Here is a 57,064-nt window from a genome sequence, read left to right as displayed (position 1 = left end):
CACTCGGTCGCGGCGACGGCACTCGCGGCCGCGGGCGCGGCGGGGGTCCTGGGGGCCGGGGCTCCCGGCGCCCTTCCGCTGGTCGTGCTGGCCGCCGTCCTCGTCACCGCCGTCGCGGCCCTCGCCCTGGACGCCTTCGGCGGGCTGGTCGTGGGCCTGGCGGCCGCAGCGGCCGTCACGCTCGCGAAGCAGCTCGGGCGGGCGTGGACGCCCGACGTCTTCGGCGAGTCGCTGGCCACCACGGCCGTCCTGCTGCTGCTCGGCTGGAGCTGCGGCCGCCTCGGCCGGCGCCTGCGCCAACCACCCGCGGATCCCGGCGCGCCCCGCGGCGAGGAGCCGGCGTTCGGCTCGCTCGGGCTGCTCACCGCTGAGGTCGCCGAGACGAGGATCGACGAGGAGGTGGCGCGCGCCGGCCGCCACGGGCGACCCCTCGCCGTCATCCTCGTGCGCACCGTCCTGACGGACGACGCGCTCGGCCCGGCGGCACGCACCAAGGCGCACCGCACCGTCGCGCGGTTCCTGGAGACCCTCCTCGGGGAGAGCGACGTCCCCTTCGCCCTCGCCGCCGACTGCGTCGGCGCCGTGCTGCTCGAGACCGACGCCGACGGCGCCTGGGACGTGCTCGCCTCGATCCTGCACTCCGCCGCCGACGCCACGTTCAGCGACCGCGAGGGCGGCCGGCGGCTGCGCCTGGCGGAGACCGCCGACGTCGCCGCCGGGATCGCCGTCTTCCCGGAGGACGGTGCAGACGCGCGCTCCCTCATCGACTCCGCCCGCCGAGCCCTCGAGGCGGACGCCGGGCACACCCCCGGCGCCGGCGCCCCGCAGGACCCGCGGTGACCGGGCAGTACCTGAGCATCGGCCTGCTGCTCCTGGTGGCCGCCGCGCTGTTCACCTACTGGAAGGTCTCGGTCGACCGGCACCGGCGCCGGCTCCAGCAGCTCGACGTGCGCGTGCACGTCAACGGCATCCGCGGCAAGTCCACCGTCACCCGCCTCGTCGCCGGGGTGCTGCGGGAGGGCGGGATGCTGACGGTGGCGAAGACGACGGGGAGCGCGGCGCGGGTCATCGGCCCCCGTGGTGAGGAGACCCCCATCTCCCGGCGCGGCGCCGCCACGATCAACGAGCAGATCGACGTGGTCGCCGCGCACGTGCACGAGGACGTCGAGGCCCTCGTCATCGAGTGCATGGCGGTGCGTCCGCTGTACCAGCAGTTCTCCCAGGACTACATGGTCCGCTCCGACATCACGGTGATCACCAACGTGCGGGAGGACCACCAGGAGGAGATGGGCGAGACGCTGGAGGAGATCGCCGACAGCCTCGCCGTCACCGTGCCGCGGGGCGGGGTGCTCATCACCTCCGAGGACCGCCCCCACCTGCGCGAGCGGCTGCGCCGGCGCGCGGAGGAGCGGGGCAGCCGCCTCGTCTACGCGGACCCGGAGTCGGTCGCCGACGAGGACATGCGCGGCTTCGACTACCTGCAGTTCAAGGAGAACGTCGCCATCGGCCTCGCGGTGGCGCGGCTGCTGAACATCCCCCGCGCGGCGGCGCTGCGCGGGATGTGGAAGTCCGTGCCCGACGTGGGGGTCGTGCGGTTGCGCACCTACGACGTCCTGGGCAAGCGGGTGCTGTGGGTGCCCATGTTCGCGGCCAACGACCGGGAGAGCGTCGTGCTGACGTTCAGCACGCTGAAGCCGATCTTCCCGCCGGGCGCGCCGGTCATCGGCATCCTCAACAACCGCCGGGACCGCGGACGCCGCGCGGAGCTCTTCGCGCACATGGTGCCCACCGACCTGGCCCCCTACCTCGACCACCTCGTCACCTTCGGCGCCTACGAGGAGCAGGTCAGCCGCACCATCGTGGAGGAGGGCTACCCCGCCGAGCGGGTGCACCTGCTCGGCGAGACCGTGCAGCCGGACCTCGACCGGATCCTGCGGACGATCACCGGCCTCGTCCCCGGGCGCGACGCCGTCCTCGTCGGGATGGTCAACATCCACACCGACCAGGCGGAGCTGCTCATCGAGTTCTTCGAGCACCTGCAGGGCACCGAGCACCGCAGCGAGCTCGACGAGTCCCGCGACCCCCGGCGGATGCCCCCCGGAGCGGTGCGGATGCTCGGACAGCAGGCGCGACGACGCCCGGAGGCCCGCGGTGCATGAGTACCTCTTCAGGCCGGAGGTGGTGCGCGTCGCGCTCATCGTCGGCGTGGTGGTCAGCGTGCTGTTCTACGAGCGCGTCCAGCTCACCACCGGAGGCGCGATCGTCCCCGCGTACCTGGCCGTGAGCCTGCCCGCCCCGCTGCACGTCGCGAGCACCCTCCTGGCGGGCTACGTCACCTACCTCGTCGTGACGGTGCTCCTGAGCCGCAGGTTCATCCTGTACGGCCGCCGGAAGTTCGAGGTGGAGGTCCTCGTCGGGCTCGCGGTCGGGGGGCTGCTCCTGCTCGCCGCCACCGCTGCGGTCGGGCTCCACCCCGCCCTCTACGGCATCGCGGCCCTGGGCTTCCTCGTGCCGGGGATCCTCGCGCACGACATGTCGCGGCAGCGGGCCGGGCGCACCGTCGTGGCCGTCCTCGTCACCACCGGGATCCTCGGCCTCGTCGTCTACCAGCACGCCTCGCTGCTGGCCATCGTGCCCGGTGCGGGCGGCGGCGCGCCCGCACCGGCACCCCCGGCGGGCTACGCGCGCGAGCTGGTGATGCTGGCCGCCGCGGCCAGCGTCCTCCTCGGCATGCTCACCTTCGCCCGGCTGGGGCTGCGCTCCGGCGGGTTCGTCTCCGCCGCCTACCTGGCGCTCGTGGCCCCCCGCTGGGCCGACCTGGTGTTCGCGCTCGCGGTCGCCGCCCTCACGTGGCTCGTCGTCGTCAAGGGGCTCATGCCGCGCCTGCTGATCTTCGGCCGCCGCAAGCTCAGCACGATGGTGCTGGTGGGCGGCGTGCTGGCCTGGACGGCGGAGCTCCTGCTCACCGCAGCGACCGGCGGGGAGTACGTGCCCTGGCGCGACCTCACCGTCATGTCCCTCATGGTCCCCGCCCTGCTGGCCAACGACGCCCAGCGGCAGGGCTGGGAGCGCACGCTGTGGGGTGCCGCCCTCACCACGACCGGTGTCTACGCCGTGATGAACCTCGCCACGGCCGCCGGTGAGGGGCTGGGGCTGCTCTGAGGGGGCTCAGTCCCCGGCGAGGGCCCAGCGGGCCGTCACGTGCAGGCCCGCCGCCGGGGAGGCCGTCGCCCGCACCCCACCGCTGGCGGCGACCACGGAACCGGCGTTCATCCGGATCGACGCGGACCGGCGCTGCTCGCCCTCGTCGCCGCGCTCGGCGCGGTCCAGGCGGGCCACCACCCGGCCCAGCTCGCCCGTCGGCACCCGCGCGGCGGGCGCCCGCACCTCCAGCACGGCGGTCCGGCCCTCGCCCCGGCGGACGGCGACGCTGAGTGCCCCCTCGCCGCCGTCGCCGTGGTGCAGGGCCGTCACCAGGAGGTGGCTGACCGCCCGTTCCAGGTCCAGGGCGTCGCAGCACACCGGCAGCGGCTGCGGGTCGCGCTCGAACAGCACGAGGACGCCCGCCAGGGCACGGGTGCTGTCCACGACGCGCTCCAGGACCTGCCGCACGTCGACCGGCTCGCGGGCGGGTCCGGGCGGCGTGTCGTCCAGCTGGGACCGCAGCTCCGCGGCGGAGCGGCAGACCCCCTCCATCCGGGAGCGGGCCAGGGCCGACCACCGCTGCATCCGCGGGTCGTCCACCCGGTCCGCGAGCGCGGCCAGCGAGTCGACGGAGTCGCGGGCGGGCTCGATGCGCTCGAGCAGGGCCGCGGTGCTCGCGCGCAGCCGTGCGAGGTCCCGGGCGGTGCTGCGGTGCTCGATCTCGTCGAGCACCAGGGTGCTGAGGTCGCGCAGCGTGGCGACGTCGTCGTCCGTCCAGTGGCGGGGTCGGCGGTCCGCCACGCAGAGGGTGCCCAGCACGTGTCCCTGCCGGGTGGTCAGCGGCCAGCCGGCGTAGGCGCGCACGCCGTTGGCCTGCAGCCGCGGTTCGTCGCGCACCAGCGGGTCGCGCTGGAGGTCGTCGATGACGAGGCCCTCGCCGGTGGCGACGGCGAACTTGCACAGCGACTGGGACATGGGGAGGGCACGGGCACCGCCGGCGGGCTCGTCGAGCGCCGCCCCGGGCATGACCTGCTCGTCCAGCCCCACCATGGAGACGTAGGAGACCGGTGCGTCGAGAGCCGAGGCGGCCAGCCTGGCGAACCGGTCGAACGTGTCGTCCGCGCCGGCGTCGAGGAGCTCGGTCCGCTGCAGCGCCGCGAGCCGCTCGGGATTGCGCACCGCAGGGAGGACGTCCTCCTGCACGTCGCCCGCCTGCATCACGAGCCCACCGCCTTCCGCCTCCGGGAGCGGGTGCCGGACGGCCCCCGCTGCGCCCATCATCGGTGCGGTCTCGCGGGGCCGCCATGCGGCGCGGTCCTCCGGCCGGCGCACCGGGCCGCTGTGCGGGCACGGTGCGCCGGGGCGCGGTCAGAGCCTGCGGACCGCCCGGAAGGAGGTCGCGTAGAGCCCGGTGCCCTTGAGCACCGACTTGCCGCCCGTGTCGCCGAGCGTGGGGCCGTCGACGGTCTTGCGGCTGGAGAGGAACCGCGGCGCCCCGGCGCTGTCGACGCCGAGGTAGATCCCGACGTGGTCCACGGCGGTGCCGTCGTCGGTGCTGGCGTCGAAGAAGAGCAGGTCGCCCGGCGCGAGGGCGGTGGGCACGGGCGGCCTCGTGCCCAGGTCCGGCTGCACGACCACGCCGGGGGCGGAGGCCAGCATCTCCACGGCCCGGCGCGGCAGCCCCGCACCGTCCGGGCGCAGGACGAGGGGGACCCCGCCGCGGTAGCCGAAGGCCATCCGGACGTAGCCGGAGCAGTCCAGGGAGCGGAACTGGCGGGTCTCCGGTGCGTCGGTGGTGCTGCCGTAGGACCAGGCGACGCCGAGGTAGTCGTTGAAGTCCGACCCCTCCTCGCGGCCGGTGGCGGTCAGCGGGCCGTAGGAGGCGTCGCCGGCGATCTGCAGGCCCTGCTGGTCGTGGACGGCCGGCGCGGAGGTCGTGTACTGCATCGCCAGGGCGAGCACGTCGGGCGCGGTGCTGGCCAGCGCGGTGCCCAGCCACTCCCAGTCCGCGGTGCCCGCCGAGGGCTGGGGGAGCAGGCGGACCCAGGTCGTGCTCCGCACCACCGCGCTGGTCGTGCTCTCCGCGAAGACCCGCTCGGGACCCCGCAGCGTCACGGTCCGCGAGCCGGCCGTGAAGACCGCCACGACCCCGCGGTCGTCCTTGACGATCGTGCGGGCCGGCGAGTCGGCGGTGGTCGTGGTGACGGTGCCCGTCGTCCCGGGCAGGGCGGGTGCCGTCGTGCTGGTCGTCGTGGTGGACGTCGTGGTGGTCGAGCGCGTGGCCCGGGAGACGCGCGGCTCCCCGGCCGCGGCCGGACCGGCGGCGACGAGCCCGGCCCCGACCATGACGAGGGTGACGGCCGCGCCGAGGAGCGCTCGCGGACGGACGGACGTGGGCATGGGACCTCCCGGTGGGATCGACCTGGGAGACGTCGACCCGGGGGAGGTGCGGCGGGAGGGGCCGATCGGGGGTCACCCGTTCGGCCCCCCCGCGTGCCGGCCACCCGGCGAGGGAGGCGGCGGTGCCGGGAGTCGCTACGCTGGAGGCGGACGAGTCGGCCGGGCGGTCGCGTCGGGCCTCCCCCTCCGGGGGTGGTCCGCCGAGGAAAGTCCGGACTCCACAGGGCAGGGTGGTGGGTAACGCCCACCCGGGGTGACCCGCGGGACAGTGCCACAGAGAACAGACCGCCGGTGCCGCGCGAGCGGTGCCGGTGAGGGTGAAACGGTGGTGTAAGAGACCACCAGCGCACCGGGTGACCGGTGCGGCTCGGTAAACCCCACCCGGAGCAAGGTCAGACAGGCAGCGTTCGAGGGCGGCCCGCCCGAGCTGCCGGGTAGACCGCTGGAGGCGTGCGGCAACGCACGTCCTAGAGGGATGACCGCCGCCCGGCCCGACCCGCGAGGGGACGGCCGGGGCACAGGATCCGGCTTACAGGCCGGCTCGTCCACCACCCGCCCCGCCCGCCGCGCGGGCGCGCCGGCGCGCCCGCCCACCGCCCCGGCCCGCGGCAGCGGTGGCGCCTCGGCCGTGCTTCGCCAGACTGGCGCGGTGGACCAGGCCAGAACCCCCCGACCCCGCACGTGGCTCGCCGCCCTGCTCACCGCCGCGGCCGTCCTCCTGACAGGCCCTGTTCCGGCCGGTGCCGTCCCCCCGACCCGCCTCGACCAGCAGGTCACCGACGAGGTGGGCGCCCTCAGCGGCGCGGAGGCGCAGGTGCGCACCGAGCTGCAGGAGCTGCAGGCGGAGGACGGCATCGAGCTCTGGGTCGCCTACGTCGACGGCTTCGACGGCCTCAACGGTCAGCAGTGGGCCCAGCAGACCTTCCAGCTCAACGGCTTCGGCGCCGACGACGTGCTGCTGGCCGTCGCGGTCGGGGAGCGCTCCTACGGCTACTGGGCCGCGCCGGACGCGCGCATCAGCGAGGCCGAGCTGGACGCCGTCGCCCGCAGCGCCGTCGAGCCCGAGCTCGCGCAGGACGACTGGGCCGCCGCGGTCGTGGCCGCCGCGGACGGCATCGGCGACACCGTCGGCGCCGGTGCGGGCGGTGCCGTCGAGGAGGGCGTCGCGCCCGGTGGTGCCACGCCCGGTAGCGCCACGGCCGGTGGCGCGACGTCGGGCGGGGGCCTGGGCGGCGCGCTGCTCCTGCTGCTGCTCCTCGGCGGGGCGGTCCTCCTCGTCGTCGTCTTCCTGGTGCGCCGCCGCGGCTCCTCCTCCGCCCCGGCCCGCGCGGCCGCGCGCGAGCAGGACCCGTTCGCGGGGGAGCCGACGGACGCCCTCGACCAGCGCGCCAACGCCCTCCTCGTGCAGGCCGACGACGCCGTGCGCTCCAGCGCGCAGGAGCTGGAGTTCGCCCGGGCCGAGTTCGGGGACCAGGAGACCGCGGCGTTCGCGGCGGCCCTGGAGCGGGCCCGGGCCGCGCTGACCGCCGCCTTCCAGATCCGCCAGCAGCTCGACGACGAGCAGCCCGAGACCGAGCCGCAGCGGCGGCAGATGCTCGCCAGGATCATCACCTCCTGCACCGAGGCCGGTGAGCAGCTCGACGCGGAGGCGCAGCGGGTGGAGGAGCTGCGCGACCTCGTCGGGAACGCGCCGCAGCGCCTGGAGCGGGTGCAGGGCGAGGCCGCGCAGCTGCGCGCGCAGGTGGAGCCGGCCCGCCGCCAGGTGGAGCAGCTGGTGCAGCGCTACGGCGTCGAGGCGCTCGTGGGCGTGGACGACGACCCCGACGAGGCCCTGGCCCGCCTCGAGGCCGCGGAGGCCGCCGTGGCCGAGGGGCGCGCCGCCGTGGTGGACCCCAACGCCGGTGCGGCCGTGGTGGCCGCCGTGCGGACCGCGCAGGAGGCGTGCGCCCAGGCCCGGCAGCTCCTGCAGGCGGTGCCCAAGGTCGCCGCGGACCTGGAGCGGGCCCGCGAGGAGCTGCCCGTGGCGGTGGAGCGCGTGCGGGCCGACCTCGCGCAGGCGGAGGACCTGCGCTCCGGCTCGAAGGTGGTCGTGGAGGCCGTGGCCCGGGCCCGGGCCGCCCTGGCGACGGCCGGCGCGGAGGGCGGCCGCAACCCCCTCGGCGCGCTCCACCGGCTCGTGGAGGCCGAGCGCGGCCTGGAGGGCGCGCTCGGGCAGGTGAGGGAGGCGCAGGAGGCGCGGCGGCGGGAGGCGGCCGCGCTGGAGCAGGCGCTGATGGTGGCCCGCGCCGAGATCGACGCCGCCGAGGACTTCATCGCCACCCGCCGCGGCGCCGTGGGCGGCACCGCGCGCACGCGGCTGGTGGAGGCGCAGCGGCACTACTCCCGCGCGGTGGCGCTGCACGGGGACGACCCGCGGCAGGCCCTGGAGCACGCCCGCACCGCCGTGGCGCTGGCCGAGCAGGCCACGCAGCTGGCGCACGCCGACGTCGACGTGTGGCGCAGCACGTCCTCCTACGGCTACGGGGGCGGCTACGGGCGCCGCAGCAGCGGTGGCGCCGACGTGCTGATGGGCGCCGTGCTCGGCGGGATCCTCGCTGGGGGAGGCACGCGGCGCAGCTCCGGCTGGGGCGGCGGCTTCAGCGGCGGCGGCGGCTTCGGCGGCGGCGGCTTCGGTGGGGGCGGTTCCTTCGGCGGCGGCGGTGGCGGTTTCGGGGGCGGCGGGCGCTTCTGAGGGATCCTCCGGCTGCGCGACCGGCCGATCGGCGGCATGCTCCGAGCGGAGCACATCGCCGTCGGCCGGGCGCAGCACCGGTGGCGGGCGGCAGAGCCGGAAGCGAGCGCGCCGGGCCGTGACCCGGCGGGGAGGAAGACCACCGTGGCGGACAAGCAGTCGATCCTGGGCCGCATCGCCCAGCTCACGCGGGCCAACATCAACGCCTTCATCGACGAGGCCGAGGACCCGCAGAAGATGCTCGACCAGATGATCCGCGACTACAGCGCCAGCATCCGCGAGGCCGAGGCAGCCATCGCCCAGACCATCGGCAACCTGCGCCTCGCCGAGCAGGACCGCACCGAGGACGAGGCCGCCGTACGGGAGTGGGGCGCGAAGGCCACCGCCGCCTCCCGCAAAGCGGACGAGCTGCGCGCCGCGGGCAAGGCTCCCGAGGCCGACCGCTTCGACGAGCTCGCCAAGGTCGCCCTGAAGCGGCAGATCTCCTTCGAGAAGGAGGTCCAGGACGCCGGCCCGCAGATCGCCGCGCAGACCGAGGTCGTGGAGAAGCTGAAGTCCGGCCTGAACGGCATGAAGCAGAAGCTGGACGAGCTGAAGACCAAGCGCGACCAGCTCGTCGCCCGCGCCAAGGCTGCCGAGGCCCAGTCGCGGGTGCAGGAGGCGGTGGGCTCCATCAGCCTGATGGACCCCACGTCGGACCTGTCGCGCTTCGAGGACCGCATCCGCCGCGAGGAGGCGCGCGTCGCCGGGCACGCGGAGCTGCAGGCGGACTCCCTCGACGCGCAGTTCGCCAGCCTCGAGGTGGACGAGGTGGACCTGGACGTGGAGGCGCGGCTGGCAGCGCTGAAGGCCGGTTCCGCCGGCTGATCCCGGTGTCCACCGATCGTCGTGGCGGCTGAGGCCGGTGGCGCCCGGAACCCCGCGGGGGCCGGGCGCACCGGCTGGCCTCCGGCCTCAGCGAGGTGCTGTCCGCGAGCTGGATGGTCACGGTCGTCGTGGCGACCGTGACGGGGCTCGCGGTGGTGTGGGGCGCGGTGGCCTCGGGCGGGTGCCGGTGCAGCCAGGGCGTGCGTGGACGGTGACGGACGGCAGCCGCTGGGCTGGACGGGGTGTGCCGCTGCGCCGCGGGTGTGACGCTGCGTGGCGGGTTCTTCTCCGGAGAGTCGGGCCGACCTACGTTCGGGGGACCGACCCCGACTCTCCGAGGACGACATGCACCAGCCTTCCGGCACCCCCGACTGGCGGGACTTCTACGCCGGCGCCCCCCAGCCCGGCCACTCCGCCGTCCCGGGCCGCTTCGGCGCATCGTCGTCGTCTCCCGGAGCCACCCTGCCCCACCTCCAGTCCGGCTCGCAGCAGTTCCCGCAGTCGCCGGCTCCGCAGTCCTGGGGGCAGCCGCAGTGGGGAGCGAACGCGCCGAACGCCTCGCTCGCAGTGCGGCTGAAGCCGGTGCGCGGCCTGGGCACGGCCACGATCGTGCTGGGCTGCGCGTTGACGGGGGCCCACGTCCTCCAGGCGCTCACGAGCTTCTCCGCCGCGCGCCAGTACTCGGAGGCCCTGACCACCTGGGGGAGCACGGCGCAGGTGCACACAGCGTATGACGCGGTCAGCGCCTTGACCGCCCTGCTGGGGCTCGCGACGTTCGTCGTGGCCTGCCTGTGGCTGCACCGCGCACGCGGCAACTCCGAGGTCATCCATCCCGCGCAGCGGCACGACCGCTCCCGGTTCTGGCTCTGGGTCGGCTGGTTCGTGCCGATCGCCTGCCTCGTGTACCCCTACCGGGTCGTGCGCGACGTCGCGCACGGCTCGGACTCCTCCCGGAGGCTGTCCGGCCTGCCCTCGCTGGACCTGTGGTGGGGGTTGTGGGTCGCCGGGCTGGTGACCAGCCGCATCGCGGACCGCACCTTCCCGTGGAGCGGCGACCCGAGCCTCGAGCGCCTGAGCCGCCTGGGCGCCGTGGAGTCCCTCGACGCGCTCGTCACCGTCGCCGCCCTGGTGGTCTGGGTCGGCATCGTTCGTTGGATCACTGCCCGGCAGGAGGAGGCCCGTGTCGGCGCCGCTTCGGCGCCGGGCGTGCCGCCCGCGTGGTGACGCGCAGCTGACGGCAGAGGGGGCCGTGCCACGGGCACGGCCCCCTCTGCCACGTCGCGGGCGGTGCGCCCGCCCGGCTCAGCGCTGCTCGGCCGCCAGCGCCGCGGCGCCGATGATCCCCGCGTCGTTGCGCAGCTTCGCGGGCACGATGGGGCTGCGCAGGTCCAGCAGCGGCAGGAACTTCTCGTGCTTCTTGCTGACGCCCCCGCCGACGACGATGAGGTCCGGCCAGAGCAGGTCCTCGAGGTGCTTGTAGTAGCGCTGCAGGCGCTTGGCCCACTGCTCCCAGCTCAGGTCCTGCCGTTCGCGGGCGCTGTCCGCGGCGCGCTTCTCCGCGTCGTGGCCGTCGACCTCCAGGTGCCCGAACTCGGTGTTGGGCACCAGCGTCCCGTCCACGATCAGGGCGCTGCCGATGCCGGTGCCCAGCGTCGTCACCACGACCACGCCCTTGACGTCGCGGGCGGCGCCGAAGCGGGCCTCCGCCAGACCGGCGGCGTCGGCGTCGTTGACCACGAGGACCCGGCGGCCGAGGGCGTCGGAGAAGACGCCCTCGGCGTCGGTGCCGATCCAGGACTTGTCGACGTTCGCGGCCGTCCTCGTGATGCCGTGCTGCACGACCGCGGGGAACGTGATGCCCACCGGGCCGCGGTAGTCCGGGAAGGAGTTCACGGCCGTCGACACCACGGGCGCGATGTTTGCCGCGGTCGCCGGCTGGGGGGTCGGGATGCGGACGCGGTCCGCCGCGAAGGAGCCCGCGTCGAGGTCGACGGGGGCGGCCTTGATGCCGGAACCGCCGATGTCCACCCCGAGCCCGCGGCGGGGGCTCCCACCGCCGGTCGCGTCGGAGGTGCTGGAGGGAGTCGTCGTCGCCACGGCGCGAGCCTAGGGGCTGGTGATCGCCGGGGCACGGTGGCCGTGCCCCGCCGTCGCGCCGGCCGCCAGGGAGGCGCCGGCGCGACGGCGCCGCGTCAGGAGCGCCCCGTCAGAAGCGCCGCTGTCCGCCGTCGACGGGCATGACGGCCCACAGCACCAGGTAGGCGATCACCTGCGGGCCCGGCAGCAGGCAGGAGAGCAGGAAGAGCAGGCGCACGACGTTCGGGCTCATGTCGTAGCGGCGGGCCAGTCCGGCGCAGACACCGGCGATGACCTTGCCGGAACGGGGGCGGGCGAGCACGGTCACGGTTCCTCCTCGGGTGGGCGCTGTCACCGGGACAACGCACCGGGGCGGCCCCGGGTGCCCGGCCCCACCGCAGGGTCACGGCCCCACCGCAGGGTCACGGCCTCACCGCAGGGTCACGGCCTCACGGGAGGGTGAGGACCTCCGCGCCCGTGTCGGTGACCACGAGGGTGTGCTCGAACTGCGCGCTGCGGCGGCGGTCCTTCGTCACGACCGTCCAGCCGTCCTCCCACATGTCCCACTCGTGGGTGCCGAGGGTGAGCATCGGCTCGATGGTGAAGACCATGCCCGGCTCCATCACCGTGTCGTGGGCGGGGGCGGCGTCGTAGTGGGGGATGACCAGGCCGGTGTGGAAGGCCGGGCCCACGCCGTGGCCGGTGAAGTCGCGCACCACGCCGTAGCCGAAGCGCTTCGCGTAGGCCTCGATGACCCGGCCGATGACGTTGACCGCGCGGCCCGGCACGACCGCCTTGATCGCCCGCTCCAGCGAGGTCCGGGTGCGCTCGACGAGGAGGCGGGACTCCTCGTCGACCTCGCCGACGAGGTAGGTGGCGTTGTTGTCGCCGTGGACGCCGCCGAGGTAGGCGGTGACGTCGAGGTTCACGATGTCGCCGTCGCGCAGCACGGTGGAGTCGGGGATGCCGTGGCAGATGACCTCGTTGACGCTCGCGCACAGCGACTTCGGGAAGCCCCGGTAGCCCAGCGTGGACGGGTAGGCGCCGTGGTCGCAGAGGTACTCGTGGGCGACGCGGTCCAGCTCGTCGGTGGTGACGCCGGGGCGGATGTGCTCGGCCGCGGCCGCCATCGCGCGGGCGGCGACGCCCCCGGCCACCCGGATGCGCTCGATCGTCTCCGCGTCGAGGACGTGCGGGCCCTCGTAGCGGCGCGGTGCCGGGCGGTCGACGTACTCCGGGCGCTCGATGCCCACGGGCACGGCCCGGCGCGGGCTGAGGGTGCCGGGGACGAGGGGCGCGGCGACGGGGGGCATGGGGCCAGTCTAGGAGGGGCGCCGGGGCGCTCCCCGGAGCCGTCCGTCGCGTGCGCGAGCGCCGCGGCACCGCCACGATGTGCCCATGAGCGAGCGCGCCTTCTTCTACAACGTCCGCACGAACCAGGTGGAGGAGCTGGAGCGCAAGAGCCAGGCCAAGGACCTCATGGGGCCCTACCCGAGCAGGGAGGCGGCCGCCGCGGCCCTGGAGACGGCGCGCGCCCGCACGGAGGCGTGGGACCGCGAGGACGCGGGCGAGGACGCCGGGGAGGACTGACCCGGCGCCCCCGCGGCCGCGCTCAGCGCTTCAGCTTCGGCAGGACGTCGCGGCCGAAGACCTCGATCCACTCCGCCTGGTTGCGCCCGACGTTGTGCAGGTAGATGCGGTCGAATCCCAGGTCGACGTACTTCTGGATCTCCGCGCGGTGCGCGTCGGGGTCGGCGGAGATGACCATCCGGCCCTCGAAGTCCTCGGGGCGGACGAGCTTGGCCATCTGCGCGAAGTCGTGCGGGGAGCGGATGTCGGCCTTGGGGAACTTCATGCCGCCGTTGGGCCACTCCGTCATGGCGTTGGCGAGGGCCTGCTCGTCCGTCTCGGCCCAGGACAGGTGCAGCTGGAGCACCTTCGGCATCGCGTCGGGGTCCTTGCCGGCCTCCCGGGCGCCCTCCGCGAACTTCTCGAACAGGCCGCCGATCTTCTCCAGCGGCGCGCCGACCGTGATGATGCCGTCGGCGTACCTGCCGGTCTTCTTCGCGTTGATCGGCCCGGCGGTCGCCACCAGGATGGGCGGCGCCTGCTCCGGCATCGTCCACAGCCGGGTGGTCTCCATCTGGAAGTGCCTGCCGGAGTGCTTGACGTCCTTGCCCGCCAGCGAGGCGTCGAAGAGCTTGCGGATGACCTCGATGGCCTCCCACATGCGCAGCGAGCGCTCCCCGGCCTCGGGCCAGTACCCGGGCACGACGTGCTCGTTGAGGGCCTCGCCGGTGCCCAGGCCCAGCCAGTGCCGGTCCGGGTACATCGCGGCCAGCGTGGCGGAGGCCTGCGCGACGATCGCCGGGTGGAAGCGGAAGCTGGGGCAGGTCACGCCCGGGCCGAGGTCGCCGCGGGTGCGCTCGCCGACCGCGGTGAGCACGTTCCACACGAACGCCGCCTCGCCCTGCTGCGGCACCCACGGCTGGAAGTGGTCGGCCGCCATGCACCCGGAGAAGCCGTGCTCCTCCGCCAGCGCGGTGTAGCCCACGACCTCCTGGGGCCCGAACTGCTCCAGCATCGCCGCGTAGCCGATCGTCAAGTCGCTCATGCGGGCATCCTGCCCGGGTGCCGGGCCGGCGGGCAGCCCCCGCACCGGGGTCGGGGTCGGTCCGGGGTCGGTCCGGGGTCGTCCTCGGGGTCGGGCGGGGGGAGACCCCCATCGACACGGGCGCCGGAGCCTGGTGCACTGCGGGGACCGTCCTCCGCACGACGGATGCGCACCCGCCGCGCGCTGCGGAGGATGGGGGCGAGCACCGCCCGGAACACGCGGGGCGCCCCGGACGTCCTTCCGGAGGAGGGCGACCGCGCAGCACCGGGCGGAGGCCCGGCAGCACGAGCACCACGAGCAGCACGGACGAGGGGAAGCCGATGTCGGAGTCGCTGGACCTGAGCAAGCCGCTGGCCCCGCCCGCGGGCCCCGCCCCCGCCGCCGTGCCCGACCTGCAGCTGACGCCACCCGCCCCGGTGCCCGTCATCCCCGACGAGCAGGCCGAGGGGATGATCCCCCTGGACGAGTCGACGAGGGCGGAGCTGGCCCGCAAGGCGAGGTCCTTCGTGGACGACCTCGCGGCCCAGGACCCCCGCAGCCCGGCGTTCCAGAAGCGCGTCGACGACATCGTCCGGATGGGCGAGCAGGAGGTCCGCTCCAGCGCGCAGGCGTCCAACCGGATGCTCGAGCGCCCCGCCTCCTCCCTCGCCGGGGCCAAGGGCGCCAAGGCCGCCGGGCCGGGGGCCGACGCGCAGGTGAAGGTCGCCAACACGCTGCTCGAGCTGCGCCGCACCGTCACCGACCTCGACCCCGGCCGGGCCGACCTGCGCGGCGCGAAGAAGCTGCTCGGCGTCATCCCGATGGGCAACAAGATCCAGCGCTACTTCGAGCGCTACCAGTCCGCGCAGTCCCAGCTCGACGCGATCATCAAGGCGCTCGCGTCGGGGCAGGACGAGCTGCGCAAGGACAACGCCGCCATCGAGCAGGAGAAGGCGAACCTGTGGGCGACGATGGGCAAGCTCACCGAGTACGCCACCCTGGCCAAGGCGCTCGACGCCGCCACGGTGGAGAAGGTCGAGCAGTTGCGCGCGAGCAACCCGCAGGCCGCCGACGCCCTGACCTCCGACGCCCTCTTCCCGATCCGCCAGCGCCACCAGGACCTGCTGACCCAGCTGTCCGTCAGCGTGCAGGGCTACCTGGCGATGGACCTGGTCCGGAAGAACAACATCGAGCTCATCAAGGGCGTCGACCGCGCGCAGACCACGACGGTCTCGGCGCTGCGCACGGCGGTCGTGGTGGCGCAGGCCCTGGCCAACCAGCGCCTCGTCCTCGACCAGATCAACGCGCTGAACACCACGACGAACCAGATGATCCTCTCGACGTCGGAGATGCTGCGGCAGCAGACCTCGCAGATCCACGAGCAGGCGTCCACGGCGACCGTGGACGTGGCCACGCTGCAGCGGGCCTTCGACAACGTCTTCGCGACGATGGACGCCATCGACACCTTCAAGCAGCAGGCCGTGCAGAGCATGGCCACGACGGTCGACGCGCTGGAGGGCCAGGTGCACCGCTCCCGCGGCTACCTGGAGCGGGTCCGGGCGGGGGAGGAGGAGCGGTGAGCACACCGGCGTCCCTGCGGCGGCGGGCCGGCCACTCCGGGGGCTCGGTGGCGCGCCGCGGCACGGTCCCCGCGGAGGTCGTCAGCCGGCGCCTGCGCAGCCGGCGGTGGCGGGCGGCGAACAGCTCCTGGCTGCTGATGCCCGCCCTGGGCGGCACCGCGCTGAGCTGGATCGCCTTCCTCTACATGGGCCTGAAGGGCCGCAAGGCGTCCTGGCTGCTGGCGAGCCTGCTGTACTTCCTCACCACCGCCGCGACGGCGGGGCTGTTCATCGCGGCCGCCGCGACGACCGCGGAGTGGCTGGCGTTCATCGGAGTGCTCCTGGCCTTCGCGGGCTGGGGCGGGGGGTTGGTGCACTCGATCATGGCGAATCCGACGTGGCTGCGGATCAAGGCGGCGCTCGGCCTGGAGGCGGAGGTCCCGCCCGCCCCGGTGGTGCCGCCCGCACCACCGTCGCCCGGTGAGGTCGTCGCCCGCCTGCAGGAGGACCTGCGCGGCCTCGTCCGCCGGGTCAACGCCGCGGGCGGGAGGCTGCCGGACGGGGCGGTGCCGAAGGTCCGCGAGATCGAGGACGTCCTGCGCCCGCTCCTGGCACGCGCGCAGAAGCGCACCCCGAACGTGGAGGAGATGCACAACCTCGAGGCGATCGTGCGCGAGTACCTGCCCTCCGCGGTGGACCGCTACCTGGACCTGCCCGAGCAGTACGCCCTCACCGGCCGCACGTCCGAGGGGACCACGCCCGCGGAGGAGCTGCTCAAGCAGCTCGGCCTCCTCCACGAGGGCGCGCTGCAGCTGCAGCACGCCGTCTACGACTCGGACGCGCAGGCGCTGACGACGCAGGGCCGCTTCCTCGACGCGAAGTTCCGCCGCTCCGACCTGGACCTGTGAGGCGGTGACGATGGAGCCGCTGCACGGCCCGGCGCCCGGCGGCAGCAAGCGGCGCCGCCGCCGGCGCCGGGCCGCGCTGCCCGCCGCGACGCCCGGTCACGCGGACCTCCACCACCTGGACGTGCCGGTGCTCGGACACCTCAGCGGGCCGGTCGTGCGGACCATCGGCTGGATGTGGCTCGGGCTGTGGATCACCTTCTTCGCCCTGGACCTGGAGCAGCTGGCGCTGCCGCTGATGTTCCTCTGGATCTTCGCCTCGATCTCCTACGAGGACGCGGTCGGCAAGCGCCGCCGGGCCGCCCGCAAGGCCGCCCGGCACGGCGGCCGGCAGGGGCGGCCCGACGCCGCGCCACCGGCCGCGACCGCACCGCCCGCGGCCGACCGCGCCCCGGCGGCGCTCGGCCCGTCCGCTGCGAACGCCGTCGCCGCCGAGGGCGCCACCGCGCCGCCCGACCGCGGCACCGGGGCGCTGCGGGCCCTGGAGGCCGCGGTGCGGCGCGCGCAGGCCGCCGCCCCGGACCTGCCGCCGGGTGCCGTGGCGACGGTGCTCGACATCGCCGCCACCGTGCGGCCCCTGCTGGCCCGGGCGGCCGAGCCCGGCGCGGACGCGCGGGTCGTCCACGACCTGCACGCCCTGGCCGGGGAGTACCTGCCCACCGCGCTGGAGGACTACCTGCGGCTGCCGCCCGACGTGGCGGCCGCGCCGACGGCCACGACCGGGCGCACGCCGGCGGAGGAGCTGACGGAGCAGCTGGAGCTGCTGCGGGAGGGGGCCGCCGGGCTGCGCAGCGACCTGCACGCGGCCGACGCGGAGCGGCTGAGCACCCAGCGGCGGTTCCTGGAGACCAAGTTCCACCGCTCCGACCTCGACCTGTAGAGGGCCGGCCGGCCCCCGCGGGCGCCTCGACGGGCGGGGGCACTCCTCATCGGACACGATCGTTGGGCCGAGCGAGCGGTGGGGCCGACCCTGTGCCCCGCCGGGGGGATGCGGTAGGAACGTCTCGCACCACCCGGCACACGAGCTCGACGCGCGGCCCCAGGTGGCCGCGACGAACGCTGCGCAGCGCGCAGCACCGACGACCGACCACGGAATGGAGCAGCACGATGGGCGTCAGCCTCAGCAAGGGCGGGAACGTCTCCCTCACCAAGGAGGCCCCCGGCATGACCCGCGTGACGGTCGGCCTGGGCTGGGACTCGAACACCTTCACCGGCACCGAGTTCGACCTCGACGCGCAGGCCATCATGGTCGGTGCCGGCGGCAAGGTGCCCGGCGACGGCTACTTCGTCTTCTTCAACCAGCTCAAGAGCCCCGAGGGCTCCGTCGAGCACCTCGGCGACAACCGCACCGGTGAGGGCGAGGGCGACGACGAGCAGATCAACGTCGACCTCGCGGCGGTCCCCGCGGAGATCGACAAGGTCGTCTTCACCGTCGCCATCTACGACGCCGACACCCGCCGCCAGTCGTTCGGGCAGGTCCGCAACGCCTTCATCCGCGTCGTGAACTCCGACAACGGCACCGAGGTGGCCCGCTACGACCTCTCCGAGGACGCCTCCACCGAGACCGCGATGGTCTTCGGGGAGCTGTACCGCAACGGCGCCGAGTGGAAGTTCCGCGCCGTCGGCCAGGGCTACGCCAGCGGCCTGCGCGGCATCGCGCAGGACTTCGGCGTCAACGTCTGACCCGCCCCGCCGCACGGGACGACCCCGCCCCGCCCGGATCCGGACGGGGGCGGGGTCGTCCCGTGCGCGCGACGAAACCCCCCAGCGGCGCCCCCCGGCCCGGCGCCGCCCTGACACCGCACGCCCGTGAACGAGACGCCCCCAGCCCGGAGCCCACCTGATGCTCAAGACCTACGGATGGTCCTTCGCCGTCCTCATCGCCGGCCTCGTCGGCGTGTTCATCTACGACAGCTGGGAGGCGCTGCTGCTCGCGGCGATCCTGGTCGTCCTCGAGGTCAGCCTGTCGTTCGACAACGCCGTGGTGAACGCCACGGTGCTGAAGCGCATGAACGACTTCTGGCAGAAGATCTTCCTCACCGTCGGTGTGCTCATCGCCGTCTTCGGCATGCGCCTGGTCTTCCCGGTGCTCCTGGTGGCCGTCACCGCGAACCTCGGGCCGATCGAGGCCATCAACCTCGCGCTGGAGCAGCGGCCGGAGAGCGACCCGACCTCGTACGCCGCCATCCTCAACGAGGCGCACCCCACGATCGCCGCCTTCGGCGGGATGTTCCTGCTCATGCTGTTCCTGGACTTCATCACGTCCGAGCACGAGGAGTACTGGCTGCCCGGCGAGCGGCTCCTCGCGCACGCCGGCCGCCTCAACGGCCTGCCGGTGATCATCGCGGGCACCCTGCTCGTCGTGGCGGCGGAGACCTTCGCCCAGGACCACGAGACGACCGTCCTGCTCAGCGGTCTCCTCGGCATCCTCACCTACCTGCTCGTCAAGGGCCTCGGCGACATGTTCAACATCGACGAGGAGGACTCCGACGACGAGCGCGAGCACGTCGACCCGACGGCGGAGGCGGCCTCGGGTGCCACCCACGGGGCGCAGCACATGGCCGGTGCGCCCGCCCGCAAGGGCCCGAACGAGGTCGTGCGCGTCGGCGGCAAGGCGGCGTTCTTCCTGTTCATGTACCTCGAGGTCCTGGACGCGTCGTTCTCGTTCGACGGCGTCATCGGTGCCTTCGCGATCACCTACGACCCGATCATCATCGCCGTCGGCCTCGGCGTCGGTGCCATGTTCGTCCGCTCCATGACGGTGCACCTGGTCCGCGAGGGCACCCTCAACCGGTACCCGTACCTGGAGAACGGCGCGATGTGGGCGATCGGCGCGCTGGCGATCATCCTCATCGTCAGCATCGAGGTCCACGTGCCCGAGGTCCTGACCGGCCTCATCGGTCTCGCGTTCATCCTCGCGGCGTTCGCGTCCTCGGTGGCGCGCAACCGCCGCGACCCGGAGCACGCGCACGTCAACGCAGGCTGAGCACCGGACGCACCGGAGGGGAGGGCCGTGCCGATCGACTACTCGCACGAGGGGACGCACCGGCCCTCCCCGGACGTGCACACCTTCCTCGGGCGGCCCGGGCCGGCCCGCAGCGCCAGGACGCTGACCGACTACCTGGCGCCGCGGCCGGCCCCTGCCGCCCCGACCCGGCCGGCGGGGGCGCGGCCCGGGCCGGCGCCCCGGTCGCCGGGCTCCCGCCCGCCCGCCGGGCCGGTCCGGAAGCCCCCGGTGCAGCAGGCCCCGCCGGTGCAGCCGACCCCGGTGCACGAGGCGCCGCCGGTGGCGGAGGCGGTCGTCGGGGCCCCGCGACCCTCCGAGCGGCGCACCGTCCTCGACGAGGACCACCCGAGCGTCACCCTGTGGGCGTCGGAGCGCTCCGGCGGGACCGTGCATGCGGTGCTGACCTGGCAGCCGCGGCTGTCGGCAGCGGGCGTGCGGCTGTCCACCGACGTGCACCTGGGCTGCCTGTGGGAGCTGCGCGACGGCCCCGCCGGCATCGTGCAGGAGCTGGGCGGCACCTTCAGCGCCCCCGGCTTCGGCTCCCGCCAGGTGCTGCGCCTCGGCCCCCGCTCGGAGGAGGCCGGCGAGGAGCTCCTCCTCGACCTGCGCCACGTCGACGTCCTGCGCCGGATGGTGCTCTTCGCCACCGGGCGGCGCGGCGCACCGGACTGGGCGTCGCTGCAGGCGATCCTCTCCCTGCGCCTGCCGACGGGCGAGCGCCTGGAGACCGCCCTGGAGCCGCCCGGCTCCCCGGCGGCGAGCTGCGCGGTGGTCAGCGTCCACAACGTCGGCGGGGACCTGGTCCTGCGCCGGGAGCTGGAGTACCTCGACGGGCCGCAGCGCGCGGTCGCCGAGGCGTACGGATGGGACCTGGACTTCGACGCGGAGGGCACGGTCCCGCGGGTGGCGACGCGCTGAGGCGACGGCACCCGCAACGAGTGCAGCAGCCGGCGCGAGCGCGCCGGCCCGACGGAAGGACGACGACGTGGCAGTGAACCTCGGCAAGGGGCAGAAGATCTCGCTGGCGAAGTCCGGCGGGGGCGGCGGCGGCCTCAGCCGCGTGGCGATGGGCCTGGGCTGGGACGCGGTGAAGAAGAAGGGCTTCTTCGGCCGGATGAAGTCCGCGGACATCGACCTGGACGCCTCGTGCCTCCTCTTCGACGCCGGGCGCAACCTGGTCGACCAGGTGTGGTTCTCCCAGCTGCGCAGCAAGGACGGCTCCGTCCTGCACACCGGTGACAACCTCACGGGCGCCGGCGAGGGCGACGACGAGGTCATCCAGGTGGACCTCACGACGGTCCCGCCGCAGGTGCAGACCCTCGTCTTCGTCGTCAACAGCTTCACCGGCCAGGACTTCAGCCAGATCGAGAACGCCTTCTGCCGCCTCGTGGACTCCACCACCGGCACGGAGGTCGCCCGCTACGAGCTGTCGGGCTCGGGCACCCACAACGCGCAGGTCATGGCCAAGCTCACCCGTGAGGGCGACAGCTGGGCGATGACCGCGCTCGGCGAGCGCGCCCAGGGCCGCACCTTCCGCGACCTGCTGCCCGCCGTCACGCCCCACCTGTGAGCTGCGCGCGGGCGGCGCCCGGGTGGCGCCGCCCGCGCGACGCCGGGGCCCGGTCACCTGCGGCGCGCCGCCGCCGCGGGCCGTCCCCGCGTGAACGCGAGATGAAGCCCGGCAGGAGGTGCCGCGGCCGGGACGGCGGCTCCCGTAGCCTCCGTCCTCCTGTCCCCGCCGATGCGGTCCGGCCAGTGGCCCAGCGAGGAGGCCCCGTGCAGCACTTCTCCCACCTGCCCCCGGACGCCCGGGAGCGCCTCTTCCTCCGGCCCCCGCAGCCCGTGGGACCCGACGCGCCGCCGGTGGTGCTCGCCCACGCCCTCGGCGCGACCCTGTACTGCCCGGCCACCCGTCCGGCGATGGCGGCCGACCTCGCCCGCCTCAGCGGACGCGGGCTGCTCAGCGCGGTCGCCTGCCTGGAGGACTCCGTGCCCGACGACCGGGTCACGGAGGCCGAGGAGGTCCTCGTCGGCCAGCTCGCGCAGCACCGCAGGGACGTCGAGGACGGCCTGGCCCGGCCGCTGCTGCTCTTCGTCCGCGTCCGCACCCCCGACCAGCTGCGCTGCCTCGCCGAGCGCCTGGGGGACGGGCTGGAGCGCGTCGCGGGCTTCGTGCTGCCCAAGTTCGGGGCTCACGGCCAGCCCGAGCCGGAGGAGCACCTGGCGGCGGTGGCCGAGGTCGCGCGGGCGGCTGGCCGGCGGATGTGGGCGATGCCGGTCGTCGAGACCGCCGACGTCCTGCACCGGGAGACCCGCCTGGAGGCGCTGCTGCGGGTGCGCGATGTCCTGGCCGCGCACCGGGAGCGCGTCCTCGCGGTGCGGACCGGGGCCACGGACCTGTCCGCGGTGCACGGGCTGCGCCGCCCGCGCGGCACGACCGTCTGGGACGTGCGCGTCGTCGCCGACGCCCTCGGCGACGTCATCAACGTGCTCGGTCGCCTCGACGGGACCGGCTTCCCGGTCACGGGGCCCGTCTGGGAGCACTTCACCTCCGGGGAGCGGCTCTTCCGCACCGAGCTGCGCCAGACGCCGTTCGAGGAGAACGACGTCCGCGAGCTGCGCACCAGGCTGCTGCGCGACGACCTCGACGGGCTGCTGCGCGAGGTCGAGCTGGACCGCGTCAACGGCCTCGTCGGCAAGACGGTCATCCACCCCTCGCACGTGCCGGTGGTGCACGCGATGTCGGTGGTGCCGCACGAGGAGTGGTGCGACGCCCGCGACGTGCTGGGCGCCGGCTCCGGCGGGGTCATGGCCAGCGCGTACGGCAACAAGATGAACGAGGCCAAGCCCCACCGGGCGTGGGCGGAGCGGGTGCTGGCCCGGGCCGACGCCTTCGGGGTGGCGAGGGAGGGGATCTCGGTGGTGGACGTCGTCGCCGCGCAGGTGGACGCCGTGGAGGGCGTGCGGGTGGAGCTGCCGGTCGTGGCGCAGCGGTCGGTGGAGGTGCCCGCGTGAGCGCGACCCTGCAGCAGCCGGCGCCCTGGGCGGGGACGTGGGTGGCGCGGCGCCTCGGCGTGGCCCTGCGCACGCGCGCGTCGGTCGACGGGCTGGACCTGGCGGACCTGGCCGGTCTCGCGGTGCGCCGCAACCCGCGACGGGCGCACCTGCTGGTCTCCACGGTGCTGGGCAAGCACGTGCCGACCGACCCGCGCCTGGTGCGGGCGGCCGGCCTGCGGCTGGGGGAGGTCGTGGCGGGCGCCCTGCGGGAGGAGGCGCCCCCGGCGGGCCCGCCGGCCGCGGTGTGGCGGTCGGCCCTGGCCGGGGACGGCGCGGCCGCGGCGCGGCTGGAGTCGGTCGTGGCCGGGCGCCTCGCCGCCGCGGCGCCGCCGGTGCCGCTCCTGGTCGTCGGCTACGCCGAGACCGCGACCGGGCTCGGGCACTGCGTCGCCGACGCCCTGCGCGCCCCGTACCTGCACTCCACGCGCCGCGCGGCCGCAGCGGACGCCGGGTGGGCGCCCGCCCCCTACGCGGGGTTCGCGGAGGAGCACTCGCACGCCACCGACCACCGGCTGCTGCCCGCCGACCCGGAGGTGCTGGCCGCGCTCGCCGACCCGCAGCGCCCCCTGGTCCTCGTCGACGACGAGCTCAGCACGGGGCGCACGATCGCCAACACGGTGCGGGCCCTGCACCGCAGCACCCCCCGCGCCCGGTACGTGGTGGCCAGCCTGCTGGACCTGCGCTCCGCGGCGGACGCGGGCGCCCTCGACGCGCTGGCCGCGGAGCTGGGGTGCCGCATCGACGCGGTGGCGCTGGCCGCGGGGAGCGTGGACCTGCCCGCCGACGTGCTGGCGGCGGGCGCCGCGCTGGTCGCCACCGTCGAGGGGGCGCCCGTCCCCGCGCCCGCGGCGGTGGCGGAGGCCGCCGCCGTCCCGGTCGTGGACGTCGGCTGGCCGGGCGGGCTGCCGACGGGGGGCCGGCACGGGGCCGCGGCGGCGGGCCACGAGCAGCTCGCGGCCGGACTGCCGGCGATGGGCGGCAGGCTCGCGGACGCGGTGCTGGCGGCTGCATCGAGCCCCGGCGCCGCTGCCGGATCGGGTGCGGTGCTGGTGCTGGGCTCGGAGGAGCTGATGCACGCGCCGCTGCGGCTGGCCGGCGCGCTGGCGGAGGAGCTCGCCGCGCGGGGCAGCGACCTGGTGGTGCGCTCCTCCACGACGACCCGCTCGCCGGTGCTGGCCGTGGACGACCCCGGCTGCGCGCTGCGCTCAAGCGTCGCCTTCCGCTCCAGCGACCCCGCCGTCGACGGGCCCGGCCCGCGCTACGCCCACAACGTCGCCGCGCCGGCCTCGGCGGGACCGGGCCCCGCCTGGGACGTGCTCGTGCTCGTGGTGGACGACGCCCACCACGCGGCTGACCTGCGCGCGGCGGACGGGCCGCTGGCGGCGCTGCTGCCGCACGCCGGGCGGGTGCTGCTCGTGAGCCTGCCCGCCGACGTGCCCGCCCCGCCCGTGCCCGCCCCGCCGGTCCCCGTGCCGGCCCCCCGGCCGGAGCCGGCCGGCGGTGTCGCGCCCGTGCCGGCCCCCCGGCCGGAGCCGGCCAGCGGTGTCGCGCCCGAGCCGCTGCCGGAGCCGCTGTCGGGCCCGGGGTTCGGCTCCTATGCGCCGTCCGACGTGCGCTGGCTGCTCACCGACCTGTCGGGGGTGCGGCTGGAGGCTCCCGCGGAGGAGCGGGAGGAGGCCATCCAGTCCGGCGGCGCCCACTACGCGGAGTCGCTGCCGGTGGAGTACCAGCCCAGCGAGGAGTACTCGCGGTTGTTCGCCGCGGCGCTGGAGCGCGGCGCCGAGCGCGTCGCCCTCGGGGTGGGCGTCGTCGCGGAGCTGCTGCGCCGTGAGCGCGGGGACGGCGTCGTGCTGGCGTCGCTGGCCCGGGCGGGCACGCCGGTGGGCATCCTGCTGCGCCGCTGGGCGCAGCGGCGCTGGGGCCTGGACTGGCCGCACCTGGCGGTGTCCATCGTGCGGGGGCGGGGCATCGACCCGGTCGCGCTGCGCTGGCTGGCCGCGCACCACGACCCCGCGGCGGTCGTCTTCGTCGACGGCTGGACCGGCAAGGGCGCGATCGTGCGGGAGCTGTCGGCGGCCCTGGAGCAGCACGCCGCCCGGCACGGGCAGGTCTTCAGCGACGACCTCGCCGTGCTGGCCGATCCGGGGGAGTGCGTGCGGACGTTCGGCAGCCGGGAGGACTACCTCATCCCCTCCGCCTGCCTGAACAGCACCGTCTCGGGGCTGGTCTCGCGCACGGTGCTCAACGACCGGCTGCTGCGGCCGGGGCAGTTCCACGGGGCGAAGTCCTACGCCGAGCTCGCCGGGGCGGACGTCTCCGCGCACTTCCTCGACAGCGTCTGCGCGCACTTCGACGCGGTCGCGGCGCGGGTGCCCGGCCTGGCCGGGGAGGTGACGGCCGGACAGCGGCGGGCGACCTTCGCGGGCTGGCGGGCGGTGGAGGAGGTCTCCACCGCGTACGGCATCGGCGACGTGAACCTGGTGAAGCCGGGCGTGGGGGAGACGACGCGGGTGCTGCTGCGGCGGGTGCCGTGGCGGGTGCTGGTGCGCCCGGCGGCGGAGCTGGCCGATCCCGGCGCGCTGGAGCACCTGCGGCTCCTGGCGGAGCAGCGGGGGGTGCCGGTGGAGGAGGTGCCGGGGCTGGCGTACTCGGCGATGGGCCTCATCCACCCCCGCTACACCCGGGGGGCCACCGGCGCCGACGGCAGGAGCGCCGGCTCCGGTGCGCGCCCGGGTGCCGGGGCGGGCTCGTGAGCGCGCTGCTGGCAGCCAGCGACCTCGACCAGACGCTGGTGTTCTCCGCCCGCTCGGCGGGCACCGACGTGGCGTCCCTGGTGTGCGTGGAGACGTACGAGGACCGGCCGATCTCCTACGTCACCCCGGCGGCGGCGCGGGTGCTGGAGCGGCTGGCGGGGACGGGGCGGCTGGTGCCGGTGACGACGCGCACGCCGGCGCAGTACGCCCGGATCCGGCTGCCGGGGCCGCCGCCGCGCTACGCGGTGTGCGCCAACGGCGGGGTGCTGCTCGTCGACGGGGCACCGGACGCGGAGTGGACGGAGCGGGTGCGGGCGGAGCTGGCCGGGTGCGCGCCCGTGGCGGACGTGCGGGCGGCCCTGGCCGACCTCGCCGCCGAGCTGCACGCGGCGGTGCCGGAGCCGGGCCCCCCGGGCGTCCACGAGGTGCCGGGGCTGTTCGCCTACTGCGTCCTGCGCACCGGCCAGCGCGACGCCCTGGGCGAGGGGCGGCTGGAGGAGCTCGCCGCGCTCGCCGCCGGCTGGGGGTACGGGCTCTCGCTGCAGGGCCGCAAGCTCTACGCGGTGCCCCGCGGGCTGACGAAGTCGGCGGCGGCGGTGGAGGTGGCGCGCCGCTGCGGCGCCGACGGGTTCGTCGCGGCGGGGGACTCCCTGCTCGACACGGACCTGCTGCTGGCGGCGGTGGAGGGGGTTCGTCCGCGCCACGGGGAGCTGCTCGCCGCGGGCTGGGACGCCCCGGCGGTGGCGCTGACCGGGGCGACGGGTGCCGCGGCGGGCGAGGAGATCGCCCGCTGGCTGCTGGAACGGGTCGGCTCCGCGGTGCCGGCGCTCACGGGGGGCTGACCGGGCCCGCGGCACCGACGAGCCGGTCGAGGGCGTCGTCGAGCGCGTGCCGCTGGGCGTCGGGGGAGTAGGTCGCGGGGTCGGCGGCGGCCAGGACGTTGAGGCCCTCCACCAGTGCCACGAGGCCCGTGGCCGCACGGGTGCAGCGCGCCGGGTCCCAGTCGAGGCGGCAGGCGGCCAGGAGGCGGGTGGTGCGCCGCAGGAACGAGCGGTTGCCGCGGACGTGCCGCTCCGCCAGCTCCGGTTCGGCGAGGGCGGCGGCGAGGAAGCCGATCCAGACGCGCGCCTCCTCGTGCTGCTCGGGACCGAGGGCGACGGCCTGGTGCAGCAGCGCCCGCAGGACCTCCTCCGGTGCGGCGCCGGTGGCCTCCAGGGCGTCGGCGCGCGCGGCGGTGCGCTGGTGCAGCAGGTCGCGGGCGTGCAGGAGCAGGGCGCGCTTGTCGGGGAAGGTGTGCAGGAGCAGGCCGGTCGAGCAGCCCGCCCGGGCGGCGACGGCGCGCAGGGTGAGGCCGGGCAGGCCCGCCTCGGCGAGCACGGACCAGGTGGCCGCGGAGATCCGCTCCTGGTGGGCGGTGAGGTCCCGCTGTCGTGCCATCGCGTCCTCCACGGGGTCGAAACACGGCCGTAACCATCGTTACCGGAACAAGCGTTACGTTACCGGCTGACCGCTCCACCAGCCGTCCCGAGGAGGAACCGTGGCCACCACCCCGTCGAGCACCCTGTCGAGCGCCCTGTCGAGCACGGGCCTGAGCATCGCCCGTGAGCCGTTCGACGCCCCCGACGGCGCCCGGCTGCGCGCCGCCCAGCGCGCCGAGCTCGACGTCCGCTACGGCAGCGACGACCACGAGCCGGGCACCCCGCCGAGCGCCGCGGACGTCCCCGTCTTCCTCGTCGCCCGCGACCGCGACGGCACCGCCCTCGGGTGCGGCGGGCTGCGGCCGCTGGAGCCCGCGGTCTCCGGGGTCCCCGCCGTGGAGGTCAAGCGCATGTTCGTCGTCCCCGCGGCCCGCGGCACCGGCGTCGCGGTCGCCCTGCTGCGGGCGCTGGAGGAGGAGGCCCGCCTCCTCGGCGTGCGGCGCGTGCTGCTGGAGACGGGGACCGCCCAGCCGGACGCCGTGCGCTTCTACGAGCGGGAGGGCTACCTGCGCACCGAGGCCTTCGGTCCCTACCGCGGCCAGCCGCTCTCGGTCTGCTACGCCCGGGACGTGTGATCCCCGCCGGTCCGCTGGCGGGGCGCGCACCCGGCTCGGGCGGCGCGGCGGCCCTCCTTGTCCGCGTACATGGCCGTGTCCGCCCGGTGCAGCAGGTCGCCCAGGGCCTCCCCGGGGCGCCACTGCGCCACACCGCTGGAGCAGGCCAGCCAGCCGGCGCCGCCCATCATGCGCCCGATGACCTCCGCCGCGGTCGAGGCGTCCGTGCCCGTCAGCAGGACCCCGAACTCGTCGCCGCCGAGCCGGGCCAGGACGTCCTGGCGGCGCAGCCCCTCGCCCCACGACCGGGCGGCCTCCTGCAGCAGCCGGTCGCCGGCCGCGTGGCCCTCGGTGTCGTTGATCGTCTTCAGGCCGTCGACGTCGAGCAGGGCGACGCTCACCGGGGCGCCCGAGCGCTCGGCCTGCGCGACCTCCCGCTCCAGCTGCTCCTCCCACGCCCTGCGGTTGGGCAGGCCGGTCAGCGGGTCGTGCAGGGCGTCGGAGCGGAGCCGGGCCAGCAGCTCCGCGCGGTCCAGTGCGGCCGCGGCGTGCCCCGCCAGCAGCGGCAGCAGCCGCCGGGCCTGTCGCGGGGCGGCGGTGAGGGGCCGGCGCCAGCTCACCGTCAGCACGCCCCGCACCCGGTCCCCGAGGACCACCGGCTCCACGACCGCGCCGCGGACGCCCGCCGCCCGCGCGGTGGCCTGCTGCGCGCGGGGGTCGGACCAGAAGTCCTGCGTCCAGCGCTGCTCCCGGCTCCGGAACGCCTCGTCGGCCAGCGACGGGCCCTCGTCCAGGTCGATGCGGGTCGCCTGCGGAGGCGCCGAGCCGCCCGCGGCGTGCGCGACGGCGGTCTGCCGCAGCAGGCGCCGGCCCCGGGCCAGCTCGTCGGGGTCCAGCTCCAGCAGGTACGCCAGGTCCGCGCGGGCCAGCGCCACGGCGGCTTCGCAGAGCAGGTCGCGGGCCTGCTGGACGTCCTCGGCGAGGACGAGGGCGCGGGTCAGCTCGCCGAGGAGGACCGTCTCCGCCTCCCAGTCCCGGCGCAGCTGCTCCACGGCGTCCGTCTCGTCGACCGTCGTGCTCATCACCAGGTCCTCGCCCAGGCAGGTGAAGGCGATGCGCAGGCTGCGGCGGGCCTCGACGGTGTAGTCGATCGACTGCCGGCGGGTGATGGGGCGGCGGCTGCTGCGGCAGCGCTCCAGGCGGTCGCGCAGCCCGGCGCCCTCGGGCCCGAGGATGTCGGTGGGGCCCTGCCCGAGGTAGTGGGAGATGTCGCTGTAGGGCACCGCCATCGCCGCGGCGTTGTAGCCCACGAGGGCCCACTGCGCGCCCGAGCCCCGCCACAGGTAGGAGGGGTCCGGCAGTGCCTCGAAGAGCTCCCCGAAGCCGGGTTGCACCTCGACCGTGATCGCTCCGGCGCCGGGTCGCCCCGCCGGCTCCCGCGTCGTGCCGTCCATGTGCCGCTTCCCGAACGTTCCGTCGCGGCACCGTCCTCGGCCGCTGCACGAGCGGTCAACAGTAGGTGGTACCTCCGGTACCTGCACGCAGGTGGGCCGTCGGGACACGGGCGCGGCGGCGCGGCGGCCGCCCCTCAGTACACGTCGCGCACGTAGCGCCGCTCCTTCGCCAGCCGCTTCACGAAGGCCGCTCCCGCGTCCTCGCCGAGGCCGCCGTGCACGGCGGCGACCCACCGCAGCGCGGCGTCGACGTCCTTCGCCATCCGCGCCGCGTCGCCGCAGACGTAGACGTGCGCGCCCTCCCGCAGCCACGCCCACAGCTGCCTGCCCTGCTCCCGCATCCGGTCCTGGACGTAGACCTTGGCCCGCTGGTCGCGGGAGAAGGCGGTGTCCAGGCGCGTCAGCGTCCCCTCCCGGAACAGCTCGTCGAGCTCGTCGCGGTAGTAGAAGTCGCTCGCCCGGTGCTGCTCCCCGAAGAACAGCCAGTTGCGCCCCAGGTGCCCGCGGGCGCGCCGCTCCTGGAGGAAGCCCAGGAACGGGGCGATGCCCGTCCCGGGGCCCACCATGACGACCGGCGCGGACGGGTCGGCCGGCGGGCGGAAGTGCGGGGAGCGCTGCACGAACACCCGCACGGGGCTGCCCGCGGGGGCGTCGGCGAGGTGCGCGGAGGCCACCCCGGTGCGCGGGCGTCCCGTGGGCGCGGTGTAGCGCAGCACCGAGACCGTCAGCCGCACCCGGTGCGGATCGGCCAGGGGGCTGGAGGAGATGGAGTACTGCCGCGGCTGCAGGGGCTTGAGGATCCCCGTCAGCTCCTTCGCGCTCACCTCCGGCCGGTGCTCAGCCAGCACGTCGACCACCTGCCGCCCCCACGACCACTTCGCCAGCTCGCCGCGGTTGTCCGGGCGCAGCAGCCCCTTGAGGTCGCGGCTGCCGGTGCGCTCGGCGACGAAGCGCAGCAGGTCCGGGCCCAGCCGGCAGACCTCCAGGTGGTGCTGCAGCGCCTCGCCGAAGGGAACGCCGCCCGCGCCCGCTACGTCGACGACCTCACCCGGGTCGAGCCCCGTGACCTCCAGCAGCTCCGCGACGAGCCCGGGGTCGTTGCAGGGCAGCACCCCGAGGGCGTCGCCGGCCTCGTAGTCCAGCGGCACCTCGCTGCCGCCGGTGTCCAGGACCAGCTCCCGCACCTCCTTCGCGGCGCCCGGCAGGCTGAGGAGGCGGTTGCCGACCAGGTGCGCGGTGCCCGTGGCGCTGCGGCCGCTGCGCGGCGCCGGGTGGGCGGTGGGCGGGGCGTCGGGTGGGGTGGGAGCGGATGGGGTGGGAGCTGGGGTGGGCTGCTGCTGGGAGGATGGGGACGCCGGAGCCGGCGGTTCCCCCGCGAGCGCGGCGAGCACCGCCTCCAGCCAGCGCTGCGGGGTCTCGTCGCCCGGTTCGCTGTCCGCCCGGGGCAGCAGCCGCGCCGCGCCGAGGTCCGCGAGCCGCTCGTCCAGACGCCGGCCGTGGCCGCAGAAGTCGCCGTAGCTGGAGTCGCCGAACGCCAGGACCGCGAACCGGCTGCCCGCCAGGCGCGGCGCGCCAGGGGCGCTCAGCGACTCCCAGAACGCGGCGCCGTTGTCGGGGGCGTCGCCGTCGCCGAACGTGCTGCTCAGGACCAGGAGGTCGGCCGCTGCGGGCAGCTGCGCCGGCGCGCAGTCGTCCATCGCCACCAGCTGCGGGGCCAGGCCCTCGCGCTGCAACCGCTCCGCGACCGCGGCGGCGGTCTCCTCCGCGGTGCCCGTCTGCGACGCCCACAGCACGAGCAGCGGCCGCCCCACGCGGGGCGCGTCCTGCGCGGCGCCGGCGACCGGCGCGCCGCCGGGGGCGGACTCGTCCGGGGCGGGCCGGGGCCGGGGCAGCCCGGGAGCGGCCGTCGCGCGGGAGAAGGCGCCCGCGAGCAGCCCGTCGACCCAGAGCGCGACCTCGGGCCGCAGCGGGGCGCCCGAGGGCAGGACCGGAACGCCGCCCCGCCCGCCGCTGCCCTCCGGTGCTCCCGGCAGGGCGCCGGAGAGCCCCGCCAGGAAGCCGGCGAGGTAACGGCGCTCGGCCTCGTCGAACACGGGAGCCGGCCCGGCCAGGCCGAGCAGCCCGCCCAGCGCCCCCGCCGGCTCGGCCGCGCCCCGGGGCGCCGGAACCGCCCCCGCGGACACCGCCACCGGAGGCGCTGCCGTGGACACCGCCGCGACCCGGGCCAGCGACACCGCGCACACCTTCAGCTCCGGCTGGAAGGACACCGGGTCCACCGCGTCCGAGGTCACGGCGTTGACGCTGACCCCCGCGGCGAACAGCTCCCCCCAGTGGAACGGGGCGAAGCAGCAACCCGGCAGCACCCGGTCGCTCACGACCGCAGGCAGCACCGCCCGCCCCCGCCGGGAGACCACCTCCACCGCGTCGCCGTCGCCGACGCCCAGGGCCTGCGCGTCCGCGGGGTTCACCTCCAGGAACGGCCCCGGGTTCAGCCTCTCCAGCTTCGCCACCGTCCCCGTCTTCGTCCGGGTGTGCCACTGGTGCTGGACGCGGCCGGTGTTGAGCACGAACGGGAACTGGTCGTCGGGCATCTCGGCGGGGTCGATGTGCGGGCGCGGCCAGAACACCGCCCGTCCGTTCGGCGTCGGGAACACCGGTCGTGGCCGGGCGCCGTCCGGCGGCTGCCCCGCAACGCCGCCCGCCCCGCCGTCGACGTAGCGCACCGGGTTGCGGACGGGACCGGCCGGATCGGCGGCGGGCCACTGCACGCTGCCCCCGCGCAGCCGCTCGTGGCTGACGCCCCGCAGGTCCCAGCCCGTCGCGGGGTTCCACGCCTGCTTCAGCTCCTCGAACACCTCCTCCGCGCTGCCGTGGGAGAACGCCTCGCCGTAGCCCATCTCCCGCGCGACGCGGGCGATGAGCAGCCAGTCCGGCAGCGCCTCACCGGGAGGGTCCACCGCCCTGGGTGCCAGGGTGAGGTTCCGCTCGCTGTTGACCATCACCGCGTCGGCCTCCGACCACATCGCGGCGGGCAGCACGACGTCGGCGTGGGCGTTGGTCTCCGTGGCGGCGAAGACGTCCTGCGTGACGACGAAGTCCGCGCGCCGCAGCGCCTCCACCACGGTGTCGCGGTTGCCGACGGAGGCGACGGGGTTGGTGCAGATCACCCAGCAGGCGCGGATCTCCCCGTCCGCCATGCGCTGGAACATCTCCACGGTGCCGCGCCCGCTGCCGTCGGCGCGGATCGTCCCGGCCGGCAGGCCCCACAGCTCCTCGGTGAACGCGCGGTCCTCCGCCACCAGCACGGAGCGCTGCCCCGGCAGGCCCGGGCCCATGTAGCCCATCTCCCGCCCGCCCATGGCGTTGGGCTGGCCGGTCAGGGAGAACGGGCCGCTGCCGGTGCGGCAGATCGCGCCGGTGGCCAGGTGCAGGTTCACCAGCGCGTTGGTGTTCCACGTGCCGTGGGTGCTCTGGTTGAGCCCCATCGTCCAGCAGCTGACCCAGTTCCCGGCGGTGCCGATGAGCTCCGCCGCGGCCCGCACGTCCGCCTCCGCCAGCCCGGTGGTCCGCGCCACCTCGGCGGGGGAGTAGTCCGCGAGGAACTCCGCCATCTCCTCCCAGCCCTGCGTGCAGGCGGCGATGAACTCCTCGTCCACGTGGCCGCCCGCCACCAGCAGGTGCAGCAGGCCGTTGAGGAGCGCCAGGTCGGTGCCGGGGGCGATCTGCAGGAACAGGTCCGCCTTCTCGGCGGTGGCGGTGCGGCGGGGGTCGACGACGATGAGCTTCGCGCCCGCCTTGACCCGGTCCATCATCCGCAGGAACAGGATCGGGTGGCAGTCGGCCATGTTGGAGCCGATGACGAGGAACACGTCGGCGGCGTCGAGGTCGTCGTAGGAACCCGGGGGGCCGTCGGCGCCGAGGGACAGCTTGTACCCGGCCCCGGCGCTGGCCATGCACAGCCGGGAGTTCGACTCGATCTGGTTGGTGCGCCAGAACCCCTTGGCGAGCTTGTTCGCCAGGTACTGCGCCTCCAGGCTCATCTGCCCGGACACGTACAGCGCGAGCGCGTCGGGGCCGTGCTCGTCGAGGACCTCCCGCAGCCGCCGCGCGGTGAGCGCGATCGCCTCGCCGACGGCGGTGGGCACGGCCTCGGCGCCGCGCCGCGCCCGCACCAGGGCGGTGCCGAGGCGCCCGGGGGCGGTGAGCACCTCCGCGCTGGTGGCTCCCTTGGTGCAGAGGCGGCCGGCGTTGGCGGGGTGCTGCCGGTCGCCGGTGGCCTTGAGGGGCACCCGCCTGCCGTCGGCCTCGACCCGCACGTCGAGGACGATGCCGCAGCCCACCCCGCAGTACGAGCACACCGTCCGCACGCGCTCGGTGCAGCCACCGCCCACGCCAGCTCCTCCCGCACCGGCGCTCCGGCGGCGCCTCCCGCCAGCACGGTAGGAAGGTGCCGTTGCGGACGCGTGTCCCCGCGGACCTCCCGCGGTTACGCCGGTTTCACGCCCGTCACATCGCGGCGTGAGGGCGCGGCGGCCTCAGCTCTCGAACGACTGCGCCGCGGTGGGGAACGCCCCGTCGCGCACCTCCGCCGCGTACGCGCGCGCCGCCCGCTCCAGGTCCCCGCGCAGGTCGGCGTAGCGCTTCACGAAGCGGGGCGCCCGCCCGCCGCGCAGCCCCGCCATGTCCTGCCACACCAGCACCTGCGCGTCGCAGTCGGGGCCGGCACCGATGCCGACGGTGGGGATGTCGAGCTGCTTCGTGATCCCCTGGGCGACCTCGGCGGGAACCATCTCCAGCACCACCGCGAACGCCCCGGCCTCCGCCACGGCGACTGCGTCGGCGATGACGTCCTCCGCGGCCAGGCCGCGGCCCTGCACCCGGTAGCCGCCGAGGATGTGCTCGCTCTGCGGGGTGAAGCCGACGTGGCCCATCACGGGGATGCCCGCGTCGACGAGGGCGCGGATGCGGCTGGCGGAGCGGCGCCCGCCCTCCAGCTTCACCGCGTGCGCCGGGCCCTCCTTCATCATCCGCACGCCCGCGCGCACGGCGTCCTCGTCGCAGACCTCGTAGGAGCCGAACGGCAGGTCCGCCACCACCAGGGCGTGCGGTGCGCCGCGCACCACCGCCCGCACCATCGGGACCATCTCGTCGAGGGTGACGGGCAGGGTCGTCTCGTGGCCGAGGACGTTGTTGCCGGCGGAGTCGCCGACGAGGAGGACGGGGATCCCGGCGGCGTCGAAGATCTCCGCGCTCATCTGGTCGTAGCTGGTCAGCATCGCCCACTTCTCCCCGGCGTCCTTCCACGCCTGCAGGTGGTGGACGCGGGTGCGCCGGCGTGCGGGGTTGGGCGCGGCGGCCGGGCCGCTGCCGTAAGGGGCCTGCTCGCTCACTGCTGTGCTCCGTCCGTGCGGGTGGTGCCGAGGTGCGCGTCCTCCGGTGCGACCGGGGGAGCCAGCTCCGCCGGGGCGGCGGGCTCGCGCCAGCGGCTGGTGATGGGCAGGCGCCGGTCGCGGCCGAACGCCTTGAGGGAGATCTTCGTACCGGGGGCGAACTGCCGCCGCTTCCACTCGGCGCGGTCCACCAGCGTCACGACCTTGTCCACGACCTCGGCGGGGAAGCCCCGGGCGACGAGGTCGGCGCGGCCGCGGTCGCCCTCGACGTAGTCGTCGAGGATGTCGTCGAGCACCGCGTAGTCGGGCAGGGAGTCCTGGTCGGTCTGCCCGGGGCGCAGCTCCGCCGAGGGGGGCTTGGTGATGCTGGACTCGGGGATGGGCGGGACCTGCCCGCGCGCGGCGGCGTCGGCGTTGCGCCAGCGGGCCAGTTCCCACACGAGCGTCTTGGGGACGTCCTTCAGCGGGGCGAAGCCGCCGACGGAGTCGCCGTAGAGGGTGGAGTACCCCACCGCCAGCTCGCTCTTGTTGCTGGTGGCGAGCGTGAGGTGGCCCTCCTGGTTGGACAGCCCCATCAGCGTCGTGCCGCGCACCCGCGCCTGCAGGTTCTCCTCCGCGACCCCGGTGAGCTCCACGGTGGCGAGGAACGTCTCCACCATCGGCGCGATGGGCACCTGCCGGTGGTGCAGGCCGGTGCGCCGGGCGAGGTCCGCGGCGTCGTCCTTGGAGTGCTCGGAGGAGTACGCGCTGGGCAGCGAGATCCCGTGCACGGCGTCGGGACCGAGGGCGTCCACGGCCAGCGCCGCCACGAGGGCGGAGTCGATGCCGCCGGAGAGGCCGAGCACCACGGAGCGGAAGCCGTTCTTGCGCACGTAGTCCCGCAGGCCCGTCACCAGCGCCGCGTACACGTCCGCCACGGCGGGCAGGGGTTCGTGCCTCGGGGCCTGCCGGGCGTCGTAGGCGGGGACGGGTTCCGTGGAGAGGAACACGCGGCGCACCGCGGGGTGCTCCACCGGGACGGCCGCCACCGGCAGGTCGAGGTCCACGGTGACCAGGCCCTCGCGGAACTGCTCCCCGCGGGCCAGCAGCTCCCCGTCGGCGGTCACCACGAGGGAGTCGCCGTCGAAGACCAGCTCGTCCTGCCCGCCGACGAGGTTGACGTAGGCGAGGGTGCACTGCGCCTGCGCGGCGCGGCGGGTGACCAGCTCCAGGCGGACGTCGTCCTTGTCGCGCTCGTACGGGGAGCCGTTGAGGACCGCGAGGAGCCCGGCGCCGGCCTCGCGGGTCAGCGACACCGGCCCGCCCTCCTGCCAGAGGTCCTCGCAGATCGCCAGCGCCACGTCCACGCCCCGCACCCGCAGCACGACCAGCTCGTCGCCGGGCACGAAGATGCGGGCCTCGTCGAAGACGCCGTAGTTGGGCAGGTGGTGCTTGGCGTAGCGGGCGACGACCTGCCCGCGGTGCAGCACCGCCGCGCAGTTCTGCGGCAGCCCCCGCGGCCGCCCACCGAGGACGCCGGGGCGGGTGTCGACCTCGGCGCGGTCGAGGTAGCCGAGCACCACGGGCAGCTCCCCGTGCCCGGCGGCGGCCAGCTCCACGGCCAGGGCCCGCAGCCGCTCCCGCGACGCCTCGACGAAGGAGGAGCGCAGCGCGAGGTCCTCCACCGGGTAGCCGGTGAGCACCATCTCCGGGAACACGACGAGGTGGGCGCCGTCCGCGGCGGCGCGCCCGGTCCACTCCACGACCCCGGCGGCGTTGCCGTCCAGGTCCCCGACGCAGGCATCGATCTGGGCCAGCGCGACGCGCAGCTGAGGCATGCGGCCAGCGTAGGGGGTGCGGGGGAGGGGGCCGGGACGGCCGTCGGGGGCCCTCGGCGGGCGGGCCGGCGTGGACGTGCACGGCGCGGCGGCGAACCGGTGAAGAGCATGGACAGCCGCCGCGCTGACCCGGTGCCGGCAGGCACACTGACGAGACGGGGAACCGCGCCCCGCCGGCCCGCCACCACGAGGGAGCATGTCCGTGTTCGACCTCCAGGACGACGTCTACCTCGTCGGCTCCCTGTACGAGCCCGCCGTGTGGGAGGGCGAGGACCCCACCCGCCGCTACTGCGGGGTCCGGCAGGGAGACGAGGTGCTGGGCTTCCCGGAGGAGCGCTTCGAGGTGCTGCACCGGCTGCGTCTGGGCACCCGGGTCGGGAACCTGCTCGGCCTGCTGGGGGCGGACGGGCAGCGTCAGCTGGGGGAGATGGTGCAGGCACGCCTCGTGGTGGTCGAGCCCACGTCCGATCGGGAGGTGCTGGACCGGTTGCTCCTGCGCGCGGTCTACACGGATCTCGGCCCGGTGGAGGCGGACGGCGTCATCCACGCGGTGCGCTTCGGCGACGGCAGCGACGGGCACCTCAGCCGGCACACCCTCGCCCTCATCGAGGAGTGCGACGAGGGCAAGCCCCTCGGCGCCACGATCACCGAGATGGAGGGGCGCGGCGCCCCGCCGCGGCTGTTCGCCACGATGCTGGCGCAGGACCTGCACCGGCTCTTCGGGGAGGGGCACGCCTTCTTCGACTGGACCCCCACCGCGTGAGCGCCTCCGAGGGCAGCGCCTGGCGCAGGGACTTCAGCCGCGACGCCCGGAAGCTCGGGATCACCGCCGCCGTGAAGATGGCCTTCGAGGCGTGGCAGGGCGATCGCCGCGCCCGCACGACGCGCCAGGGCGCCGTCATCGGTGGTGGCGTCGCCAGGGCCGCCACCGGGGGAGTGCGCTTCGCCGCCGGGGACTGGATGGGCGGAGGCGCGCAGGTCGTGTCCGGTGGCCTCCAGGTGGTCGGCGCCGGCAACGCCGTCCACAAGGACCGAGCGACCCTCGACGCCGCCGTCCTCATCGCCGACGGGCTCGTCGCCTCCGCCAGGGCGGACTGGCCCCGGGAACTGGACAAGGTCCTGCTCGGTGTCCAGCGCCAGCGCCAGGACCTGCTCCACGACCGCCCCGGCCCAGCGGCCACCGAGACCCCGGTGGGCAGGGGGCGGCAGATCACCTGGGCGCTGCACGCCGCGGGACTGCCTCCGGGATCAGCCGCTGAGGGCTACCGCCACGTCTGCGCCGAACTGCGGAGGCTGCACGCCGAGGCCCCGCCGCGGACGCCGTCCGTGCAGCCGGAACGAGCGCAGTCGACGCGGTCGACGCTCAGCGTCGTCCGCGCGGCTCTCAGCCACCGGACCGCGCCCGCCGCAGCCCCCAGCCCCTCAGGTGCGTCCGAGGCCGCCGACGCACGCCGGCAACCCCCCGCCCGTGCTGCGTCCGTCGTCCACCGCCCCCGGGGAGCGTTCGAGCGCTAGGTCGGGACGAGTCCGCACTTTCCGTGCCGACGAGGAGCCCTCGGCGGTGGGACTCCGCCAGGGGCGCTCCTCGAGACGTCCAGGACCTGGGGGATCCGCTCCTGACGAAGCCTCAGCCGAGATGGAGGCCGCCGTCCTGGACGCCCTGCGAGCCAACGAGGCGGCTGCCCGGGCCGTGGACGGGATCGCGACCGAGATCCCCGACATGGACATCGGTTCCGCCGCGCAGCCGGCGGCGGCACGCCCCGCCGGGGCGCCGCCCGGCGCAACTCCTTCTGCAACGCCGTCGCCCGTCTGGGCGACGGCGCGTGGCGGGGCGGAGTGGGCCTCGTCGGCGCTGTCGTCGGCCTGCTGCCCTGGGAGCCGGCTCAGGACCTGCACCGCGGCATCGGGGACGCCCACGACGACCTCGAGGCATGGGCGGCGCCGGACACCCACTCGACCGCCTACCGGGGCGGTGGACTCATCACCGGCATCGGCACCATGCTGGTCGGAGGGGGGCGCAGTGCGCGGGGGAGCCGTTCTCGCGGAGCGGACGGCGACCCGGAGCACCGAGCGCGCCGGCGCGGCCGCGCTCACACCTCAGGCGCGCGCCGCTCTGCGGGCGGCCAAGGTGGTGGATGTGGAGCGACGAGTCGGCACCCGAGGTGAGACGGGGGTGCGGGTCATCGTGAGCAACGACGGGCGCATCATCAACGCCTTCCCGGCGCGGATCCCGTGATCGCTCTGGAGGTCTCGGACGTCACGGCGAATCCCGCCGTCTTCGAGACGAAGCACGATCTCGTGGCCAACGTCTTCGCCACCGTCAGGCTGGCCGACGGTGACGGGATCCACCTCGTGGAGGAGGACATGTCTGTCGTCGAGCTGGCCCGCGCCCTCGGCGCTGGTGGATCGGCGCGGCGGGCGAGCGGCGCGGGGAGCGGCCCGACTTCGCGTTCGACTCCATCTTCGAGGAGGAGCCCGGGATCCTGTGGATCCGTCGCCACGACGGGAGTGGGGGGATCGGCAGCATCCTCGACGGCGTCTCGCCGGCGGGACCCTACGACGACGACGCCGTGAGCGCCCTCGTCTCGCGCTTCCGCGACGACGTGACCGAGCAGGTGCGCACCGCCCCGGCGGTCGACGTGAGCGAGGTCGTCTCCGGACGGTGGTGAGGGCCAGGCCGGCCGGGGCACTCCGGAGAGCGCGCGGGACCAGGCGTCGCCCACCGCCCGGCACGGGAGGGGCGTGGTGCAGTATGCACACGGCGCCGGTGCGGCTCACCGCCCGCTCCGGGGCACCGTGGACAGCCGGCCAGCGGCGACGACAGCGACGGGAAGGGTGCCATGGACCGCCAGCAGGAGTTCGTGCTGCGCACCATCGAGGAGCGCGACATCCGCTTCGTGCGGCTCTGGTTCACCGACGTCATCGGCACGCTGAAGTCCGTGGCGATCGCGCCGGCCGAGCTGGAGGGCGCCTTCGGGGAGGGCATCGGCTTCGACGGCTCCGCCATCGAGGGCCTCTCGCGCGTGTCGGAGTCCGACATGCTGCTGCGCCCGGACCCCTCCACCTTCCAGGTGCTGCCCTGGCGCACCGACGCCGAGCACCCCGGCACCGCCCGCATCTTCTGCGACGTGCACACCCCCGACGGCGAGCCGGCCATGTCGGACCCGCGCAACGTCCTCAAGCGGGCCCTGGACCGCGCCGCCGGCCTCGGCTACACCTTCTACACGCACCCTGAGATCGAGTTCTACCTGTTCAAGGGCCCGCTCGAGCGCGGCGCGGTGCCGGAGCCGGTGGACTACGTCGGCTACTTCGACAACGTCCCCGGCGGCACCACCCACGACTTCCGCCGCACGGCCATCTCCGTGCTGGAGAGCATGGGCATCTCCGTGGAGTTCAGCCACCACGAGGGCGGGCCGGGCCAGAACGAGATCGACCTGCGCTACGCCGACGCCCTCACCACCGCCGACAACGTCATGACCTTCCGCACCGTGCTGAAGGAGGTCGCCGGCGAGATGGGCCTGTACTGCAGTTTCATGCCGAAGCCGCTGCAGGCGCAGCCGGGCTCCGGGATGCACACCCACCTGTCGCTGTTCCAGGGCGACACCAACGCCTTCTTCGAGGCCGGTGCGCAGTACCAGCTCTCCACCACGGGGCGGCAGTTCATCGCGGGCATCCTCCGCCACGCCGCGGAGATCACCGCCGTGACCAACCAGTTCGTGAACTCCTACAAGCGGCTCTGGTCCGGCGGGGAGGCGCCCTCCTACGTCTGCTGGGGGCACAACAACCGCTCCGCGCTGGTGCGGGTGCCGATGTACAAGCCGAACAAGGGGCAGTCGGTGCGGGTGGAGTACCGCGCCCTCGACGCCGCCGCCAACCCCTACCTCGCCTTCGCGGTGCTGCTCTCGGCCGGCCTGAAGGGCATCGAGGAGGGCTACGAACTCCCCGAGGGCGCCGAGGACGACGTCTGGTCGCTGACCTCGCAGGAGCGCCGCGCCCTCGGCATCCACCCCCTGCCCAGCAGCCTCGACCACGCCATCGCGATCATGGAGGACTCGGAGCTCGTCGCGCAGACCCTCGGCGAGGGCGTCTTCGACTTCTTCCTGCGCAACAAGCGCCAGGAGTGGGCGGAGTACCGGGCCCAGGTCACGCCGTTCGAGCTGCAGCGGTTCCTGCCGCTGCTCTAGGAGGCCCCGTGGCAGTTCCCCCGCCCGGTCCCGGTGGGCGGCCCGCCCCCGGCCGCCGCGCCACCGGCCCCGCACTCCTGGCCCGCTGCGGCTTCGACGGCGCGGAGCGGGCGCTGCGGCTGCTCGAGGACGCCGCCCTGCGCGAGGTGCTCACCGCCGGGCGGGAGCCCGCCGTCTCCGCGGACGCCGACCGCCTGCTCGACGAGGCCAGCGCGTCGCTGGTGCGCGCCCTCGGCCTCACCGCCGACCCCGACGCCGGCCTGCTGGCGCTGGTGCGCTGGTGCAGCGGCGTCGTGGCCGGACCCGACGTCGAGGACGTGCGGTCGCTGCTGCAGGCCGCCACGGAGGAGGAGGCCGCGGCCCGGGCCCGGCTGCTGGCCGTCCTCGGCGGCTCCGGCGCCCTCGCCGACCACCTCGTGCGCCACCCGGCGCACTGGCGGGCGCTGCTGGCCGCGGACCCGCCCGCTCGCGGGCACGCGCGCGCGGAGCTGCTCGCCGCGGTGGGCGCCGACCCGGACGCCGACGTGCCGGTGGCGGGCCGACGAGACCCGGCGGCCGACGGGGGCGCGGGGCAGCCGGAGCCCGTCGACGCGCTGCGCGTGGCCTACCGCCGCCGGCTGCTGGCGCTGGCCGGGCGGGACCTGGCGTCGGAGGAGCCGACCGCCGCGATGCCCTCCGTCGCCGCGGAGCTGGCCGACCTCGCCGCCGCCGCCCTGGAGGCCGCCCTGGCGATCGCCCGCTCGGAGCTGCCGGACGGCGGGGCCGGCTGCCGCCTCGCGGTGCTCGGGATGGGCAAGACCGGCGGGCGGGAGCTGAACTACCTCAGCGACGTCGACGTCGTCTACGTCGTGGAACCCGCCGAGGGCGCCGACGCCGCCGAGGCCCTCGCCACCGGCGGCAGGCTGGCCGCGGCCCTGCAGCGCGCCTGCTCCGCGCACACCGCGGAGGGTAGCCTCTGGGAGGTCGACGCCGGCCTGCGCCCGGAGGGCAAGAACGGGCCGCTGGTGCGCACCCTCGACAGCCACCTCGAGTACTACCGCCGCTGGGCGAAGACCTGGGAGTTCCAGGCGCTGCTGAAGGCCCGCCCCGTCGCCGGCGACGCCGAGCTGGGCCGCGCCTACGTCGAGGCGCTGCGGCCCATGGTGTGGAGCGCCAGCGAGCGCGAGGGCTTCGTCGAGGACGTGCAGGCGATGCGCCGCCGCGTGGAGTCGCACATCCCCGCCAAGGACGCCGGGCGCCAGCTCAAGCTCGGCCCCGGCGGCCTGCGCGACGTCGAGTTCAGCGTGCAGCTGCTGCAGATGGTGCATGGGCGCGCCGACTCCCGGCTGCGCAGCCCCAACACCCTGGAGGCGCTGGAGGAGCTGACGGCCTACGGCTACATCGGCCGCCACGACGCCGCCGAGCTGGACCGCCACTACCGCCTGCTGCGCTCCCTGGAGCACCGCCTCCAGCTGCACCGGCTGCGCCGCACCCACGTGCTGCCGACGGCGGAGGCGGACCTGCGCCGCCTCGGGCGGGCCCTGGGGCTGCGCGCGACGCCGGTGCAGCAGCTGGAGGACCTGCTGCGCGGCACCCGGCGCGACGTGCGCCGCCTCCACGAGAAGCTCTTCTACCGGCCGCTGCTGTCGGCGGTGGCGCGGCTGTCCGTGGCGGACGCGGGCCTCGACGTGCGGCTGACCCCCGAGGCGGCCCGGGAGCGGATGGCGGCGCTGGGCTACCGCGACCCCGCGGGCGCCCTGCGGCACCTGGAGGCGCTGACGAGCGGGGTCAGCCGGCGCGCCAGCATCCAGCGCACCCTGCTGCCGGTGATGCTGCAGTGGTTCGCCGACGGCGCCGACCCCGACGCCGGGCTGCTGGCCTACCGGCGGGTGTCGGACCACCTCGGCGGCAGCCAGTGGTACCTGACGATGCTGCGCGACTCCGGCGCGGCCGCCGAGCGCCTCGCCCACGTCCTCTCCGCGGCGGAGCTGCCGGCGGAGCTGCTGCTGCGCAGCCCCGAGTCGGTGGCCGTCTTCGCCGACGACGACCGGCTGGCGCCCTACGACCGCGAGCAGGTGGTGGAGGCGATGGAGGCGGCGGTCCAGCGCCGCCCGGAGACCCCGGCCGGGTCGGCCGCCGGGCCCTCACCGGTCCTCGCCGCGCGGGGCGTGCGCCGCCGGGAGCTGCTGCGCACCTCCGTGGCCGACCTCGTGGGCCTGCGCGACCTGGACGGGGTGGGCCGTGCGCTGGCCGACGCCGACGACGCCCTGCTGGAGGTGACACTGCGGGCCGCCGTGCGGACGGTGGAGCGGCGCGAGGAGCGGCCCCTGCCCACCCGGCTCCTCGTCGTCGGCATGGGCCGGCTCGGGGGGCGGGAGACCGGCTACGGCAGCGACGCCGACGTGCTGTTCGTGCACGAGCCGGTGCCGGGCGCGGACGAGGGGCAGGCGCAGGCCGCCGCGCAGGCCGTGGTGGCGGAGCTGCGCCGCTCCCTGTCCGAGGCGGGCCCGGAGCCGGGCCTGGACGTGGACGCGGACCTGCGCCCGGAGGGCAGGCAGGGACCGCTGGTGCGTTCGCTGGAGTCCTACCGCGCCTACTACGCGCGCTGGTCCGCGCCGTGGGAGGCGCAGGCCCTGCTGCGCGCGCGACCCGTGGCCGGTGACGTGGCGGGCCTCGGCGCGCGGTTCCGGGAGCTGGTGGACCCGCTGCGCTGGCCGGCGGCCGGGCTGTCGGAGGCGAACCTGCGGGAGGTGCGCCGCATCAAGGCGCGCGTGGAGGGGGAGCGGCTGCCGCGCGGGGCGGACCCGCTGCGCCACATCAAGCTCGGCCGCGGCGGCATCGCGGACGTGGAGTGGACGGTGCAGGTGCTGCAGCTGGCCGGGGCGGCGGAGCACCCGGGGCTGCGCACGACGTCGACGGTGCCCGCGCTGGCCGCCGCCGTGGAGGCGGGCCTGCTGGACGCCGCCGACGGGGCGGAGCTGCGCGCGACGTGGGAGTTCACCTCGCGGGTGCGCAACGCCGTGGTGCTCTGGCACGGCAAGGCGAAGGACTCCCTGCCCGCGCAGCGCAGCGCCCTGGACGGCGTGGCGCGGATCATGGGCTGGCCGCCGGGCTCGGCCCGGGAGTTCGAGGAGGAGTACCTGCGCGTCACCCGGCACGCCCGCGCCGTCGTGCAACGCGTCTTCTACGGCGACTGAGGAGGACGCGCAGCCGCCGTTCGTCGAGGGTGGTGGGCGCCGGTCGGCGGATCCGGTGCCGGGCGCCGGCTCACTAGCGTCGCGGCCGTGCACCGCCCCGCGCCCGCCGTCGTCTCCGTCACCGACCTCGTCGTCGGCCACGGCACGCCCCTCGGCCCGCCGCTGTCCTTCGACCTCGCGGCAGGGGAGGTCCTCGCCGTGGTGGGGGCCAACGGCTCGGGCAAGTCCACGCTGCTGCGGACCGTCGCGGGCCTGCTGCCGCCGCTGGCCGGGCAGGTGCGGGTGCTGGGGGCGCCGCTCGACGCGCGCTCCCGGTCCTTCCGCGCGGCGGTGGCGACCGACCTCGGCGACGACGCCTTCCTGCCCGGGCTCACCGTGCGCGAGCACCTGCTGCTCGTCGCCTCCGGGCACGCCGTGCCGGACCCCGTCGCGGTCTGCGAGCGGCTGCTGGCCGAGTTCGGGCTCACCGACCGCGCCGACGCCCCGCCGACGGCGGTCTCGTCGGGACAGCGCCGCCGTCTGCTGATGGCCGCGGCGTTCGCGCGCCCGCGCGCGCTGCTGCTCCTCGACGAGCCCGAGCAGCGCCTCGACCCGGGCATGCGCCGGGCGGTGACGGCCCGGCTGCGCGCCGAGCGGGACGGCGGCGGTGCCGTCCTCGTCGCCACCCACGACGGTGACCTCGTGCGCGGCTGCGCCACGTCGGCGCTGGTGCTGGCGGAGGACGACGTCCGCTCGTGCGCTCCGGAGCAGGCGGCCGCCGCGATCGAGGCGCTGTGAGCGTCGCGCCGCTCACCCGTCCGTCGCCGGGGCGGTCGGGCCCTCCGTCGGGGCGGGCCGTGCGTGGCTGGACCCGCCGCCGTGCCCGGGCCCGTTCCGTCCACGGCCTCGGTGCCCTGCTGGAGGACCTCTACACGGCCCTGCTGGCGTTCGCCATGACGGCGGCCTCCCTGCTCTCGGTGGCGGAGGACCTCGGCGCGGACCTGCGCGTGGGGCGGGGCGCCCCCGTGGTCGACGGGCCGTTCCTCGACCCCGGCTGGATCGCCGTGCTGCTGGCGGCGGCCGGGGTTGTGGCGCTGGCGGGGCTGGCCGCCCGGACGGGCCCGGTGTCGCTGACCTGGGCGCAGTCGGCGTGGTGGCTGCCGCTGCCGGTCGACCGCCGCACGCTGTTGCGCCCAGCGGCGCTGCGCTGGCCGGCCGTGGCGGCGGTGCTCGGCGCCGCCCCGGGGGCCGGGCTCGTCCTCGTGCTCGCAGCCCGTCCCGATGCGACGGCCCTCGCCTGCGGTGCGGTGCTGGGCGCCGCGACGGCCGCCGCTGCCGTCCTGCTCCCCGCGCTCGCGCAGACGGCGGGGGCCGAGCAGGCCGCCCGCCGGGTCGCGGACACCGCACTGGCGGCACTGCCCCTGGCCGGGGTGCTCGTCGCCGTCCTGGCGGTGCCCCGGCTGGTCCTGTCGGTCCCGCCGGCCCTGCCGGTGCTCGTCGTGCTCGCCACCTGCGGGGCCGCGTTCGCGGTGGACGTGCTCAGTCCGATGGTGCGGGACCGCAGCCTCCGCGAGCACGGTGACACCACGGGGCAGGCGCACCTGGCGCTGCTGTCGTTGGACCTCGGGGGCCTGTCGGCGGCGCTGTCGGCGCAGCGCCGCGTCCGGGTGCGCCCGGTCTCGCGGTTGCTGGCCGCGTCCCGGTGGCCGACTGCGCGGTGGCGGGCCCCCGCGGCGCTGGTCTGCGCGGACCTGCTGCTCCTGCTGCGCACCCCGCGGGCGCTGCTGCGGCTCGCCGTCACCGCGTGCCTGCCGGTGGCTGCCCTGGCGGCGCCCTCGCCGTGGCCGGTGGTGCTGGCGGTCCTGGTGGGCGGCTACGCGGGGGCTGCGCCCACGGCGGCGGCCGTGCGGGCGGCGCAGCTGTGCCCGGCGCTGGATGCGCTGCTGCCGCTGGGGGACGCGGCGGTGCGGGCGCACCGGATGGTGGTGCCGGTGGCGGCGACGGCGCTGTGGGGGGCGGCCGCGGGCGCGCTCCTTGGCCTCTCCACCGGCGGGGTGGGGGAGTGGGTGCTGCTGGGGGCGCTGGCCGGCCCGGTGTGGGGGGCGGCGGCGGTGCGGGCGGCGCGGCGACCCGCTCCCGACTTCGCCCGCCCGCTGATCGCCACGCCGATGGGGGCGGTGCCCACGGGGCTGGGGGCGGCCCTCGCCACCGGGCCCGACGTGGCGCTGGTGGGCGCGCTGCCGATGCTCCTGGCGCTGGTGGGCTCCGGGCCGTCCCCGCTGCTGGTGCCCGTGCAGGCGGTGCTCACGGTGCTGGCGCTGCTGGTGGCCGCGGCGACCGGGAGTTCCCGCCCGCGCTGAGGCGCGGTGATCCCCACGGGATTGACGGATGCGACGTTGCGGTGTCGCGTCCGTCGATCCCGTGGGGATCACCGCGGCTCGTCCCCCAGGTGCCGCAGCAGCGCCGCGTACTGCCGCGGTGTCAGGTAGGACGGGTTGCTGCCGGCGGGCATCCGCAGCACCTCCGCGTCGGCGAAGGCGGCGTCCGCCAGCAGGGCGGCGCGCGGCACCGGCGCCGGCAGCCGCCGGAGGTCGACGTCCACGGCGTCGCCGCCGCCGCCCGGTTGCGCCGCAGCGCCGCTCGCCACGACCCCCAGGGCGTGCACGCCGGGCTCGTGGCGTCCGGGGACGGGGCGCCCGCTCAGCCACAGCAGGCAGGGCTGCCCGGGGGTGAGGAGCCCCAGGCGGTAGGAGGGCCGCACGCAGCGGCTCAGGGTCCTCGTCGCGCCGGCCTCCCACCCGGGCGCCACCTGCCCCAGGGGCACGGCGCTCTTGAGCACCCAGCAGGCAACGTCGGCGGGGCTCAGGCGGGGGCGGGCGGGCACTCCCGGATCCTCCGCTCGGGCCGCCCGCCGCGCCAGGCGGAGCGCGACCCGGCGGCTCGCGCCCGGCTCAGGAGGCCTGCTGCAGGGCGGTGATGCGCTGGAGCTCGCCGGTGCGGCCCTCGTCGACGAGCCAGGCCAGGTTGCGCGCGTCGGCGTCGCGCCCGTGCTTCTGCTGCGCCTGCGCCAGCTCGATCGTGGCGCGGTGGTGCTCGGCGACGAGGTCGAGGAACAGCCGGTCGAAGGCCTCGCCCTCCACCTCCAGCAGAGCGCCCACGGCCGTGCCGGCGGCGGGGTCCTCGTCCACGGGGGCCGCCGCGAGCGCGTTCTGGGTCTGCAGCCAGGTGGCGGCCTCCGTCATCTCCCAGCCGTGGACGCGGACGAGGTCCTCCGCGAGTGCGCGGGTCTGCGGGTCCGACGCGCGGGCGACGGCCAGTCCCGCGAGGTCGACGGCCCGCTGGTGGCGGGCGAGGACCTGCTGCACGAACTCCGTGTCCGCCGGGGAGACGGCCGCGACGGGGCCCGACGGGGCGGCGGCCACCGGCGCGGCGGGTGCGGGTGCGGGCAGGGGAGGCAGTTCCGGGGAGGCCGTCCCGCACCCGGTGAGCAGCGCACCGGCGAGCAGGGCTGCGCCCGCGCCCAGGAGTCGGGGGGTGATCGTCATGGGTGCTCCCGGAGCCGTGGGCCGGGCCACGTCCCGGTGCCGGTCGAACTGTGGCACACGGGTGGGGCGGGTGGGGCGGGTTCCGTGCGGACACGCCCGGCGGAATACTCCCTGGGGGTACCTGGTTCACTCGGGTGACCGAACGAGCCGAACCAGGAGGACGCCGTGACCGACGCCAGCACCCCCGCAGCAGGGCCCCACGGCTACATCCAGGAGAAGGACGCCTACCTCAAGCGGCTGCGCCGCATCGAGGGGCAGGTCCGGGGGCTGCAGCGCATGGTGGAGGAGGAGCAGTACTGCATCGACATCCTCACCCAGGTCTCCGCGGTGACGAAGGCCCTGCAGTCGGTGGCCCTCGGGCTGCTGGAGGACCACCTCGGCCACTGCGTCGTCGCCGCCGCCACCACCGGCGGGGAGGAGGCCGACGCCAAGGTGCGGGAGGCCGCCGACGCGATCGCCCGCCTCGTCCGCTCCTGAGCGGGCACCCCACCGACCCCGACACATCCGACACATCCCGGGAGGACCCCATGACCGAGCAGACCAGCACCAGCCGCTACGGCGTCACCGGCATGACCTGCGGGCACTGCGTGAGCGCCGTGCGCGAGGAGGTCTCCGCCCTGGACGGCGTCCGCGCCGTCGACGTGGAACTCGTCACCGGCGGGACGTCCACCGTCACCGTCACCTCCGACGCCCCGCTCCCGGAGGAGTCCGTGCGCGCCGCCGTCGACGAGGCCGGCTACGAGCTGACCGGCCCGCTCGCCTGACGGGCAGCCCCACCCGCCCCGGCCGCCGGCCGGGCCGCACCGAGCCCCTGGAGGAAGCGTGTCGACCCGCCGAACCCCGTCCGAGCCCACCGCCGCGGCGTCCGCGCCGGTCCAGCCCGCGCAGGCCGTGGAACTGCTCATCGGCGGGATGACCTGCGCCTCCTGCGCCGCACGGGTGGAGAAGAAGCTCAACCGGATGCCGGGCGTCAGCGCGACCGTCAACTACGCCACCGAGAAGGCGCGGGTGGAACTGCCCGCCGGCACCGACGTCGCCGACGCCATCGCCGTGGTGGAGGCCACCGGCTACACCGCCACGCCGCCGGCGCCCCCCGCGCCCGCGCGGCCCGAGCAGGGCCCGGACCGCGGCGAGGGCGACGGCGGCGGGGACGCCCGGGAGGACGAGGCACTCCTCACCCTGCGCCGCCGCCTCCTGATCTCCGCCGCCCTGTCCCTGCCCGTCCTGGTGCTCTCGATGGTCCCCGTCTGGCAGTTCCCGAACTGGCAGTGGCTCGCGCTCACCCTCGCCGCCCCCGTCGTCGTCTGGGGGGCCTGGCCCTTCCACCGGGCGGCGTGGACCAATGCCCGCCACCGCGCGGCGACCATGGACACCCTCATCAGCATCGGCGTGCTGGCCGCGTTCGGCTGGTCGCTCTACGCCCTCTTCCTCGGCCACGCCGGCATGCCCGGGATGCGGATGGAGTTCCACCTGCTGCCCGAGCCCGGTTCCTCCGGGGCGGGCGAGATCTACCTCGAGGTCGCGGCCGTCGTGACCGTCTTCGTCCTGGCCGGCCGCTACGCCGAGGCGCGCGCCCGCAAGCGCTCCGGCGCCGCCCTGCGCGCCCTGCTGGAGATGGGCGCCAAGGACGTCACCGTGCTGCGCGACGGCACCGAGCAGCGCGTGCCTGCCCAGTCGCTGGCCGTCGACGACCTGTTCGTCGTCCGCCCCGGGGAGAAGATCGCCACCGACGGGGAGGTGGTCGAGGGCGCCAGCGCCGTCGACGCCAGCATGCTCACCGGGGAACCGGTGCCCGTGGAGGTGGGCGTGGGGGACGCCGTCACCGGCGCGACCGTCAACGCCGGCGGCCGGCTCGTCGTGCGCGCCACCCGCGTCGGCGCCGACACCCAGCTCGCGCAGATCGCGCGCCTGGTGGAGGACGCCCAGTCCGGCAAGGCCCCCGTGCAGCGCCTCGCCGACCGCGTCTCCGGGGTGTTCGTGCCGGTCGTGCTGCTCCTGGCGGCGGCGACGCTGGCGGGCTGGCTGCTCGCCGGGGCGGGGCCGGAGGTGGCCTTCTCCGCCGCGGTCTCCGTCCTGATCATCGCCTGCCCGTGCGCCCTCGGCCTGGCCACGCCCACCGCGCTGCTCGTGGGCACCGGCCGCGGCGCCCAGCTCGGCATCCTCATCTCCGGCCCCGAGGTGCTGGAGTCCACCCGCCGCATCGACACGGTGGTGCTGGACAAGACCGGCACCGTCACCACCGGGCGGATGAGCCTGGTCGAGGTCGTGCCCGCGGCCGGGACGAGCACCGCGGAGGTGCTGCGCCTGGCCGGTGCGCTGGAGGACGCCTCGGAGCACCCCGTCGCCCGGGCGGTGGCGGCCGGGGCCCGCGCGGAGCTCGGCGCGCTGGCGCCGGTGGGCTCCTTCGCCTCCACCGGCGGCCTGGGGGTGGCGGGCGTCGTGGACGGGCACGCCGTCGTCGCCGGGCGCCCCTCCTGGCTGGTGGAGCAGTGGTCGCAGCACCTCGACGCGGACCTGCGCGCCGCCGCCGAGCGCGCGCAGGCCGCGGGCCGCACCGCGATCGCCGTCGGCTGGGACGGCGCCGCCCGCGGTGTCCTGGTCGTCGCGGACACGGTGAAGCCGACGAGCGCCGCGGCGGTGGAGGCCCTGCGCGGCCTCGGGCTGCGCCCCGTCCTGCTCACCGGCGACAACGCCGCGGCGGCGCGGGCCGTGGCCGAGCAGGTCGGCATCACCGAGGTCGTCGCCGACGTCCTGCCCGAGGGGAAGGTCGCGGAGGTGCGGCGGCTGCAGCAGGAGGGCCGGGTCGTGGCGATGGTCGGTGACGGCGTGAACGACGCCGCGGCCCTGGCGCTGGCCGACCTCGGCATCGCGATGGGCACCGGCACCGACGTGGCCATCCAGGCCAGCGACATCACCCTGGTGCGCGGCGACCTCACCTCCGTCGTGGACGCGGTCCGGCTGTCCCGGCGCACGCTGGGCACCATCAAGGGCAACCTGTTCTGGGCCTTCGCCTACAACCTGGCGGTCCTGCCGCTGGCGGTGGCGGCTCTGATGAACCCGCTGCTGGCGGGCGCGGCGATGGCGTTCTCCTCCGTCTTCGTCGTGACGAACAGCCTGCGGCTGCGCGGTTTCACCCCCGCGCGGGTCTGACGGGGGACGCCGGGCCGGGGACACCCGGCCCGGCGGGTGCGGCGCCGGTGCGGGATCCCGCACCGGCGCCGCTGCGTTCGCGCCCGGGCAGCCGCCTGCCGCCTCAGGTGAGCAGGCGCGTGCCCTCCGGCAGCGCGCCGCCCGCGAGGATCGACTCCCCGGCCTCGGCCAGCGCCGTCAGGGCGACGCGCTGCGGCCACGGGCCGTAGGAGACGCGGGCGACGCCCAGCGCAGCCAGCCGAGACGGCGGCGGGGTCCCCGGCACGCCGACGACGCTGACCCGGCGCTCCCCGATGCCCTCCACCAGCCGGGCGACGGTGTCCTCGTCCAGCCTGCCGGGCACGAACACGCAGGCTGCGCCCGCGTCGAGGAACGCCCGGCCCCGTTCCACCGCCTCGGCGACGAGCACGTCGAGGGGTTCCTCCCCGGCCAGCAGGAACGCGTCGGTGCGGGCGTTGAGGACGAACGGCACGCCCTCCGCCTCGCCGGCGGCCACGACGGCGCGCACCGCGGCCACGGCCTGCTCCAGCGGCGCCATGCGGTCCTCGATGTTGGCACCGACGACGCCCACCCCGATGGCGCGGCGGACCGTCTCGCCCGCATCCCCGTAGCCGGCCTCCAGGTCGGCGCTGACCGGCTGCTCGACCGCCGCCGCGATCCGGCCCACCATGTCCAGCATCGTCTCCAGCGGGATCTGCTCCCCGTCGGGGTAGCCGAACGTCGCGGCGATCGAGTGGCTCGCCGTCGCCAGTGCCCGCGTCCCCGGCAGCGCCGCCACGGTGGTGGCGCTCGCCACGTCCCACACGTTGACGAGGACCAGCAGCTCCGGGTCGGTGTGCAGGCGCAGCAGCTCGGCTGCCTTCTCCTGGGGCGTCATGGCGCGACGCTAGCGGCGCGGCACCGCCCGCCGGAACGGCGCACGGGCTGAGTCCGCGGACCGCCGCGCGCGCCCGGCAGCTCTCCCCTCGGCACCCGACGGGGTCAGCGTCCCGTCGCCGGGACCTCGCGGCGAGGGCGGGTGCCGATGTCCTGGGTGATGCGCAGGAGGTACCCGTCCGGGTCCTGGAGGGCGAACTCCCGGACACCGACGGCGTCCTCGGCGCGCTCGTACCAGCGCTCTTCCATCGGCCGGAAGAGCTCGTAGCCGGCCTGCGCCACCGCGGCGTGCACCTCGTCGACGTCGTCCACGTCGATCGAGAGGTTGATGCCCCGGCCGTAGGGGTGGACGAGCTCGGCACGGGGATGGAGGCGGTCACTGGGATCCCGCTCCTCGAGCATCAGGTCCACGCCGTCGCGCACGAGGTACGCGAAGCGCTCCTCCGGCCGGGAGTAGAGCACCGTCAGGCCGAGCGTGCGGTAGAAGGCGAGACTCGCGCAGAGGTCGGAGCAGATCAGCTCGGGGATCAGGCGCTGCATGCCCGGCGACACTAGGGCGTGCCCTGCTCAGACCGAGGGTCCCGCCTGGCGCCGGGCGGCCGCCTTCCTCCACGCGAGGGCGACGGGAGCAGCCAGCAGGACTCCCGCACCACCTGGGAGGCGTCGGTCGACCGGGCGAGCCTGCCGCGAGGCGGCACGGGCCGGCGGGGAGGGCCCGCCGGTTCAGCGGGGCTGCAGCGACTCCGGAAGCGGTGTGGTGGCGGTGACGTCGGTCAGGCTGCCGTCGGGTTCGACGCGCACGGCTCCCCAGTGGCCCTCGGCGATGCAGCCGGGGCCGTTGACGTCGGAGCTGACCGCACGAGCAGCGACCGCAGTGCTGGCCGCGCGGGTGACCGGGCCGCCCTCGTCGTGCAGGCGCAGGTGCGCGGTGGGCGTGGCCGTCATGTCCGGGTCGAAGATGAAGGCGCTGCGCATGTCGCCTCCGCCGGTGACCGCCGGATCGGCGCTGAAGAGGCGCACGTAGGTGCCCTGACAGGCGTCGTCGGCGCAGTAGTCGGCCACGATAGGGCTGTCGGCCGGCTGGGGCGGGCCGTTCAGCGCCGTCATGTCGAAGGTCAGCCCGAACGGCGGGCCGACGGAGGTGCACGCGACCCCGGGGAGCGGGCCCGCGCAGGCGGTGGCGAGCAGCAGCAGGGCAGCGCCGCTCGCGGCGAGGACATGGGCACGCACAGCCCTCAGACGCCGGGGACCGCCCGTGCGTTCCACCTCGACGCCCCTGCCCGGCCGACAGCACGAGGGCCGCCGCCCGTGCCGCGCGGTGAGCGCGGACGGGCGACGGCCCCGAGGTGGTGCAGCGGCAGGCGCGGGGCGCCGACCGTCAGATGTCGAAGTACAGCTCGAACTCGTGGGGGTGCGGGCGCAGGCGGATCGGGTCCACCTCGTGGGTGCGCTTGTAGTCGATCCACGTCTCGATGAGGTCGGACGTGAACACGCCGCCGTCGAGCAGGTACTCGTGGTCCGCCTCGAGGCGGTCGAGCACCTCGGGGAGGGAGTACGGGACCTGCTTGATGTTCGCGTGCTCCTCCGGCGGGAGCTCGTAGAGGTCCTTGTCGATCGGCTCCGCCGGCTCGATGCGGTTCTTGATGCCGTCGAGGCCCGCCATGAGCTGCGCGGAGAACGCCAGGTACGGGTTCGCCGACGGGTCCGGCACGCGGAACTCGATGCGCTTGGCCTTGGGCGAGTTGCCGGTGACCGGGATGCGGATGCACGCGGAGCGGTTGCGGGCCGAGTACACCAGGTTCACCGGCGCCTCGTAGCCCGGGACCAGGCGGTGGTAGGAGTTCACCGTCGGGTTGGTGAACGCCAGCAGCGACGGCGCGTGGTGCAGCAGGCCGCCGATGTACCAGCGGGCGATGTCGGACAGGCCGCCGTAGCCGCGCTCGTCGTAGAAGAGGGGCTCGCCGTCCTTCCACAGCGACTGGTGGCAGTGCATGCCCGAGCCGTTGTCGCCGAAGAGGGGCTTCGGCATGAAGGTGACCGTGCGGCCGTTGCGCCACGCCACGTTCTTGATGATGTACTTGAAGAGCAGGACCTGGTCGGCCGAGTTCTTCAGCGTGTCGAAGCGGTAGTTGATCTCCGCCTGGCCGGCGGTGCCGACCTCGTGGTGCGAGCGCTCCACCTGCAGGCCGGCCTTCGCCAGCTCCACGCACATCTCGTCGCGCAGGTCCGCGAAGTGGTCGACCGGCGGGACGGGGAAGTAACCGCCCTTGAACCGCGTCTTGTAGCCGCGGTTGCCGCCCTCCTCCTCGCGCCCGGAGTTCCAGGCCGCCTCGACCGAGTCGATGTGGTAGAAGCTCGACTGCGGGCTCGTCTGGAAGCGCACGTCGTCGAAGATGTAGAACTCGGCCTCGGCACCGAAGAAGACGGTGTCGGCGATGCCGGTGCTCTTCAGGTGCGCCTCGGCCTTGGCCGCGATGTTGCGCGGGTCGCGGCTGTAGGGCTCGTCCGTGAACGGGTCCACGATCGAGTGGTTGATGACCAGGGTCTTCTCGGCCCGGAACGGGTCGATGAACGCCGAGGTCGGGTCCGCCACGAGCTTCATGTCGGACTCGTGGATGGCCTGGAAGCCGCGGATGGAGGAGCCGTCGAACATCTGGCCCTCGGTCAGCGCGTCGGCGGTCACCGACTCGGCAGGCACGTTGAAGTGCTGCATGACGCCGGGCAGGTCGCAGAAGCGGATGTCGACGAACTTCACGCCTTCATCGCGGATGTACTTCAGGACCTCTTCGGAGTTGCTGAACATCCAACCTCCAGGGACGGGACCGACCCCTGCTCGGGGCCGCCGTGGACGCGCTGACGCTAGGCGCCGGCCGTTTCACATCGGTGACTGTCGTGTTTCCGGCACGTTACCCGGCTGGTCGCGCCCGCGGGGACGCCGGGAGGTTCACCCGGGCGGCGGTGCGCGGTGCGAGGGGCGGGGGGAGCGCGGCTAGCCTGCCAGGGTGCCCCGAGCTGCCCGCGTCCCGGCCCCGCAACCAGACAGCCACCCCGGTGCCGGTCTCGGACTGCCGGCGGAGGGGCCCGGCTCGATCGGGGGCTGGGGTCGCCGCATCGTCGGGCTGTGCATCGACTGGGCGGTGGCCTCGGTCATCGCCCACGCCTTCGTCAACGCCACGCTCGGCCGGGAGCTGGGACCGCTGGCCGTGTTCGCCCTGATGCACGTGGTGCTGGTGGGGACGACGGGTTTCACCATCGGCCACTTCCTGGCCGGCCTCGTCGTGCGCCGGGCCGACGGTGGTTTCGTGGGGCCGCTGCGGGCGCTGCTGCGCACCGCACTGCTGTGCCTGGTGATCCCGGCGGTCGTCTCCGACCCCGACCAGCGCGGCCTGCACGACCGCGCGGCCGGGACCGTCATCGTGCGCCGCTGAGGGAGCCGCCACGGCCCCGGCGGCCGTGGCGGGCGGCCCGGGCGTCAGCGGCCCCGGGTGGCCTTGCGGTCGGGGCGCGCCCGCATCGGGTCGATGCCCTTGGGGATCGGGGGCTTCACCGCACCCATCGCCCGCAGCCGCTTGGTCACGTGCTCGACCTCCTGCTTGGTCAGCTTCGGCCGCAGGCGGGTGAGGGTCCGGGGGAGCTTGCGCAGGGGGACCTGGTCCTCCCCGTCACCGGCGTAGATGGTGTGCACCTCGACGTTGGGGACGAGGCGGTTCACCTTGCGCCGCTCGTCCTCCACGAGCCGGCGCACCCGCGGCGCGGGGCCCTCGCCGACGAGGACGACACCAGGGCGCCCGACCGCCCGGAACACCATGTCCCGGGTGCGCGGGTTCATCGCGACGGGCTCCTGCTCGAAGTTCCACCCGCGCCGCAGCGTGCTCAGGGTCGCCCCCGTGGCGCCGGGCTGGCCCTCGATCTGCCGGAACGCCGCCTTCTGCGCGCGCTGCGAGAGCACGAAGGTCGCGGCCAGCAAGCCGATCATGAGGCCCAGCAGCGGGAAGTAGATCCAGTGCCCGGAGAGGATCCCGATGACGATCGACAGCACCAGCGGCAGGCCGAACGCCAGCAGCAGCCACCAGCGGGTCGCCGGGTCCGCCTTGACCGTCATCCGGTAGACGGCGCGGATCTGCTTCAGCCGGCCCTGGCGGCGCCCCGGTGCGGGGGAGGACCCGCGGCCCCGGCGCCAGCGGGGCTTGGCGGTCGGGGCGGGCTCGGGGGACGACTTCGTGCGGGCCATGCCGGACAGGATACGTCCGGCGCGTGTGCCCCAGAGGCCCCCTCGCGCGGGCCGCGGAGCGCTCCTCAGGCGCGGCTGAGCCGGGCGAGGACGCTGGAGGCCTCCTGGCTGGCCGGGGACTCCTTGTCCAGGTGCGCGAGCTCTGCCGGGACCTCCCGGCCGCGGCGGCGCATCGCCTGCGCCCACAGCCGTCCGGCCCGGTAGGAGGAGCGCACCAGCGGCCCGGACATCACCCCGGCGAAGCCCATCCGCTCCGCCTCCGCGGACAGCTCCACGAAGACCTCCGGCTTCACCCAGCGCTCCACCGGGTGGTGGCGCGGGGACGGCCGCAGGTACTGGGTGATCGTGATGATGTCGCAGCCGGCGTCGCGCAGGTCCTGCAGCGCGGCCACGACCTCCTCGTCCGTCTCACCCATGCCCAGGATGAGGTTCGACTTCGTGACCAGACCCGCGTCGCGCCCCTGGGTGATCACGTCGAGGGAGCGGTCGTAGCGGAACGCCGGGCGGATCCGCTTGAAGATGCGCGGCACGGTCTCCACGTTGTGCGCGAAGACTTCCGGGCGAGCGTCGAACACCTGGCCCAGCAGCTCCGGGGTCCCGGAGAAGTCCGGCACGAGGATCTCCACGCCGGTGCCGGGATTGAGCCCGTGCACCTGCCGGATCGTCTCGGCGTACAGCCACGCGCCCTCGTCGGGCAGGTCGTCACGGGCGACGCCGGTGATGGTGGCGTAGCGCAGGCCCATCGTGCGGATGCTCTCCGCCACCCGGCGCGGCTCGTCGGTGTCCAGCGGCGCCGGCTTGCCCGTGTCGATCTGGCAGAAGTCGCAGCGGCGCGTGCAGTCGCTGCCGCCGATGAGGAAGGTGGCCTCGCGGTCCTCCCAGCACTCGTAGATGTTGGGGCAGCCCGCCTCCTCGCACACCGTGTGCAGGCCCTCCCGCTTCACCAGGCCCTTCAGCTCGGTGTAGTCGGGACCGGTGCGCGCCTTCGTGCGGATCCACGACGGCTTGCGCTCGATGGGCGTCTCCGCGTTGCGGGCCTCCACGCGCAGGAGCCTGCGGCCTTCCGGTGCGATCGTCACCGGCTCAGAGTACGTCTCCGCTCCGACGTCCACCGGGGGTGCCCGGCCGCCACCCCGCCGGGTCCACACCGCCGGGCACCAGGTCCGCCTCCTCCAGCGGGTACGGGCTGCGGGTGATGCGGAAGCTGGCCAGGTCCAGGGCCCGCACGGCCCCGTCCGGCCCCCGCAGCACCCGCAGCGGCTCCCCGGCGTAGTAGCCGTCCAGCCCCACCCAGTCGCCCTGCTCCCCGGCGCGGGCGCGGCGCAGGCGCGAGGCCCGCGCCCGCTGCTGCATGCCCGCCAGCCGCAGCCCGCCGTCGGCGGTGGCGCTCAGCACCAGCGGCGCCGGTCCCCAGTACCAGGGGCCGACGAGCTCCAGCACGTCCGCGTCCACCCGCTGCGGCTGCCACTCCGCGGCCAGCGGCGGCTCCGCCTCGGCGTAGGCCGCCAGCAGCCGCGCCGGCAGGTCCCCGAAGCCGGTCGTGGAGTTCGTCAGCGCCAGCACCGCGTCGCCGCTGGAGACGTCGGCGCGCAGCATCGCGACGAACCCGGGCATCGAGCCGGAGTGCCCGGCGTGCAGCCGCCCGCCCTCGTTCCACAGCTGCAGGCCCAGCCCGTAGCCGGAGCTCCAGCCCCCGCCCGGCTGGTCGTCGGCGGCCTGCAGCTCCCGCATCGACGCCGCCACCGCCGGGTCCAGCGCGCCCGGCTCCCGCCCGGCCAGCGCGCCCGCCCACCGGGCGAGGTCGCCGACGGTCGACCACAGCTGCCCCGCCGGCGCCATCGCGCCCGCGTCGTGCTCCGGCTCGGGCAGCACCACGTCCGCCCACGGGTGCACCGCCAGGCCCGGCGCGTGCTCACCGCTCGGGCGCAGCGTGGTGCGCCGCATCCCGAGCGGGCGGAGGAACTGCTCCGCCACGACCTCTGCCCAGCCCCGCCCGCGCAGCCGCGCCACCAGCTCGCCGAGGATCGCGTAGCCGACGTTGGAGTAGTGGAAGCGCGTGCCGGGGCGCAGCCGCACCGCCTCCTCGCCCAGCTGCGGCAGCAGCGTGCTCCAGTCCCCGCCGGGCGTCCGCTCCCACC

General features: G+C 75.6%; 49 protein-coding genes and 1 other RNA gene (2 of these 50 cut by a window edge). 30 read left to right on the top strand and 20 right to left on the bottom strand.

Going from position 1 to position 57,064, the window contains the following annotated elements; genetic code table 11:
• The 3 genes in view from CLV92_RS21405 to CLV92_RS10460 are tightly spaced (each overlapping or abutting the next) and all read left to right on the top strand, a layout consistent with a single transcriptional unit that may run on beyond the window.
• A protein-coding gene (locus CLV92_RS21405) for a GGDEF domain-containing protein (protein ID WP_158257195.1) crosses the window boundary here: on the top strand, positions 1-840 show its 3' portion. The gene continues 18 nt to the left of window position 1, outside the view; only the last 840 of its 858 coding nucleotides appear in the window; the start codon falls outside the window, past its left edge; its stop codon occupies positions 838-840.
• Positions 837-2,159: a poly-gamma-glutamate synthase PgsB gene (gene pgsB / locus CLV92_RS10465; protein WP_158257194.1), complete on the top strand. Its 1,323-nt coding sequence runs from the start codon at positions 837-839 to the stop codon at positions 2,157-2,159. The genes CLV92_RS21405 and pgsB overlap by 4 nt, the downstream gene beginning before the upstream one ends.
• The gene (locus CLV92_RS10460) at positions 2,152-3,162 is read left to right on the top strand and encodes a poly-gamma-glutamate biosynthesis protein PgsC/CapC (RefSeq protein WP_104432745.1); all 1,011 of its coding nucleotides are present in this window, start codon (positions 2,152-2,154) and stop codon (positions 3,160-3,162) included. The genes pgsB and CLV92_RS10460 overlap by 8 nt, the downstream gene beginning before the upstream one ends.
• 6 nt (positions 3,163-3,168) lie before the next feature.
• On the opposite strand, the gene CLV92_RS10455 is transcribed toward CLV92_RS10460, so the two are convergent.
• Both CLV92_RS10455 and CLV92_RS10450 read right to left on the bottom strand, forming a co-directional pair.
• The gene (locus CLV92_RS10455) at positions 3,169-4,362 is read right to left on the bottom strand and encodes a GAF domain-containing sensor histidine kinase (protein WP_245886696.1); all 1,194 of its coding nucleotides are present in this window, start codon (positions 4,360-4,362) and stop codon (positions 3,169-3,171) included.
• A 150-nt stretch (positions 4,363-4,512) separates the two neighbouring features.
• On the bottom strand, positions 4,513-5,544 hold the full coding sequence (locus CLV92_RS10450; RefSeq protein WP_104432743.1) for an NlpC/P60 family protein: 1,032 nt from the start codon (positions 5,542-5,544) through the stop codon (positions 4,513-4,515).
• Between the two features lie 151 nt (positions 5,545-5,695).
• On the opposite strand from CLV92_RS10450, the gene rnpB reads away from it, so the two are divergent.
• The 4 genes from rnpB to CLV92_RS10425 all read left to right on the top strand — a co-directional run bounded on the left by rnpB (position 5,696) and on the right by CLV92_RS10425 (position 10,366).
• Positions 5,696-6,092, top strand: an RNA gene (rnpB, locus tag CLV92_RS10445) — RNase P RNA component class A.
• 101 nt (positions 6,093-6,193) lie between these two features.
• On the top strand, positions 6,194-8,275 hold the full coding sequence (locus CLV92_RS20980; protein ID WP_158257192.1) for a TPM domain-containing protein: 2,082 nt from the start codon (positions 6,194-6,196) through the stop codon (positions 8,273-8,275).
• Positions 8,276-8,419: 144 nt separating this feature from the next.
• On the top strand, positions 8,420-9,142 hold the full coding sequence (locus CLV92_RS10430) for a PspA/IM30 family protein (protein ID WP_211291028.1): 723 nt from the start codon (positions 8,420-8,422) through the stop codon (positions 9,140-9,142).
• A gap of 345 nt (positions 9,143-9,487) precedes the next feature.
• Positions 9,488-10,366, top strand: a complete 879-nt coding sequence (locus CLV92_RS10425) for a DUF4328 domain-containing protein (RefSeq protein ID WP_104432741.1) — start codon at positions 9,488-9,490, stop codon at positions 10,364-10,366.
• A gap of 78 nt (positions 10,367-10,444) precedes the next feature.
• On the opposite strand, the gene ppgK is transcribed toward CLV92_RS10425, so the two are convergent.
• From ppgK to map, 3 genes are all read right to left on the bottom strand, one after another.
• A complete protein-coding gene (ppgK, locus tag CLV92_RS10420) occupies positions 10,445-11,170 on the bottom strand; it encodes a polyphosphate--glucose phosphotransferase (protein WP_245886694.1) in 726 nt (241 codons plus the stop codon).
• 178 nt (positions 11,171-11,348) lie between these two features.
• Positions 11,349-11,546 (bottom strand): PspC domain-containing protein, encoded by a 198-nt coding sequence (locus tag CLV92_RS10415; RefSeq protein WP_104432739.1) that lies wholly within the window; start codon positions 11,544-11,546, stop codon positions 11,349-11,351.
• Positions 11,547-11,667: 121 nt separating this feature from the next.
• On the bottom strand, positions 11,668-12,531 hold the full coding sequence (gene map / locus CLV92_RS10410) for a type I methionyl aminopeptidase (protein WP_104432738.1): 864 nt from the start codon (positions 12,529-12,531) through the stop codon (positions 11,668-11,670).
• Between the two features lie 85 nt (positions 12,532-12,616).
• Here map and CLV92_RS10405 point away from each other — a divergent pair, with 85 nt between their 5' ends.
• A complete protein-coding gene (locus tag CLV92_RS10405; protein ID WP_104432737.1) occupies positions 12,617-12,808 on the top strand; it encodes a hypothetical protein in 192 nt (63 codons plus the stop codon).
• Positions 12,809-12,830: 22 nt separating this feature from the next.
• Here the strand turns inward: CLV92_RS10405 and CLV92_RS10400 are convergent, their stop codons facing one another.
• Positions 12,831-13,832, bottom strand: coding sequence for a TIGR03557 family F420-dependent LLM class oxidoreductase (locus CLV92_RS10400; RefSeq protein ID WP_104432736.1), 1,002 nt, complete (start codon positions 13,830-13,832; stop codon positions 12,831-12,833).
• Between the two features lie 320 nt (positions 13,833-14,152).
• On the opposite strand from CLV92_RS10400, the gene CLV92_RS10395 reads away from it, so the two are divergent.
• The 10 genes from CLV92_RS10395 (at position 14,153) to CLV92_RS10350 (ending at position 25,934) form a co-directional block, all read left to right on the top strand.
• Positions 14,153-15,391 carry a toxic anion resistance protein gene (locus CLV92_RS10395; protein ID WP_104432735.1) on the top strand — a complete coding sequence of 413 codons (1,239 nt, stop codon included), beginning with the start codon at positions 14,153-14,155 and terminating at the stop codon, positions 15,389-15,391.
• Positions 15,388-16,278 (top strand): hypothetical protein, encoded by an 891-nt coding sequence (locus CLV92_RS10390; protein ID WP_104432734.1) that lies wholly within the window; start codon positions 15,388-15,390, stop codon positions 16,276-16,278. Before CLV92_RS10395 ends, CLV92_RS10390 begins: the two co-directional genes overlap by 4 nt.
• 10 nt (positions 16,279-16,288) lie before the next feature.
• Positions 16,289-17,155 carry a hypothetical protein gene (locus CLV92_RS10385; protein ID WP_146099486.1) on the top strand — a complete coding sequence of 289 codons (867 nt, stop codon included), beginning with the start codon at positions 16,289-16,291 and terminating at the stop codon, positions 17,153-17,155.
• Positions 17,156-17,382: 227 nt separating this feature from the next.
• Positions 17,383-17,958, top strand: coding sequence for a TerD family protein (locus tag CLV92_RS10380; RefSeq protein WP_104432732.1), 576 nt, complete (start codon positions 17,383-17,385; stop codon positions 17,956-17,958).
• A 157-nt stretch (positions 17,959-18,115) separates the two neighbouring features.
• Positions 18,116-19,261, top strand: coding sequence for a DUF475 domain-containing protein (locus CLV92_RS10375; RefSeq protein ID WP_211291043.1), 1,146 nt, complete (start codon positions 18,116-18,118; stop codon positions 19,259-19,261).
• 27 nt (positions 19,262-19,288) lie between these two features.
• Positions 19,289-20,200, top strand: a complete 912-nt coding sequence (locus tag CLV92_RS10370) for a hypothetical protein (protein WP_104432730.1) — start codon at positions 19,289-19,291, stop codon at positions 20,198-20,200.
• 67 nt (positions 20,201-20,267) lie between these two features.
• Complete coding sequence (locus tag CLV92_RS10365; protein WP_104432729.1) at positions 20,268-20,852, top strand: TerD family protein; 585 nt, start codon at positions 20,268-20,270, stop codon at positions 20,850-20,852.
• A gap of 206 nt (positions 20,853-21,058) precedes the next feature.
• The gene (locus CLV92_RS10360; protein ID WP_104432728.1) at positions 21,059-22,297 is read left to right on the top strand and encodes an HpcH/HpaI aldolase/citrate lyase family protein; all 1,239 of its coding nucleotides are present in this window, start codon (positions 21,059-21,061) and stop codon (positions 22,295-22,297) included.
• Positions 22,294-25,092, top strand: a complete 2,799-nt coding sequence (locus CLV92_RS10355) for a phosphoribosyltransferase domain-containing protein (RefSeq protein ID WP_104432727.1) — start codon at positions 22,294-22,296, stop codon at positions 25,090-25,092. The genes CLV92_RS10360 and CLV92_RS10355 overlap by 4 nt, the downstream gene beginning before the upstream one ends.
• Positions 25,089-25,934 carry an HAD family hydrolase gene (locus CLV92_RS10350; RefSeq protein ID WP_211291027.1) on the top strand — a complete coding sequence of 282 codons (846 nt, stop codon included), beginning with the start codon at positions 25,089-25,091 and terminating at the stop codon, positions 25,932-25,934. The genes CLV92_RS10355 and CLV92_RS10350 overlap by 4 nt, the downstream gene beginning before the upstream one ends.
• Here the strand turns inward: CLV92_RS10350 and CLV92_RS10345 are convergent.
• Positions 25,921-26,529, bottom strand: a complete 609-nt coding sequence (locus CLV92_RS10345; RefSeq protein WP_104432821.1) for a TetR/AcrR family transcriptional regulator — start codon at positions 26,527-26,529, stop codon at positions 25,921-25,923. The genes CLV92_RS10350 and CLV92_RS10345 overlap by 14 nt on opposite strands.
• A gap of 151 nt (positions 26,530-26,680) precedes the next feature.
• Between CLV92_RS10345 and CLV92_RS10340 the strand changes: the two genes are divergently transcribed.
• Positions 26,681-27,145, top strand: coding sequence for a GNAT family N-acetyltransferase (locus tag CLV92_RS10340; protein WP_104432820.1), 465 nt, complete (start codon positions 26,681-26,683; stop codon positions 27,143-27,145).
• Here the strand turns inward: CLV92_RS10340 and CLV92_RS22380 are convergent.
• From CLV92_RS22380 to CLV92_RS10320, 4 genes are all read right to left on the bottom strand, one after another.
• Positions 27,127-28,578, bottom strand: a complete 1,452-nt coding sequence (locus CLV92_RS22380; protein ID WP_104432726.1) for a sensor domain-containing diguanylate cyclase — start codon at positions 28,576-28,578, stop codon at positions 27,127-27,129. The genes CLV92_RS10340 and CLV92_RS22380 overlap by 19 nt on opposite strands.
• 134 nt (positions 28,579-28,712) lie before the next feature.
• The gene (locus CLV92_RS10330) at positions 28,713-32,969 is read right to left on the bottom strand and encodes a bifunctional nitrate reductase/sulfite reductase flavoprotein subunit alpha (RefSeq protein ID WP_211291026.1); all 4,257 of its coding nucleotides are present in this window, start codon (positions 32,967-32,969) and stop codon (positions 28,713-28,715) included.
• A 144-nt stretch (positions 32,970-33,113) separates the two neighbouring features.
• The gene (gene panB, locus CLV92_RS10325; protein WP_104432725.1) at positions 33,114-33,968 is read right to left on the bottom strand and encodes a 3-methyl-2-oxobutanoate hydroxymethyltransferase; all 855 of its coding nucleotides are present in this window, start codon (positions 33,966-33,968) and stop codon (positions 33,114-33,116) included.
• Complete coding sequence (locus CLV92_RS10320) at positions 33,965-35,785, bottom strand: NAD+ synthase (protein ID WP_104432724.1); 1,821 nt, start codon at positions 35,783-35,785, stop codon at positions 33,965-33,967. The genes panB and CLV92_RS10320 overlap by 4 nt, the downstream gene beginning before the upstream one ends.
• A gap of 196 nt (positions 35,786-35,981) precedes the next feature.
• Between CLV92_RS10320 and CLV92_RS10315 the strand changes: the two genes are divergently transcribed.
• The 7 genes from CLV92_RS10315 (at position 35,982) to CLV92_RS10280 (ending at position 45,484) form a co-directional block, all read left to right on the top strand.
• Positions 35,982-36,548: a hypothetical protein gene (locus CLV92_RS10315; protein WP_104432723.1), complete on the top strand. Its 567-nt coding sequence runs from the start codon at positions 35,982-35,984 to the stop codon at positions 36,546-36,548.
• Complete coding sequence (locus CLV92_RS10310) at positions 36,545-37,300, top strand: hypothetical protein (protein ID WP_104432722.1); 756 nt, start codon at positions 36,545-36,547, stop codon at positions 37,298-37,300. The genes CLV92_RS10315 and CLV92_RS10310 overlap by 4 nt, the downstream gene beginning before the upstream one ends.
• Before the next feature lie 505 nt (positions 37,301-37,805).
• Positions 37,806-38,021, top strand: a complete 216-nt coding sequence (locus CLV92_RS21400) for a hypothetical protein (RefSeq protein ID WP_104432721.1) — start codon at positions 37,806-37,808, stop codon at positions 38,019-38,021.
• Positions 38,022-38,625: 604 nt separating this feature from the next.
• Positions 38,626-39,969: a glutamine synthetase family protein gene (locus CLV92_RS10295; RefSeq protein WP_104432719.1), complete on the top strand. Its 1,344-nt coding sequence runs from the start codon at positions 38,626-38,628 to the stop codon at positions 39,967-39,969.
• Between the two features lie 8 nt (positions 39,970-39,977).
• Entirely contained in the window at positions 39,978-43,145 is a 3,168-nt protein-coding gene (locus tag CLV92_RS10290) for a bifunctional [glutamine synthetase] adenylyltransferase/[glutamine synthetase]-adenylyl-L-tyrosine phosphorylase (protein ID WP_211291025.1), read from the top strand.
• Between the two features lie 87 nt (positions 43,146-43,232).
• On the top strand, positions 43,233-43,922 hold the full coding sequence (locus tag CLV92_RS10285; protein ID WP_104432718.1) for an ABC transporter ATP-binding protein: 690 nt from the start codon (positions 43,233-43,235) through the stop codon (positions 43,920-43,922).
• A gap of 59 nt (positions 43,923-43,981) precedes the next feature.
• Positions 43,982-45,484 carry a DUF6297 family protein gene (locus CLV92_RS10280; protein ID WP_104432717.1) on the top strand — a complete coding sequence of 501 codons (1,503 nt, stop codon included), beginning with the start codon at positions 43,982-43,984 and terminating at the stop codon, positions 45,482-45,484.
• Between the two features lie 68 nt (positions 45,485-45,552).
• Here the strand turns inward: CLV92_RS10280 and CLV92_RS10275 are convergent, their stop codons facing one another.
• Entirely contained in the window at positions 45,553-46,008 is a 456-nt protein-coding gene (locus CLV92_RS10275; RefSeq protein ID WP_104432716.1) for a hypothetical protein, read from the bottom strand.
• Positions 46,009-46,075: 67 nt separating this feature from the next.
• Positions 46,076-46,669 carry a DUF305 domain-containing protein gene (locus CLV92_RS10270; protein ID WP_104432715.1) on the bottom strand — a complete coding sequence of 198 codons (594 nt, stop codon included), beginning with the start codon at positions 46,667-46,669 and terminating at the stop codon, positions 46,076-46,078.
• 165 nt (positions 46,670-46,834) lie between these two features.
• On the opposite strand from CLV92_RS10270, the gene CLV92_RS10265 reads away from it, so the two are divergent.
• From CLV92_RS10265 to CLV92_RS10255, 3 genes are all read left to right on the top strand, one after another.
• Complete coding sequence (locus CLV92_RS10265; RefSeq protein ID WP_104432714.1) at positions 46,835-47,146, top strand: metal-sensitive transcriptional regulator; 312 nt, start codon at positions 46,835-46,837, stop codon at positions 47,144-47,146.
• Between the two features lie 50 nt (positions 47,147-47,196).
• On the top strand, positions 47,197-47,433 hold the full coding sequence (locus CLV92_RS10260) for a heavy-metal-associated domain-containing protein (RefSeq protein WP_104432713.1): 237 nt from the start codon (positions 47,197-47,199) through the stop codon (positions 47,431-47,433).
• A 148-nt stretch (positions 47,434-47,581) separates the two neighbouring features.
• Complete coding sequence (locus CLV92_RS10255; RefSeq protein WP_104432817.1) at positions 47,582-49,819, top strand: heavy metal translocating P-type ATPase; 2,238 nt, start codon at positions 47,582-47,584, stop codon at positions 49,817-49,819.
• A 103-nt stretch (positions 49,820-49,922) separates the two neighbouring features.
• Here CLV92_RS10255 and CLV92_RS10250 read toward each other — a convergent pair whose 3' ends face one another.
• From CLV92_RS10250 to glnA, 4 genes are all read right to left on the bottom strand, one after another.
• Positions 49,923-50,696 carry an isocitrate lyase/PEP mutase family protein gene (locus CLV92_RS10250; protein ID WP_104432712.1) on the bottom strand — a complete coding sequence of 258 codons (774 nt, stop codon included), beginning with the start codon at positions 50,694-50,696 and terminating at the stop codon, positions 49,923-49,925.
• A 104-nt stretch (positions 50,697-50,800) separates the two neighbouring features.
• Complete coding sequence (locus CLV92_RS10245) at positions 50,801-51,235, bottom strand: bleomycin resistance protein (protein WP_104432816.1); 435 nt, start codon at positions 51,233-51,235, stop codon at positions 50,801-50,803.
• Positions 51,236-51,418: 183 nt separating this feature from the next.
• Complete coding sequence (locus CLV92_RS10240) at positions 51,419-51,925, bottom strand: hypothetical protein (protein ID WP_104432711.1); 507 nt, start codon at positions 51,923-51,925, stop codon at positions 51,419-51,421.
• Between the two features lie 148 nt (positions 51,926-52,073).
• Positions 52,074-53,498, bottom strand: coding sequence for a type I glutamate--ammonia ligase (glnA, locus tag CLV92_RS10235; RefSeq protein ID WP_104432710.1), 1,425 nt, complete (start codon positions 53,496-53,498; stop codon positions 52,074-52,076).
• Positions 53,499-53,697: 199 nt separating this feature from the next.
• Here glnA and CLV92_RS10230 point away from each other — a divergent pair, with 199 nt between their 5' ends.
• Positions 53,698-54,123, top strand: a complete 426-nt coding sequence (locus CLV92_RS10230; RefSeq protein ID WP_104432709.1) for an RDD family protein — start codon at positions 53,698-53,700, stop codon at positions 54,121-54,123.
• Positions 54,124-54,167: 44 nt separating this feature from the next.
• Here the strand turns inward: CLV92_RS10230 and CLV92_RS10225 are convergent, their stop codons facing one another.
• From CLV92_RS10225 to CLV92_RS10215, 3 genes are all read right to left on the bottom strand, one after another.
• Positions 54,168-54,926, bottom strand: coding sequence for a DUF4191 domain-containing protein (locus tag CLV92_RS10225; RefSeq protein WP_104432708.1), 759 nt, complete (start codon positions 54,924-54,926; stop codon positions 54,168-54,170).
• A 65-nt stretch (positions 54,927-54,991) separates the two neighbouring features.
• Positions 54,992-56,005: a lipoyl synthase gene (gene lipA / locus CLV92_RS10220; protein WP_104432815.1), complete on the bottom strand. Its 1,014-nt coding sequence runs from the start codon at positions 56,003-56,005 to the stop codon at positions 54,992-54,994.
• 4 nt (positions 56,006-56,009) lie between these two features.
• Positions 56,010-57,064, bottom strand: the 3' portion of a protein-coding gene (locus tag CLV92_RS10215; protein ID WP_245886678.1) for a serine hydrolase domain-containing protein. Its footprint extends 388 nt past the window's final position; the window shows 1,055 of its 1,443 coding nt (coding positions 389-1,443); its start codon lies beyond the right edge, outside the window; it ends in the stop codon at positions 56,010-56,012.

Source organism: Kineococcus xinjiangensis, from assembly GCF_002934625.1.
Taxonomy (GTDB): Bacteria; Actinomycetota; Actinomycetes; order Actinomycetales; family Kineococcaceae; genus Kineococcus_A; species Kineococcus_A xinjiangensis.
The sequence above is the reverse complement of the archived record's forward strand: the minus strand, read 5'-3'. Positions and strand labels throughout refer to the sequence as shown.

What these genes read in the sequence shown, in the direction of transcription:
- CLV92_RS10250 (WP_104432712.1), bottom strand. Translation starts at nt 50,696, where the DNA reads ATGACGCCCCAGGAGAAGGCAGCCGAGCTGCTGCGCCTGCACACCGAC.
- CLV92_RS10320 (WP_104432724.1), bottom strand. Translation starts at nt 35,785, where the DNA reads ATGCCTCAGCTGCGCGTCGCGCTGGCCCAGATCGATGCCTGCGTCGGG.
- CLV92_RS10405 (WP_104432737.1), top strand. Translation starts at nt 12,617, where the DNA reads ATGAGCGAGCGCGCCTTCTTCTACAACGTCCGCACGAACCAGGTGGAG.
- CLV92_RS10425 (WP_104432741.1), top strand. Translation starts at nt 9,488, where the DNA reads ATGCACCAGCCTTCCGGCACCCCCGACTGGCGGGACTTCTACGCCGGC.
- glnA (WP_104432710.1), bottom strand. Translation starts at nt 53,498, where the DNA reads ATGTTCAGCAACTCCGAAGAGGTCCTGAAGTACATCCGCGATGAAGGC.
- CLV92_RS10450 (WP_104432743.1), bottom strand. Translation starts at nt 5,544, where the DNA reads ATGCCCACGTCCGTCCGTCCGCGAGCGCTCCTCGGCGCGGCCGTCACC.
- CLV92_RS10385 (WP_146099486.1), top strand. Translation starts at nt 16,289, where the DNA reads ATGGAGCCGCTGCACGGCCCGGCGCCCGGCGGCAGCAAGCGGCGCCGC.
- CLV92_RS10270 (WP_104432715.1), bottom strand. Translation starts at nt 46,669, where the DNA reads ATGACGATCACCCCCCGACTCCTGGGCGCGGGCGCAGCCCTGCTCGCC.
- CLV92_RS10295 (WP_104432719.1), top strand. Translation starts at nt 38,626, where the DNA reads ATGGACCGCCAGCAGGAGTTCGTGCTGCGCACCATCGAGGAGCGCGAC.
- CLV92_RS10255 (WP_104432817.1), top strand. Translation starts at nt 47,582, where the DNA reads ATGACCTGCGCCTCCTGCGCCGCACGGGTGGAGAAGAAGCTCAACCGG.
- CLV92_RS10225 (WP_104432708.1), bottom strand. Translation starts at nt 54,926, where the DNA reads ATGGCCCGCACGAAGTCGTCCCCCGAGCCCGCCCCGACCGCCAAGCCC.
- CLV92_RS10400 (WP_104432736.1), bottom strand. Translation starts at nt 13,832, where the DNA reads ATGAGCGACTTGACGATCGGCTACGCGGCGATGCTGGAGCAGTTCGGG.
- CLV92_RS10260 (WP_104432713.1), top strand. Translation starts at nt 47,197, where the DNA reads ATGACCGAGCAGACCAGCACCAGCCGCTACGGCGTCACCGGCATGACC.
- CLV92_RS10455 (WP_245886696.1), bottom strand. Translation starts at nt 4,362, where the DNA reads ATGCAGGCGGGCGACGTGCAGGAGGACGTCCTCCCTGCGGTGCGCAAT.
- CLV92_RS22380 (WP_104432726.1), bottom strand. Translation starts at nt 28,578, where the DNA reads ATGGACGGCACGACGCGGGAGCCGGCGGGGCGACCCGGCGCCGGAGCG.
- CLV92_RS10380 (WP_104432732.1), top strand. Translation starts at nt 17,383, where the DNA reads ATGGGCGTCAGCCTCAGCAAGGGCGGGAACGTCTCCCTCACCAAGGAG.
- CLV92_RS10245 (WP_104432816.1), bottom strand. Translation starts at nt 51,235, where the DNA reads ATGCAGCGCCTGATCCCCGAGCTGATCTGCTCCGACCTCTGCGCGAGT.
- map (WP_104432738.1), bottom strand. Translation starts at nt 12,531, where the DNA reads ATGCCCCCCGTCGCCGCGCCCCTCGTCCCCGGCACCCTCAGCCCGCGC.
- CLV92_RS10345 (WP_104432821.1), bottom strand. Translation starts at nt 26,529, where the DNA reads ATGGCACGACAGCGGGACCTCACCGCCCACCAGGAGCGGATCTCCGCG.
- CLV92_RS10315 (WP_104432723.1), top strand. Translation starts at nt 35,982, where the DNA reads ATGTCCGTGTTCGACCTCCAGGACGACGTCTACCTCGTCGGCTCCCTG.
- CLV92_RS10395 (WP_104432735.1), top strand. Translation starts at nt 14,153, where the DNA reads ATGTCGGAGTCGCTGGACCTGAGCAAGCCGCTGGCCCCGCCCGCGGGC.